Source organism: Halobacterium sp. DL1, assembly GCA_000230955.3.
Taxonomy (GTDB): domain Archaea; phylum Halobacteriota; class Halobacteria; order Halobacteriales; family Halobacteriaceae; genus Halobacterium.
In genome coordinates this window covers 230,686-288,356 of sequence record CP007061.1, presented here as the reverse complement: position 1 = coordinate 288,356, position 57,671 = coordinate 230,686, and the positions used below count along the sequence as shown (strand labels likewise).

General features: G+C 56.7%; 50 protein-coding genes (1 of these 50 running past the window's edge). 12 read left to right on the top strand and 38 right to left on the bottom strand.

What is annotated here, in order from left to right:
* From HALDL1_01345 to HALDL1_01330, 3 genes are all read right to left on the bottom strand, one after another.
* A protein-coding gene (locus HALDL1_01345) for a hypothetical protein (GenBank protein AHG05727.1) crosses the window boundary here: on the bottom strand, positions 1 to 161 show its start. It extends 730 nt beyond the left edge of the window; the window shows 161 of its 891 coding nt (coding positions 1–161); the start codon lies at positions 159 to 161; its stop codon lies off the left edge, out of view.
* Between the two features lie 78 nt (positions 162 to 239).
* Positions 240 to 953, bottom strand: coding sequence for a hypothetical protein (locus tag HALDL1_01340; GenBank protein ID AHG05726.1), 714 nt, complete (start codon positions 951 to 953; stop codon positions 240 to 242).
* Between the two features lie 439 nt (positions 954 to 1,392).
* Positions 1,393 to 2,259: a hypothetical protein gene (locus HALDL1_01330; GenBank protein ID AHG05725.1), complete on the bottom strand. Its 867-nt coding sequence runs from the start codon at positions 2,257 to 2,259 to the stop codon at positions 1,393 to 1,395.
* A 198-nt stretch (positions 2,260 to 2,457) separates the two neighbouring features.
* On the opposite strand from HALDL1_01330, the gene HALDL1_01325 reads away from it, so the two are divergent.
* The gene (locus HALDL1_01325; GenBank protein ID AHG05635.1) at positions 2,458 to 3,369 is read left to right on the top strand and encodes a hypothetical protein; all 912 of its coding nucleotides are present in this window, start codon (positions 2,458 to 2,460) and stop codon (positions 3,367 to 3,369) included.
* A 251-nt stretch (positions 3,370 to 3,620) separates the two neighbouring features.
* On the opposite strand, the gene HALDL1_01320 is transcribed toward HALDL1_01325, so the two are convergent.
* From HALDL1_01320 to HALDL1_01310, 3 genes are all read right to left on the bottom strand, one after another.
* Positions 3,621 to 4,115, bottom strand: coding sequence for a hypothetical protein (locus tag HALDL1_01320; GenBank protein ID AHG05724.1), 495 nt, complete (start codon positions 4,113 to 4,115; stop codon positions 3,621 to 3,623).
* A 190-nt stretch (positions 4,116 to 4,305) separates the two neighbouring features.
* Positions 4,306 to 4,530, bottom strand: coding sequence for a hypothetical protein (locus HALDL1_01315; GenBank protein AHG05723.1), 225 nt, complete (start codon positions 4,528 to 4,530; stop codon positions 4,306 to 4,308).
* Positions 4,531 to 5,309: 779 nt separating this feature from the next.
* Positions 5,310 to 6,209 carry a DNA-binding protein gene (locus HALDL1_01310; GenBank protein AHG05634.1) on the bottom strand — a complete coding sequence of 300 codons (900 nt, stop codon included), beginning with the start codon at positions 6,207 to 6,209 and terminating at the stop codon, positions 5,310 to 5,312.
* A gap of 789 nt (positions 6,210 to 6,998) precedes the next feature.
* Between HALDL1_01310 and HALDL1_01305 the strand changes: the two genes are divergently transcribed.
* Together HALDL1_01305 and HALDL1_01300 are read left to right on the top strand one after the other, a co-directional pair.
* Entirely contained in the window at positions 6,999 to 7,922 is a 924-nt protein-coding gene (locus HALDL1_01305) for a regulatory protein IclR (protein ID AHG05633.1), read from the top strand.
* A complete protein-coding gene (locus tag HALDL1_01300; protein AHG05632.1) occupies positions 7,919 to 8,731 on the top strand; it encodes a hypothetical protein in 813 nt (270 codons plus the stop codon). The genes HALDL1_01305 and HALDL1_01300 overlap by 4 nt, the downstream gene beginning before the upstream one ends.
* Before the next feature lie 195 nt (positions 8,732 to 8,926).
* Here the strand turns inward: HALDL1_01300 and HALDL1_01295 are convergent, their stop codons facing one another.
* Both HALDL1_01295 and HALDL1_01290 read right to left on the bottom strand, forming a co-directional pair.
* Positions 8,927 to 9,604: a hypothetical protein gene (locus HALDL1_01295; protein AHG05722.1), complete on the bottom strand. Its 678-nt coding sequence runs from the start codon at positions 9,602 to 9,604 to the stop codon at positions 8,927 to 8,929.
* Entirely contained in the window at positions 9,601 to 10,527 is a 927-nt protein-coding gene (locus tag HALDL1_01290) for a hypothetical protein (protein ID AHG05721.1), read from the bottom strand. The genes HALDL1_01295 and HALDL1_01290 overlap by 4 nt, the downstream gene beginning before the upstream one ends.
* A gap of 769 nt (positions 10,528 to 11,296) precedes the next feature.
* Between HALDL1_01290 and HALDL1_01285 the strand changes: the two genes are divergently transcribed.
* Positions 11,297 to 11,485, top strand: a complete 189-nt coding sequence (locus HALDL1_01285; protein ID AHG05720.1) for a hypothetical protein — start codon at positions 11,297 to 11,299, stop codon at positions 11,483 to 11,485.
* Between the two features lie 1,781 nt (positions 11,486 to 13,266).
* On the opposite strand, the gene HALDL1_01280 is transcribed toward HALDL1_01285, so the two are convergent.
* From HALDL1_01280 to HALDL1_01235, 10 genes are all read right to left on the bottom strand, one after another.
* The gene (locus HALDL1_01280) at positions 13,267 to 13,437 is read right to left on the bottom strand and encodes a hypothetical protein (protein AHG05719.1); all 171 of its coding nucleotides are present in this window, start codon (positions 13,435 to 13,437) and stop codon (positions 13,267 to 13,269) included.
* A 595-nt stretch (positions 13,438 to 14,032) separates the two neighbouring features.
* Positions 14,033 to 15,544, bottom strand: coding sequence for a hypothetical protein (locus HALDL1_01275; GenBank protein ID AHG05631.1), 1,512 nt, complete (start codon positions 15,542 to 15,544; stop codon positions 14,033 to 14,035).
* The gene (locus tag HALDL1_01270) at positions 15,541 to 16,425 is read right to left on the bottom strand and encodes a DNA primase (protein AHG05630.1); all 885 of its coding nucleotides are present in this window, start codon (positions 16,423 to 16,425) and stop codon (positions 15,541 to 15,543) included. The genes HALDL1_01275 and HALDL1_01270 overlap by 4 nt, the downstream gene beginning before the upstream one ends.
* Entirely contained in the window at positions 16,422 to 20,240 is a 3,819-nt protein-coding gene (locus tag HALDL1_01265; protein ID AHG05629.1) for a conjugal transfer protein, read from the bottom strand. The genes HALDL1_01270 and HALDL1_01265 overlap by 4 nt, the downstream gene beginning before the upstream one ends.
* The gene (locus HALDL1_01260; protein AHG05628.1) at positions 20,233 to 22,440 is read right to left on the bottom strand and encodes a transferase; all 2,208 of its coding nucleotides are present in this window, start codon (positions 22,438 to 22,440) and stop codon (positions 20,233 to 20,235) included. The genes HALDL1_01265 and HALDL1_01260 overlap by 8 nt, the downstream gene beginning before the upstream one ends.
* Positions 22,433 to 23,554 carry a hypothetical protein gene (locus HALDL1_01255; GenBank protein AHG05627.1) on the bottom strand — a complete coding sequence of 374 codons (1,122 nt, stop codon included), beginning with the start codon at positions 23,552 to 23,554 and terminating at the stop codon, positions 22,433 to 22,435. The genes HALDL1_01260 and HALDL1_01255 overlap by 8 nt, the downstream gene beginning before the upstream one ends.
* Positions 23,554 to 24,666: a hypothetical protein gene (locus tag HALDL1_01250; protein ID AHG05626.1), complete on the bottom strand. Its 1,113-nt coding sequence runs from the start codon at positions 24,664 to 24,666 to the stop codon at positions 23,554 to 23,556. Before HALDL1_01250 ends, HALDL1_01255 begins: the two co-directional genes overlap by 1 nt.
* Positions 24,667 to 24,668: 2 nt before the next feature.
* The gene (locus HALDL1_01245; protein AHG05625.1) at positions 24,669 to 25,508 is read right to left on the bottom strand and encodes a hypothetical protein; all 840 of its coding nucleotides are present in this window, start codon (positions 25,506 to 25,508) and stop codon (positions 24,669 to 24,671) included.
* Entirely contained in the window at positions 25,505 to 27,250 is a 1,746-nt protein-coding gene (locus HALDL1_01240) for a hypothetical protein (GenBank protein ID AHG05624.1), read from the bottom strand. Before HALDL1_01240 ends, HALDL1_01245 begins: the two co-directional genes overlap by 4 nt.
* A gap of 21 nt (positions 27,251 to 27,271) precedes the next feature.
* Positions 27,272 to 27,691, bottom strand: a complete 420-nt coding sequence (locus HALDL1_01235; GenBank protein ID AHG05623.1) for a hypothetical protein — start codon at positions 27,689 to 27,691, stop codon at positions 27,272 to 27,274.
* Between the two features lie 221 nt (positions 27,692 to 27,912).
* Here HALDL1_01235 and HALDL1_01230 point away from each other — a divergent pair, with 221 nt between their 5' ends.
* The gene (locus tag HALDL1_01230) at positions 27,913 to 28,179 is read left to right on the top strand and encodes a repressor (protein AHG05622.1); all 267 of its coding nucleotides are present in this window, start codon (positions 27,913 to 27,915) and stop codon (positions 28,177 to 28,179) included.
* Positions 28,180 to 28,678: 499 nt separating this feature from the next.
* On the opposite strand, the gene HALDL1_01225 is transcribed toward HALDL1_01230, so the two are convergent.
* The 3 genes from HALDL1_01225 to HALDL1_01215 all read right to left on the bottom strand — a co-directional run bounded on the left by HALDL1_01225 (position 28,679) and on the right by HALDL1_01215 (position 36,861).
* Positions 28,679 to 31,882 (bottom strand): type III restriction endonuclease subunit R, encoded by a 3,204-nt coding sequence (locus HALDL1_01225; GenBank protein ID AHG05621.1) that lies wholly within the window; start codon positions 31,880 to 31,882, stop codon positions 28,679 to 28,681.
* Entirely contained in the window at positions 31,872 to 34,958 is a 3,087-nt protein-coding gene (locus HALDL1_01220; protein AHG05620.1) for a restriction endonuclease, read from the bottom strand. Before HALDL1_01220 ends, HALDL1_01225 begins: the two co-directional genes overlap by 11 nt.
* A 196-nt stretch (positions 34,959 to 35,154) precedes the next feature.
* Positions 35,155 to 36,861 (bottom strand): ATPase AAA, encoded by a 1,707-nt coding sequence (locus tag HALDL1_01215; protein AHG05619.1) that lies wholly within the window; start codon positions 36,859 to 36,861, stop codon positions 35,155 to 35,157.
* 242 nt (positions 36,862 to 37,103) lie between these two features.
* Between HALDL1_01215 and HALDL1_01210 the strand changes: the two genes are divergently transcribed.
* From HALDL1_01210 to HALDL1_01200, 3 genes are read left to right on the top strand one after another with little or no spacing between them, the layout of a single operon-like run.
* Positions 37,104 to 39,167 (top strand): DNA helicase UvrD, encoded by a 2,064-nt coding sequence (locus HALDL1_01210; GenBank protein ID AHG05618.1) that lies wholly within the window; start codon positions 37,104 to 37,106, stop codon positions 39,165 to 39,167.
* Complete coding sequence (locus tag HALDL1_01205) at positions 39,160 to 40,068, top strand: hypothetical protein (GenBank protein AHG05617.1); 909 nt, start codon at positions 39,160 to 39,162, stop codon at positions 40,066 to 40,068. The genes HALDL1_01210 and HALDL1_01205 overlap by 8 nt, the downstream gene beginning before the upstream one ends.
* The gene (locus HALDL1_01200) at positions 40,032 to 41,654 is read left to right on the top strand and encodes an exonuclease V subunit beta (GenBank protein AHG05616.1); all 1,623 of its coding nucleotides are present in this window, start codon (positions 40,032 to 40,034) and stop codon (positions 41,652 to 41,654) included. Before HALDL1_01205 ends, HALDL1_01200 begins: the two co-directional genes overlap by 37 nt.
* A gap of 144 nt (positions 41,655 to 41,798) precedes the next feature.
* Here HALDL1_01200 and HALDL1_01195 read toward each other — a convergent pair whose 3' ends face one another.
* The 9 genes from HALDL1_01195 to HALDL1_01155 form a co-directional block, all read right to left on the bottom strand.
* On the bottom strand, positions 41,799 to 42,614 hold the full coding sequence (locus HALDL1_01195) for a hypothetical protein (protein AHG05615.1): 816 nt from the start codon (positions 42,612 to 42,614) through the stop codon (positions 41,799 to 41,801).
* A gap of 136 nt (positions 42,615 to 42,750) precedes the next feature.
* Positions 42,751 to 43,248, bottom strand: coding sequence for a hypothetical protein (locus HALDL1_01190; protein ID AHG05614.1), 498 nt, complete (start codon positions 43,246 to 43,248; stop codon positions 42,751 to 42,753).
* The gene (locus tag HALDL1_01185) at positions 43,241 to 43,930 is read right to left on the bottom strand and encodes a DNA polymerase subunit beta (protein AHG05613.1); all 690 of its coding nucleotides are present in this window, start codon (positions 43,928 to 43,930) and stop codon (positions 43,241 to 43,243) included. The genes HALDL1_01190 and HALDL1_01185 overlap by 8 nt, the downstream gene beginning before the upstream one ends.
* Positions 43,931 to 44,012: 82 nt before the next feature.
* Positions 44,013 to 44,843 carry a transcriptional regulator gene (locus HALDL1_01180; GenBank protein AHG05612.1) on the bottom strand — a complete coding sequence of 277 codons (831 nt, stop codon included), beginning with the start codon at positions 44,841 to 44,843 and terminating at the stop codon, positions 44,013 to 44,015.
* A 122-nt stretch (positions 44,844 to 44,965) separates the two neighbouring features.
* Positions 44,966 to 45,898 (bottom strand): LtrC, encoded by a 933-nt coding sequence (locus HALDL1_01175; protein AHG05611.1) that lies wholly within the window; start codon positions 45,896 to 45,898, stop codon positions 44,966 to 44,968.
* 87 nt (positions 45,899 to 45,985) lie between these two features.
* The gene (locus HALDL1_01170; protein ID AHG05610.1) at positions 45,986 to 46,333 is read right to left on the bottom strand and encodes a hypothetical protein; all 348 of its coding nucleotides are present in this window, start codon (positions 46,331 to 46,333) and stop codon (positions 45,986 to 45,988) included.
* Positions 46,334 to 46,404: 71 nt separating this feature from the next.
* Complete coding sequence (locus HALDL1_01165) at positions 46,405 to 47,406, bottom strand: hypothetical protein (GenBank protein ID AHG05609.1); 1,002 nt, start codon at positions 47,404 to 47,406, stop codon at positions 46,405 to 46,407.
* A gap of 123 nt (positions 47,407 to 47,529) precedes the next feature.
* Positions 47,530 to 47,751 carry a hypothetical protein gene (locus HALDL1_01160; protein AHG05608.1) on the bottom strand — a complete coding sequence of 74 codons (222 nt, stop codon included), beginning with the start codon at positions 47,749 to 47,751 and terminating at the stop codon, positions 47,530 to 47,532.
* Positions 47,752 to 47,837: 86 nt separating this feature from the next.
* Positions 47,838 to 48,497, bottom strand: a complete 660-nt coding sequence (locus HALDL1_01155; protein ID AHG05607.1) for a sigma-70 like region 4 HTH domain-containing protein — start codon at positions 48,495 to 48,497, stop codon at positions 47,838 to 47,840.
* Between the two features lie 46 nt (positions 48,498 to 48,543).
* Between HALDL1_01155 and HALDL1_01150 the strand changes: the two genes are divergently transcribed.
* Positions 48,544 to 48,714, top strand: a complete 171-nt coding sequence (locus tag HALDL1_01150) for a hypothetical protein (GenBank protein ID AHG05718.1) — start codon at positions 48,544 to 48,546, stop codon at positions 48,712 to 48,714.
* Between the two features lie 121 nt (positions 48,715 to 48,835).
* Here the strand turns inward: HALDL1_01150 and HALDL1_01145 are convergent, their stop codons facing one another.
* On the bottom strand, positions 48,836 to 49,240 hold the full coding sequence (locus HALDL1_01145; GenBank protein AHG05606.1) for a hypothetical protein: 405 nt from the start codon (positions 49,238 to 49,240) through the stop codon (positions 48,836 to 48,838).
* Between the two features lie 122 nt (positions 49,241 to 49,362).
* On the opposite strand from HALDL1_01145, the gene HALDL1_01140 reads away from it, so the two are divergent.
* From HALDL1_01140 to HALDL1_01130, 3 genes are all read left to right on the top strand, one after another.
* Positions 49,363 to 50,727, top strand: a complete 1,365-nt coding sequence (locus tag HALDL1_01140) for a restriction endonuclease (protein AHG05605.1) — start codon at positions 49,363 to 49,365, stop codon at positions 50,725 to 50,727.
* A gap of 1,000 nt (positions 50,728 to 51,727) precedes the next feature.
* Positions 51,728 to 51,916: a hypothetical protein gene (locus tag HALDL1_01135; GenBank protein ID AHG05717.1), complete on the top strand. Its 189-nt coding sequence runs from the start codon at positions 51,728 to 51,730 to the stop codon at positions 51,914 to 51,916.
* A 96-nt stretch (positions 51,917 to 52,012) separates the two neighbouring features.
* Positions 52,013 to 52,147: a hypothetical protein gene (locus HALDL1_01130; GenBank protein ID AHG05716.1), complete on the top strand. Its 135-nt coding sequence runs from the start codon at positions 52,013 to 52,015 to the stop codon at positions 52,145 to 52,147.
* An 84-nt stretch (positions 52,148 to 52,231) separates the two neighbouring features.
* Here HALDL1_01130 and HALDL1_01125 read toward each other — a convergent pair whose 3' ends face one another.
* The 7 genes from HALDL1_01125 to HALDL1_01095 form a co-directional block, all read right to left on the bottom strand.
* On the bottom strand, positions 52,232 to 52,627 hold the full coding sequence (locus tag HALDL1_01125; protein AHG05604.1) for a hypothetical protein: 396 nt from the start codon (positions 52,625 to 52,627) through the stop codon (positions 52,232 to 52,234).
* A 446-nt stretch (positions 52,628 to 53,073) separates the two neighbouring features.
* Positions 53,074 to 53,565: a hypothetical protein gene (locus HALDL1_01120; GenBank protein AHG05603.1), complete on the bottom strand. Its 492-nt coding sequence runs from the start codon at positions 53,563 to 53,565 to the stop codon at positions 53,074 to 53,076.
* A 107-nt stretch (positions 53,566 to 53,672) separates the two neighbouring features.
* Positions 53,673 to 54,095: a hypothetical protein gene (locus HALDL1_01115; GenBank protein ID AHG05602.1), complete on the bottom strand. Its 423-nt coding sequence runs from the start codon at positions 54,093 to 54,095 to the stop codon at positions 53,673 to 53,675.
* Positions 54,096 to 54,169: 74 nt separating this feature from the next.
* Positions 54,170 to 54,832 (bottom strand): hypothetical protein, encoded by a 663-nt coding sequence (locus HALDL1_01110; GenBank protein AHG05601.1) that lies wholly within the window; start codon positions 54,830 to 54,832, stop codon positions 54,170 to 54,172.
* A gap of 68 nt (positions 54,833 to 54,900) precedes the next feature.
* A complete protein-coding gene (locus tag HALDL1_01105) occupies positions 54,901 to 55,281 on the bottom strand; it encodes a hypothetical protein (protein ID AHG05600.1) in 381 nt (126 codons plus the stop codon).
* Between the two features lie 91 nt (positions 55,282 to 55,372).
* The gene (locus tag HALDL1_01100; GenBank protein ID AHG05599.1) at positions 55,373 to 55,603 is read right to left on the bottom strand and encodes a hypothetical protein; all 231 of its coding nucleotides are present in this window, start codon (positions 55,601 to 55,603) and stop codon (positions 55,373 to 55,375) included.
* Between the two features lie 96 nt (positions 55,604 to 55,699).
* A complete protein-coding gene (locus tag HALDL1_01095) occupies positions 55,700 to 56,581 on the bottom strand; it encodes a hypothetical protein (GenBank protein ID AHG05598.1) in 882 nt (293 codons plus the stop codon).
* Positions 56,582 to 57,671: the final 1,090 nt, after the last annotated feature.

The following is a 57,671-nucleotide window of genomic DNA, read 5'->3' as shown; positions in this document are numbered from 1 at the left end:
TGAATGACGGTGTCGTTCCGCTCGGTTTTCGTCTCCGGGAGTGCGTCGAAATAGCTGTCGGCGACATCGTCTACTGTACTCCTCTCTTTCAGGGCGGTTACATCCCCTGAAGCCGCAATCGGCGTAGCTGCCGTCGCTTTAAGGAATGTCCTTCGTTTCATTCACTCACTAAGTCATTTTCCCGGCAGGAGCCGACGACGTGGTTTTCAGTACTCGATAAATTACCGAGCAGGGTTGGCTCAGATCCTCTCATTTGCCTGTTTGTGTCGCGTCCAAAATGTTCCAACTCCGATCTCAACAGGCACAATATCGTCCCGCTGTTGGAGTTCTTCCTCTGCTCGGTCCTGCGGCCACTCGTAAACCGTCATGACTTCTTGAGTCGCAACAGGGCCGTGCTCGGTAACGAATCCGGAGAGGGGTTGCGGCTCCTCACTATCGATTCCTGATTGGTCGAAAATATCGACGATGTCGTCGTAATGCAGATAGCCCGATTGAGTGACTTCCTCTCCGTCGACGTGGAATTTGGTGAAGGGCGGATTGAGATCACGTTTAGTCTGACGAGGCTCTACTTTGTCCCAAGCTTCCTCCAATTGGTTGGTATCGAGCCCCGCGTTCTCCGCTAATTCGAAAAGGATCTCCTTATCCTCGATGTTTGTCCCTTCGACCATGGTGGCCGTCCGAAGCCGTCGAAGGTATCGTTGGGCGGCGTTTGGCCCTTGGTGCATCGCTGCCAGGTAAGCGCGGTTTGCGAGTTCGGTTGATTCCGGGGGATTCTCCTCCCACACGGAGGTATCTATAGGCATCTTGTGACGAAGACGGTCTCTTTCCCACTTCGATGCCATCTCTTTGGGGTCGACGAATTCGCGGACGGGGACAAGATGATAGTCGGTATCGACTTCGTGTCCGTACCGCTCTTTGATTTTGAGTATTATGGGATACAGCCCCCACCCCACGTTGTCCCATGGGTCTGAGTATTGCACAACCTTCGGTTCTTGTTCTTCTTCATCGTCGTCATCATCCTCGTCTTCCGACTCCTCTTGTTCCAGTTCTTCGTCCGGAGTCTCGGGATCCTGTGACTTCTCGGGCTCTGAAGAATCGGGGTCCTCTCCTGCCTCATCGGGGGAGTCGCCACCTACCTCCACACCTTCGGGGATTCCGATGATGCCACCGCCTCCACCTCCACCCCCACTGCTTCCATTACCGTCTGTTCCGGACGGTGTGGTCTCCGTTGGCTGGGGGGCAGAATCTTCAGAGGGTGCTTCCTCTGACGGCGATTCATCGGTGTACTCGTCAACCCCTGTCTGGTCGGGATCGACGTCTGGCGCTTCGTCACCGGAGGCACTACCACTGTCATCGTCCTCGGGGTCAATGTACAGGTCGTCTGTCGTCCCGTCACCCATTGATAACCACCTCAGAGTCCGGAAGGTAGTCTCCAATTCGCGACTGCTCGTCGGTGCGCTCCGTCTCTAGCGCTTGTTTGATTTCGTAAATCCACATGGCTAACCTCTGTTGTGAATACCCGTCCGTCGTCAGACCGCAATCCTGCTTCCAGTACCACCCAGCAGCCTCATCAACAACCTCCGGCAGCACTTCGACCTGTCTCGGTGACCCTCGACCGATGACCAAAACTCCCTCAGGGTTCAGGGTGGTAGCCGCCTGATGTATCCGATCTCGGAATTCGTAGTTGCTGGGTGTCTGGACGCCGTACATGGCGAACCGATCGATACCCAGTCGGGCGAAGGTCTCACGAGCCTCCTTGAAATGGGGTTGAGAAAGCCCTTTAGCCAAAGGTATGAGTTCGTGGGATAGTCCCATCTCCTCGGCCGTCTGGTAGAGCCATTCGAATCGATCGAGGTACTTTCTCACGTTCTCTAACTGATGTTCTGGCTCCATCTGATGGTAGACCCATAACCAGTCCGGGATGATTCGCGCCTCACGCGTGATTTCGGCATAGAGGTCTATTTCCGCCCATCGCCCTCTGTCCGTGACTGTTGGGTCGGGTTCCGTGCCCACGATTGTGAGTTTGTGGTGGGGCTGGAGGATGTTATCGAATCCTCCGTGATTTCTCAGAACGCTCTCGGCTTCGCTGAGTGTCACCATCACGTGTTCAATCGTTGGATCCGCCTCCAGTAGATCGAGAAACTTCCCGCTGGGCTCGAGGCGGAGAATCGCCTGAAGTTGGGAGTACTGCGCAATCAAGGAGGCTAACAGGGTTTGCTGACCTCTATGCGAATCTCTCTGTATGGAGTGCGAATTCATTGGCGATGGTGCGGGTCGTTCACTTGGCACCTACCGCCATTCTACGAATTCTGTATATAAAACTTTGTTGGAGAATTTTCAAACAGGTGGGCCAGATAGGACACAAATCGTCTATGTTCTAGGCGGGCCGAAACTATATGGTGGCGATAGGCGGTCAATATCGGAGAGATTTAACACGGAGGTGGCTGACTATGAACTATGAGTGATAGGGTTCATTTCATACCAGTCGGATTCGATTTTGACCGCCTTATTCGTCCAATATCAAAGGGTGAGATGGAGGCTGACCGTGTCGTCCTCCTCACCCACAAAGGCGAGCCCGACGATGACCCGACAGACCGGGCAGCGCAGCTTGCAAAGAATATGACCGGGAAACTGGAGCGTACATTCGAGCTGATCGACATCGAGGTCCAAATTGAGGCAGTCAATCTTGAAGAGATGTACGAGTACGAGACGCTCTATCCCAAAGCGCATGACTACATTCTGGAGGAAATCAAGAGGGGGAACGAAGTCTACGTCAATATCTCCTCCATGCCGCGGACGGTGTCGTTCGCGTTTGCGACAGCTGCTGACTCACTGATAGCTGAGAAACAAGAGGAGTTCGAGGACATCCGAGATCGCGTACACACGTACTACGTGGCCCCCAAGGAGTATCTGGTCTTGGAAATGCTTGATGTGTTGGAAGATGCGGCCGAGGCCTTTGATGAACTGAAGGAGTACGAAGACCTTCGGGTACATCAGCACTATGAGGCGATTACCGACATACTAGATCGGGTCGATGAAAGTGGCGTGACAGAGGGTACGCGGGAAGATTTAGATGGTGACGGGCATATGTTCGTTGAGTTTCCGTCATCCCCTGGTAGCAACGTGAAAGAGTTCGAGGAGCATGTTCTTCGATTTCTCAAGGGGAAGGGTACGTTCGAATCGACCTCAGAACTTGCGGAGGCGATGGCCGAGGAGAATGGCGAAGAATATGGCGAATCATTCAGAAGTCGAGTTCAGTACAATGTGTCTAACCTAGATACAAAGGGGTACGTCACCCGAAGGGATAGCGGAAATAGACACGAGACGGAACTATCGACAATGGGGCGTATGTGGGTAGAAACGCACTAATCTTACTTTTCGGCTCTGCTGAAATCGTCACTAGTGGACAGAAATCGCGTGCTGGATATAGAGGACGGGGTCAGACAGGAGTTTTCCAGCGGGTCACTGGACATTGCCCACGTAGTCGGTGAACAGGTACACGACTGAAGCGGTTGCAGCTAATATGAGTACAAGCTCTCGGCGTGGGAGCTCAGATAATTGTTGTTCGGTCCCGAGATGGACTTCGACCCGGGTGATACGTTGGTAATGGGGTAGCTTGCTTATCGAACAGGCCGCCGCATTCTCCCTTCAGCTTCAAGTTCAGCGAGCAGTTCCCGCAGGTCAGCCGCTTTGTCATCGGGAAGATGACGAACGGTTGACCCTAGCGTCCCTGAGATGTCCTTCACACGTCCGTACCGGTCGTCGCCCGGTCCGAGTACTGCGTACTCCTCGAACTGCAGCCCCTTTAGGTCGTAGTCCTTGGTTCCAACAGAGTCCAGCAGCCGGATGCCGTCAGTTCCGTACCGACCTACGGTGATCAGTTCCGAATCAGGGCTTCGGATCGTTCCGATTCCACCGTAGCGGGAGGCATCTCTTACGGCGTTGAACGCTGTGGTTGAGGCGCTACCGTCGTGGTCGTCTTTGTTGAAGGAGTGGCCTGTGCTGTAGTCGACAACCAAAAGCCCGGTTGCGTTGTACCGCCCCTGGGATTCGCTGGGTACCGCCTTGTTCTCGCAGGCAATTGCAACCGCCTCGGAGTGGGGAGTAGGTCCCATATCTGCTATGTGAGGGGCCAAGTAGAAAAAACCCAAGGGTAAAATTGGTTTTGGCCTATGTCTAGATTCTATTCGGACCTTGGCTAATGTTCGCTGGATATTTGGCCAATGGACGCTTGGTATCTGTATGAGCACTTCCGAGGAGACGCCCCTATGGCGGCGAATTAGGGATATCGTCTCATCCAACCGACTATTCAAATTCAATATCGCATACCATGACGTTGACCGAGAAGCCTACGCTGACCGACTGTTCGAGGACGGTGTCGTCACGATCTCGGATTGGGCGCTTGCCACTAACGGTGGTGTTGAGCTCGCTACAGACGGTAGTGTCCTGACCCCCGAAACCGTACACGAGCCTTATGGAAATACGCTCAAGGGGCAAATCCAGTGGGATATAATTCGGGACATCATGCATGAGGAGATATATCCCGATGAAGACACGAAAATTAAGGCAGGAAAAGCTATTGGGAGCATCCGAACGTTCGTTGAAGGAGTTGACCCCGGTGATGTTCTCTTAGTGAATCTCCCTAGTGGAATCGCTCCGTGCGTGGTTGAGGGTCCGACTGTATATGATCGGTCCACAGAGTACAGTGACATTGCACCAAATCACATTATGTACCGGGAAGTTCAGTGGGCCTCAGATGGCGAGCGTCCGCTCACTGTCTCAGCAGACCTCCTTCCACCAGGGTTCGGGACCGCCCGTCACACGATCGAACAAGTGTCCGATCCATCGCCGATGGTGGAACTCCTACGTGTCGTTGAATGGATTGGTGACTCGATAGGTCAAGAGGAGCGGTGAGTACGACGACTTCACTAATCTTCCAGCATAGAAACAACTGGTTCGACGGGGCCGAACAGGGGGCGAAGGGAGGAACAAGTGTTCCAATTCATAAGTCGAGTGTCATAGATTCCGGGGAAGACGAGTAGTCTTTCGTGCACTAGCCACCCGCTGGGAGACATGCGCTCTATATTCAGCACGGACGCCCAGAACGATCACCGGCTGAGGATTTTAATGGAGCCATTTTCTCCTGATAATAGGTATATACGATGAGAGTGCCTAACGAGGTTGTTGAGAATTTCTGCGTAGCAAAGGTTGTGGCTGCGCGCGCAGCGTAGCGAGCACGGAGCGGAGGGTGGGGAGGTGGGGTCTGGGTCGGTCCGGCACGTAGCAAAAAAGAAGGCCGCGCACGCTGGCTACGCTTCCCACCACCGACCGCGCTCGGGGAAGTGGACCGTGGTCCAGCCGGTTAGAGCCACCGAGACGCGCCCATTGTACCAGTTCTTCGCCGCTCCGTGAATCCGCACGCGCTCGCCCTCTTCGATCCAGGGTTGGTCACTCGCAACCCATGACGTCACCTTCGTTTTCCCACTGTCGTCCGCGATTAGCCCGACTTGCGCGATGGCCGGCGAGTCCGCATCCCAGAGCACCTCGACTCGGCCCTCGATGCTCACCTCTTTGCGATTGACGTCCTCGAGCATCCCGATGGGGACCACCTGTCCCGGCGCCGTCTGCAACTCCTCGAACACCCCAATGACTGCACTCATCATGTCTTTCCCACCGACTACGGCTTCACCCAGCCGCCGACCAATCGCTGCTCGCGACCAGCCATCCAGCTTTTCGGCCAGCCGCATCGACTGCTTGTTCACCGCCGCTAACTGCTCCTGCGTGAGTTCTGCACGAGGATCGCCTCGCTCCGGGTCAGCCATCGGATTCACGCTCGCCGCCCGCTTCTGGAACTCTGCACGCCGCTCAGCGCTCCGCTTCGCTGCGATATCTCGCGTCCGCTTCTCCCGACCTTCTTGCGTCCCCAGCTCCGCCTGGGCACTGATGCGCTCCAGTTCAGCCTCTCGCGCCCGAATGCGCTCTTCTTGTTCGAGAGTCGCACCGTAGATCCGCTCTTCACTGGTGTCGACCATCCCGTCCGGGTGATTTGCATCGACCTTTGCCTGTACCTCCATCTGCACCGTTGCCTGGAACTCCGGCGTCTCATCGACGACCTCGAAGCCGTCTTCATCGACTGCCGCTTCGTCTGATTTTTCGAATGCCTGTTCATCGACCGAAACTACTTCACTGGGAACGTTCTTACTTGACATTGGAATTCTCCACAATTCCGAAGGCGCTCACTCGGCGTCTTCTTCCGACACCACGACTCTCCAGCCGTGGCTGTCCACAACGACCAACTCAACCATCTGCGCGCTCTCGCTCGCGCCTTCGTGAGCGCCCCCTGGGGCGCGAGCGAGAGCGCCAAAGGAAGGTCACCCAACCAGCACCGCGCGCCGACCCGCCCGGAGCAAGCGTCCAGCGGGATATGCCCGCTCGTGTCCGGCCCGATGCGCGGGACCGTGTCCAGGGCGACTGTCGTCGAGAACGCGCGCCGCCGTGTGGCGCGCGACAGCGCAGGCGGCACAAAGCGCTGGAACGCGAAAGCCCGCAAGGGGCGCAACCGACGGGGATACCCGCTGGCGTCGAGACCAGATTCATTTTAGCCCGGAACGGGCGCTCGCGGTGCGGAGAGCGCCCGCACGCCCGGAATGGTCGGTCGCGAGCGATGCGGAGGGCGGAAGCGGCGAGCGGGGCGTGCCGTAACAAAGAACCTGTTCAACCGGGCTCGACGCTCAGTGACACAGCCGCTCTCCTGGTGGACTCAGAAAGGGCGAGGTCGTCTCGGTCACCGGGAGACTCCGTCTCCCGAGCACACGGCGCGAAGCGCCGTGAACGTCCCCCGACCCCGCAAGCACCACAGGCACGAGGAGCGCAGCGTGGGTCGCGGGATGCCGAGCGGCCGAGGGCTTTCACTCTGTACGTTCCCGTCTCGACTGAGTCAGCCGAGTGTTGCAAAATACCGAAGTCATTTATATATCAGTTCGCTCGTATGCAACAGCATGCTCACAGAAGGCGAGGTTCGCGCCCTTACAGCCCTCCACGGTGAGCAGACGGTCTCTGAACTTGCAACGAATCTCGATCGGAGTCTCAGCTACACTTCCGAACTCGTCGAGCGGCTCGAAACGGCTGGCCTCGTCGAGACACGTCGACAGGGGAAAACAAAGCGGATTCGACTGTCGGACGCAAAGGCACTCGAGTTACTCACGGACCTCACCCAGCAGTATTCACACATCGACTGGCCGGAGCTGTTGTCAGGGGCTGCCCTCCGTGTCTGCTACTTCCTCGATACCCCGCGGACCGCGACCGAACTCGCAGGCTGCGCTGACGTCCACCGAAGTACCGTCCACCGTATGCTTGCCCCGCTTCAACATCGCGGAATCGTCTACCAAACTGACGACGGGGCGTACGCACTGAATGGCGGCTTCGAGCCGCTGAGCGTATTCGCCCGCGAGCTTGCCCATCACCTCCACCGCCAGACTGTTGAAGCACAGACCGACACGTACACCATTCTGTGGGAGTCCCTCGACGAGTTCCTTGTCCAGACGCCGACTGAACCCACTGAGGAACACTTCATTCCGACAGGGCCAGACCAGTTTCAGCGATACGGCCTCCCGCTGTTGGCACGTGACCGCAGACACTACCTCTATTCGGAGACGGCGGGCGACCTCTCCCCAGAGATGTTGTGCTGCCACATGCTCGTGATCGATTCGGGTGCACGAACGCAGTCATACTGCCTGCTCCTGCTCAGTCACGCCGACATCGACCGGGACGAGCTCCGAGCCCAAGCCACCAAGTACGGCGTCGACGACGTCGTCGACGACCTCTACACGTATCTCGACACCAGCGGTGACCAGCGGACGTCGCAACTCCCCGAGTGGGAGGACTTCCAGGAACTGGCTGACGAGTACGAGGTGACGCTATGAGGGCGCGATTCGACAGGGCATACATTCGCTCAGAACTCGAACGCATCGGCCAGCAGCTGGACAATCCACTCACCGTCTTCTTGATTGGCGGTGGGTCGATGGCGTTTCGCGGACTCAAGGAAACGACCAAAGATATCGACCTCATCGTCTCCTCCGGCGACGATCTGAGTCAGCTCCAGGCAGTGCTCCTCGAGTTGGGGTACGATATCGTCCGGGAACCGGACGAAGAGTACGAAGAGCTCGGTGCCCAGCGAATCCTCGAGAACGATGATGGGTGTCGCATCGACGTTTTCAACCAGCAGGTGATCGGCAAGCTGATTCTGTCTCCAGGAATCCGTAAGCGGAGCGAACGCTATCTCGATCCTGGGAATCTCGTGGTCGAACTCGTGAGTCCAGAAGATATCTTCCTGTTCAAAGCGGTTGCCGGTCGGGTGGGCGACATCGAGGATATGTTCTCGCTGATGCAGACCGGCCTCGAGTTCGACGTCGTCGAAGCCGAACTCGACACGCAGGTCGAACTATTGGATCAAGAATTGTTCGTGACGTACGTCAACGAAGCGTTGACCGATCTCACCGAGCAACACAACGTGACGACACCGTTGCACGACCCTGTCGCGGAGATCACCGAGCGGGTCTACGAGGAACTGGAGGTGTTGCACGCGCTTGACGAACCGAAATCGGTGACTGACCTGCACCAGGAACTTGACTGGTCTGTAGCGGACGTACAGGAGATTCTGCGACGTCTGGAACAGAAGGACGCCGTCGCGGTAACAGATGGGCGTGTAGAACGTCGCTCAACGACGATCTGACCATAAGGGGGAGGAAGTGAGGCTGTGACTACGCTGTGAGCAAGTCTACACAGCTCTGTTGAAACCTTCAGACCTTGGCAGGAAGGGCGTGACACATACAGGGCATGAGTTCAGCACCGTGAGTGCGTTCTATTCATGCGAATATCACTAAATAATCCGGTCGAATTTTGTTTCCCTTGCACCGTCTACAGAAGCTCAATCGCTGCTAGCAGCGCTTACACCGTCAGGCTCCGAAATACGGAGTAGCCCCGATACACCGAGTACATCCTCAATAATTTCATACACAATATCGATGTGCTCTCTGTTGCTAAGATCCGAATCCACAGCAACGAGAGTAGAGACAGAGTGCTGGCGAGATATCTCGACAGCATCGACGAGTATCTCGCAATCATGGCCAATGTCGAGGTCTCTCCGGAACCGACGTAACAACTGGTCGTTGCTCTGCTGCGGGAAACACCGGTCAATCAATTCATCTGGTAACTGAACCTGATACAGCTCAATATCCTGAAGGCAGCGACGCAGGGTAGCCAACTGCTCCCGCTTATCCATATTGTACCAACTCATCTGGATATCCTCCCGGAAATGACTCCGGTCGTTCGGACTGACGTGAATATCCCGGTCACGTGGATCGTAATCGAAAATCTCGTTATCAGAATCTCGGAGGTAGGCGACCACGTCATCGTAGAGGTTGTACCGACGGTCACAGAGCGCATCGAATTCGCCGTTGGCCTTCCCACCAATCACGGTATAGAACGACTCACCATCAATGAGTCGCTGACAGCCGCGATCCTCCTCGAGGTCGCTCGGAAGTTGTGAATAGACGTAATTCACCATCACCGATGTATCCAGGTTGAGTCGGGCAGCTTCGCTCATTCAGAACCCTCCAGAACCTCTCGTGCCATCTCGTGCAGATGCGCCATCTGTTCTCCGTCAACTCGCTGGGAGTGATGGCCAGCTCGCGGGTACAAATCCGCATCAGCACATCGCTCACTCAGTCGATTCCGTCGCGAGAGTAGGTCTTCGTGGAAACTCGTAAACCGGTCTGCGTGCTCCTCAACCAAGTGGTGTCGATTCGGACCCTCTGCAGTTTGCGTCGAGATGTACAACGCCGGATACCGCCAGACATCATAGTAGAAGTACGGAGCGAGATCCTGTAACACAGTTTCTTGCTCGCTTGATATTGACTCGAGGGTCGTGAGCTGCGCAAACACCTGCTCAATAACATCTGTTCCACGAGTGACTAAGTCCACTATCTCGGACAGATCGTCGATTTCCGCAAGCTCGAGATGGAGGTCAGAGATGAGCAATCGGAACTCTTGCTCGTCTGATTCAGACAGCAACCCTCCCTGTGAGCCTCCGCCGAAATCCGACAGCGAATGGTTCGTTGTTTCCTGTTCAATCGTCTCATCCAGGGTTTCGAGGTACTCCCGGATGTCCGTAGACGTGAGATAGAGATCGGTGTACTCCTCGGGAGCGCATTCCTGGTAGAAGTCGCGGAGAAAGTCGAATTTCCCGGTATACCAAACTTCCCGCAGGTCGTAATCGTCGAAAAAAACCTCGGATGCGAAGTAGTCCCGATACTGTTGCACTTCCTCGGTTTCACCGTGATCGCGTCGAACCCCACCTGTGTTGGTGGTCATCCGTCCCGGGGCGTTGTCGGGCTCGCCGGCAACCTTCGTGTAGGCGCCAGCAAGGTACCAGCTATAGGTGACCGGGAGGTCGAACTCCTTAATCGCGAAGTAGCACAGCTTCTCTTGCTCCGTTCGCGTAATGTTTCGACCAGGATCGTCGAACACGTCCTCTACTGCGAGCTCAATACCGCGTAGAAGCGCGTCTGCATAGGGTTCCTCCTCACTATAGGGGTTGTTCGTGCCTGGTGTGGGAGGAGTCATGATTAGGATATTCCCGCTATGGTGCCGATAGGTTTTGTGATACTGCTTCGGCAGTTTGACACCTGCCGGTGAGTGCTGTTCTCACTATCGTATTCCACAGGGATGGTCAAAGATGGTGGCCTCGGACTGAAAGTGAAGTTCGACAGGCATCTTTTGTCTCTACCGATTTGAACAGCCCTATCACGACCTTCGTCGTTGACCGCTTCGCGCCCTGATTCAGAACGGCCCAACAAATTATCCGCGACTGAGTATTTCAACAGAGCCCTCTTCATCCCTTTCCGACCGACTACGACTCTGTATCAAGGCTCACTAACGAGATGGTCGCCTAGGTCCCGCGTCCAGTACGTCGCGGGCCCCCCGGGGCTACATCTCGCACACAGCTGTAGTGGGCCTTCCAGGTGGCCGAGTTCGATACGGAGCCGTGTGAGGGCTGCAAGCGCATCGACGACGAGGCCACAGCTATCGCAGGCGTGGTGGTCACGATCGTCGGGATCGGGATTCGACTGGATCGCGCAGTCGACGCAGATCGGGTGTGTGACTCGTTCGTCTTTTCCCCAGGTGTGCGCCTCGCCGACCTCGGCGCCGGGCGGGGCGTCGCAGAAGGCACAGCCAGCAAGCGTCTGTTGCATCACTGTCCTCCTTCGCCGGCGTCGCGAGCGGCGGTCCAGCCTCGATGGAAGACCGCCAGTTGGAGAATCGAGTCGAATGCTTCGTCGCTTGGCTCGTGGACGAGAACGCGTTCGTTGGGGATGGGAGTGACGACGATGAACTGTGTCCGCTTCACGCCCGCCACACTCGTCGAGACGAACTCGGCACCGACCTCTTCGTGAGTGAGTTCGACGAGTGCGCACTCGACAAATGAGACGACCCCAGTTGGACTTCTGCCGTGAGGGAGCGTCAGTTCGAGAGCTGCCCACGGTTCTTCGCTCGGGTGCTCAGTATACTCGCCATTGAATCGTGATCGGTGTTGCTCGTGTTCGGAAGACATGGTTGTTGAGTGGGTGCCTATGATAGCTGCCTCGCCCCTCTCGGGGGCGACAAACTCCACCGCGGATCGCATCGTCAGCCAATGAGTGAATCCTGATATATCGGTTAAAGACACTCGTCGTTTGATGGCCCCTCTGCCGGAGAGAGCCAGCGGCGTTTGCACCTGTGTACCCTAGCCTTCCTTTGGATGGTTTTGGAGGTGCAGAGTGAACTGAAACAGGCTTAGATTTGGTAAGAGTTCCGTCGGGCTGTTCTCAGTCGTTACTAATGTCCTCGACGAGTTCAAAGATCGGTAATTGGATAGAATTGTGTTCGACGGGGTAGTGAAAACCTCGAAATCCACTGTCTGAGGGTAACGTGGTAGTTGATATTGATAAACCGTTGCTGACAATGAGCGTTCGAAACAGTGTCGATATTCGTGTATTCTCCTCCGATTTTAACCAAAATCAGTAGTTCAGGGTCTAAAAACTGCGCGACGGAGGTCTCTAATGTCACCAGTTGAGCTATCTGGATTGACTCTAATTTAATGTGGGAATTCGGACACAGTCCGATATAGATACCGTCCGTAAGTATATCTCCAAGAGAAGAAATCCATGTTCGCGACCTATAGTTTCTTTCCGGTGATCTCTTTGTTCTTCGAATCTCCTGATGTGAACGGTGAATTGCCAGTGTGACTTCGACCGATGTTTTGACCAGTTGAACCCAGACTCAGGTATCCATTCACTTTGCCGAGGATTTGTTTCGCGGTCACGGAAACTAGCCTCACTCTTACATCGGCCGCTTTCTTTGCCTGTTCAACTAGGTCTATTCTGTAATTTCCTTTGTCGGCATGAGCAACGGTGAAATTATTACTATCTACTTTTGCCCTAACAGTTTCTCCTTCCTGAAGGGTGGGGTAATCGATTAGCTCTGCCCGTACTGGGGGACCTACATCAAGGACTCTAAGTCGAGATTTTAATTCTCCAACTAAGCTTGGTGGTGAGAACTGGACCGGGACACCATCGATAGTAACTTGCGATGTCCCACGATCGACACGACAGTCAATTATCTCTCCGACATCTGGTAGTCCGTGATACTCAGTAATCTGTCCGATGAACGGAAGGCCTCCTTCAACGATTTCTAGAGATACTTTCCCATTGATTTCAGATTGTGATTCCAGTTCAATTGGAACGCCGTCAATAATCACGAAATCCTGTCCCTGACGCATTGTTACCATTTTGGAGGTCCCTACGTCAGGAAGACCGTGGTATTCGGTGATTCGGCCAGCACGCGGCACCTCACCGCCAGTCACTTCGATTGTTGCTTCTCCCGTGACCTCCGATTTAGACACTAATTGGATTGGGATTCCATCGAGAAATACAGTCTTTTGGCTACGTTCTACCGGAAGCCGATGGTAAGTGCCTACCTCCGGCACATTCTGGTACTCGGTAACTTTTCCAGTAACAGAATCTTCTACTTCCGTAAGCTCAACCGTCGCTGTTGTGGAAGCAGCTGACGGTTCATTCAAAGCTACGGATTCTACTCCGATAGCCTCATCCCATGAAGGAATGGCCTCACTTATCCCTCGGTTGACCATCATTTCGTATCGATCACCGATTTGAAGCTGGCACACCGTTTCCTCCAGATCACATTCGGTACCTTGGGTTGAATATCCAGTCACACGAGCGACTCCAGGGCCACCCGCTGTAGGTTCCCTGTCCAGCCTGCACCCAAATGGTGCAAGATTATCGTCAATAAACTCAGCAATCGAAGATCCACGTGTAAGTTGAACATCAACGCGGTCGTTGACATTAACACCTGGGTCAAGTATTGATACCACATCTGCATAGGCAGTTGAGTTAGAAATCTGAAAAATCTGAACCTGTAAGGCAGCACCTAGATTGCGATGAGATATGGGGTAAACGCAGTTGATATTGGCTGCTGCAGAGACGTCTGCAACAAGCGTATCCCTTGATGTGATGGTGTCGATTGTTACAGAGAGTTCATCGCCAGGGAGAACCAAACGCTGTCCCTGGGGTGAAACTTTCTCTGCTCGGATTTTCCCGTTCGATATGGTCGTGACCTCCGCGATGAAAGAATTAGTGAGAGCGCCGTCCTCGTGATGCGTTACAGAAATGGTTTTAGCTTCAGGCCAACGTGACGCATTCACTTTGACTTGCCCTTTCGAAATCTGAATGGGTTCTGCTAGAAATAGATTGCCGACATCGAGGAATTCAGATCCTGTCATACCCTGCTCACTCCAACTCGTCACAGTGTAAAAAGAGTCGCCCCGACGAAATATTGGCACCTCGTGTGTCACGGAGAGACTAGCCAGCGCCTTGCGGGAAGGACTGCATGATCAATTTCGTCCCCTGATTTTATACACTGAGAACTTCAATACAGGCTTCGTCAGTCCTAACTCCTGATGATTCCCCCAGAAGGATTAGAATTCTTCCCCCGTAGAGCCGTCTTTATCCAATTGGTCATACATCTCATCCGGGAATGGAAGGCTCCCCCAGATCGAGTAGGGGCACTGCTCCTGACCGATGCAGTACCGCTGTATATCGTCGTTGTCGCAGTTCATCGGAAGCGGGGTGTCGCCCCAAATCGTATTCGAGAACTCGTAGCGAATCTGGTAATCGGTGACCTGCTCGTCGTACCAAGGCCATCGCGAGAAGACGTCCTTGAGGTCTGTGACAATCGTTTCGAGTTCACTATCCTGGTACTGGGGAAGCCACATCACCATCCGGGCGAAGTTGTACAGGTCCTTTCGGACTGGCTTTTTCTCGTGGAGGCGTTCGGCCATATTCGCCATACAGGGGAGTTCGAATAGGTCTTCGATTGCCTCGACGTCGAGGGGCTGGACGCCACGCGAAGACTCCTGAATCCGGTAGTGGTTCGTATTTCCGTGCTGTCGGATAGTGAGATTCCGGTGATCGCGTTGAGATGCAAGGAGATTCCCGAGACTTCGAGGACTTGAGATGCGATTACACACGTCTCGCTTCCAGCCCGCTTCTGGATCGTACGCCTCCACTGCTTCAAACAGCTCCTTCGCCGAGTGGAACTCCCCTAGTGAGACGACCTCGTCTGGAGCGTCTCGAATCGCGTCCCGGAGCACACGGATGGTCCGTTCACCGGGGTTCCAATCTCTCCAGATTCGTTCGTGGTGTCCCGTCTCGATGAAGCGATCGATACGCTCTGTGATGGCCGACTCATTCGTCGTTAGCCACGTCAGCTGGTCTTCAGAGAGGTTCTCCTCCTGGACCCGCAGGAGCTTCTTGAACGCACGTCTGGCGTACTCGCGATACTTCGTGTCGAAATCACCGACGGGCACATAGAGGCAGTTGTTCTTGACGCGAGTGAGCAGTTCCCCGGCTTCTCCGGTCTCAGTATCGGCGTGAACGAGGCACTTCCTCGATGCTGCGGCCATCGGGATTTCGAGATACAATCCGTCACCGAACTCGGGCATCTCTTTGATCCCCGTACAAACGCGACCGGGGTGTGGTCCGTCCTCTCCAGGGTCTTTCGCGTACAGCACCTCTGCGATATCCTGTTGGAGACTCCCGTCACCGAATTCTCGAAGGAGAGAGGCGAGATTGTTGACGTAGAGCTCGCGAATATCGTAGAGGACCTGCACCGTTCGCGGTGGGGCGTGCTCGAACTTCGGGTGCGCCTTGACGCAGACTGCGCTCAACGTCGCGAGAACGGCGAGTGTTCCAGGTTCGTCGACGAAGGGTTCCTCTGCGGCGTTGGCCCTGACGTCTTCTTTGAACGCCGCCGTCCCGAATCGCTCGAGATCGTTCAACAAATCTTCCGGTTGGTCTTCATCGTCGACGATATAGCGGTTGTAGCCGCGCGTGAACAGCTGATTGATGCGTGCCGTGCCGTATTCGAGTGGGAGCGTCGCAACGCGATAGGCGGTACTCTCGTCCTCGACAGGCGTCGACCGGGTCATCGCTTGAGCACCTCCGGTGTCGCAGACTGAACGTCGAAGGTCGGACTCTCAATTGGCGTGACGATGCTACAGACATCAGCGTGCAACGAGTACGGGAGTCGGGCGACTCGACGACGGTCGGCGGTAACCACTGGGTCGATGGGGATCTCGTAGGTATCCTGCAGAAGGTCGTTCAGCACTTCTCGACTCTTGGCATCGTACCGATGATCGGGGTCTGTATCGAGGAGGTAGACGTGAACGCCCTGACCGCTGTACACCACCATCGTCTCTTCGGCGTTGAAGTCGTCCTCGAAAATATCTCGCACCTCGAAGCCGTACTCGATGGCCCGTTCGATATCCTCAAAGGCATACGGATACCCCTCGGGAGCGGCGTCGAGGATTCCTGCGGCGTTGAGGAGCGCATCGTCGTCCCGGTCGGCGACGCCCTCCAAGACCGTTTCCGCTGCTCGGTTCCTGGCGATATCTTTCGCGTCGATGTCGACGAGGAGGACCCACGGCCGTTCCCAGTGATCAAGGGCGTAATAGACTGCATCAGGACACGGGTCTGGTTTGTCAAGCAGGTCGGGATCTGCGAGCGCAAAGTTACTCCGACCGAGTGGATCATTCCGTGCTGGATGCCGGATGAACTCGAGGATGTCGTCGAACTCCTGAAACGCTGCAGTGGTCTGCTCACCAGCGGTGTTCGTCTGCCACGTATCTCGCCGAATGAAGTCCTTGTCTGGGATTCCGTCTTTCCGTACCGGGTGGGGTTCCCGAAACGCGAGTGCGTACTGTTTCGGCCCCTTCGCTGTGATGAACGACGGAAGTTCGTCACGGTATGAGGGAAACTCCTCGGTGTAGTACCGGTAGATCTCTTCGCGAGTCGCTTGTCGCCAACTCATGAATTGAACTCCTGGTCGAGTTTATTGAAGCTCCGAATCGTCGTCAGCCCAGCTGCATCGAACGATTCAACGGCCTCTCGAATGTCCGAGAACGACCGGGCTGCACGCCCATTCACACTGCTCTCAATTCGATCAGCCTCAGAGAGACAGTCCAGCACTTCGACGGCTGTCTCGCGTCTGTTGAACGCCCAGACAGCGTTCGCATCCACCGCACTCTGCTTGTCGTAGTCGTCGACCGGCGCGTGTTTGTTATTACTCGCGAGTTCAGCTTCACCGACCCACACGAGATCCCCGTCAGCATCGAGACCGACAACATCGAACACCGTCTCCTGATCGTACTCATAGTAGGATTCGACCTTTGCGACGTCGTCGCGGGAGTCTAACCACAGTTCGAGCAGCTTCACACCAACCTTGTGCGGCGTCTTCTCGCCGACATCTCCCTGACCAGGGCCGACCTTGAGCTTCTGACCGAGGAGTTCTCGCCCTGCCGGGAGTACGGTGTAGTACTTCCGACCGCACGCTCGTCCTTCCTCCAGCAGGTCTTGCTCGACGAGCCGGTGCACGTCCAGGTCGTCAAAGTCGTTCTTGAACGCACTCATTGAATCCAAGAGTCCATGATTCGGTGCGTCACGATTCATTACGTCGAGGATGCGGGTCAGGAAGCGGATGTCGTCGTGAGTAAGCCCGCGCCGTCGAAGCTCGTCATCTGGGACGGTTACTCCACCAGCCTGTACTGGTGACAATCCGTTCTCGTTGACAGCTGTCTCCTCTTCTTCACCGACTAGCTCTTCTGACTCAGGATCTCCAAAGAGCGGGTTGGTGGTGTCCCTGTCTTCCCCTTCGTTTCCTTCGTTTTCTTCGTCGGCTGCTGAATCACTGGTTGCCTGTCCGATGAACGACGACTGTGTCGTGTCCACAGAGCTAGCCGATTCTGTGGATGTCGACTGTTCATCCGTCGGTCTGCTTCCCCATCCCTCGTTCTCTCCGGCCGCTGATTCGCTAGTGGTCTCAGCAAGCCCGTACTGGGTCTGTGTACGCTCGGACAGTCGGGGGAGGGCCACGGTCTCGAAGTGGTCCTCCTGTTCGACAGAGAGCGGCTCGTCGCTTTCTGGATGCCCCGACGCTATCGGGAGGGGCTTCACCGAGAACGGGGCTGGACCCGTCTCCCCGAATGACGGGCTCGGGAGTTGTGCGATCCATTCCCCGCTGGGGAGCGTGTTGATCCGATTCCGAAGGTCAGTCGGACTCAAGTCTTCGTGGGCCAGTGACTCGGCGAGGTCGCGCTCGATGGAGATGTTCCCGATGAGCTTCGTCTTGATGTTGTTGAGGACCTCGTTGTAGGCGCGCTCGCTTCGATTCCTGACTTGCTCGGGAAACTGCATCACCAGTCCCATGCTCAGGCCAAAGGACCGACCTTGGGGAAGCAGCTGCTCGGAAACGAGTTTCGTTGAGGCGACGGGAGCTGCCTCCTCGATGATGAGGTTGGTGAGGTTCTCGTAGTCTGTCTTCCCATCACGTCGACGCACCTGCACCGCGTCCCAGAGGTTACTCAACAGGAGAAGTGTGATTGCTCGCTGTGCCTCCGGACGGAGATCACCCAGGTCGAACAGGATCGTGGCATCTTCGTCGAGGAACTCGCGGAAGTCGAATCGGTTGTCGGTGTATTCGCCGTCATCGCCCTGTTCCGGAACGTGGCTAAAGATACGCCGCAGGTGCGCGTCTTCTCTGAGTTTGTCGAGACGGTTTCCGACGGCGTCCATCGACACCTGGAATCGACGGTCATCCTTCTCGAAGTGGCGCGTCAGCGACTCCTCGACATTTTGGTTCTCAGCAGCGACCGGAGGGACTGTCCGCTCGCGTTGCATCTGGAGTGCAGCCGCAAAGAGCTCATCGAGGCCGAAGGCGTCACTACCGTATTCCTCGTCGAAGAGCGCCTTGATTAGGTAGCTGAGGATCTCGTTCGCGACGAATGCCTGTCCGTACTGTTCGCGGCCCATGACCATCCGCATGATGTCGTGGAAGTGGTCGACCTTGTCCTGAATCGCGTCTTCACGGTTCCGTCCGGCCTTGAGCGCAGGCCGGATGTCGAAGAAGGAGAACGCAGGAACTGTCTCTGGGACGCGGAACTGGTAGACGTCGTCCACCCCGTTGAAGCGCTCGTAGTGGCAGCGAAGGTAATTCGCGCACATGCCGTCGCCTTTCGGATCGACGATCACGACGGGTCCGCCGGTCGTTTCCCGGAGGGATAGCGCGTCGTTGATGATCGCCTTCGATTTCCCGCCGCCGGTCGAGGCGAACCGGCCGTAGTGCGTCGTTAGGAGATTCGGTGGAATCCGAATCGGGTCCGGTTGGGGAGATCCGTTCTCATCGAGTGCATACCCGATCGCCATTCCCTCTTGGAACTGTTGAACCAGGTCTGGATTGGGCCACGGAAGTGGGTTCCGGCTTTGCTGTTCAGCGCGGGTGCCGCGTGTTCCCTCTACTGTGAGTTGCTCGGAGGATGGGACGAGCACAAAGTTCGCGAGTTCCGCCCCGCTGAGGACGAAATCCGGTCGGGTCTTGCCTCGGCCCGCCGTAATCTCTCGGTCAAGTAACTGCTGGAGGGCTGTCTGAGCATTCTTCTCCTTCGTCTTTTCTCGAAAGCCGCCAGCACGGAGTCGTTCTCCCTCGACTTCGTAATAGGGGCCGTCGATCGGGTCGAACACGGGACGAAGCGAGTTCATCTGGGCCGCGAGGTCGTCGCGGGCTTCGTCACAGGTCGGAACGCCGACTGCTCTGATGTTGGCAGTGAATGACCGCTTGGGATTCTTCGCGTCGATATACTCGATACGCTTGGCGACTGACTCGCTGAGCTGTTTCTCGTCGTGATTGGCCCGCTGATCTTCGACCTCGAGGAAGGAGCCAACGATCTCCTGGAAGAAGGTGTCCCGTCCGTCGACAAGATCTTCTTTTCTGATCTCGGCGTCGGACTGCCAGCTTGTCCGTCGCTGGAACACAACCTGAAACGCTACTGGTGACGCCGCCTCCATCAGGTGGTCGACGAGTGACGCGAGAGTCGCACCGGGCTGGTCGATAGCAGCCAATCCGTCGTCTTCGTCCCCGAATGCGAAGGGCGTCAACGACGTCATCCAGTCTTTCTTTCTGGTGGCTGAACCAGACCAGCGGACGCCGACTGGCGAGACGGCGTCGACGGTGGGCCGAGCGAGTATCGTTCCCTCGGCCATCTCGGTTGGCTTTTCGAGTGTCGTCAGTGGCTCCTCGTCCGGAACTGCATTTGGAGATCCAAGCTCAAGCGCCGTCTCCCCAATCTCGACGAAGTGGCCATGGGACGAGTCGACTGTGGCGCCACCATCTGCAAGGGAGGATGCTTCGGTCGTTGGTGTCTGGTCTTGGTCACGCTCCTCGCTGCCAAGCTCGTGCTGCTCGTCGGTACTAAATTCGTACTGTAGCTGCCCTGCTTCGTAGTATTCAATGAACTCTGCTGGTGTGAATTCGACTGGCTGAATGAGCCGTGAAGCGACGTCGACGTCGACGCGTTCGATGTCGAACGTCTCGGGATAGATCGAACGAAGGCGTTTTTCGAGTGTGTCGAGATGCTCGTCGGCGCCGTAGAAGAATTCGACAGGATCGTCCGCTCCCTCAGATAGTGCAAGAAACTCGAACCGGAGCGGTGTCTTACTGTGGAGTGGGTTCAGCTTCTGCGCGAGTCCAGTTGACTCCGCCGTCGTCAGTTTGTGCAGGCTTTCAAGGACTCGAGGGATTCCCTCGGGATCGAGGCCTTCTGATGTTGGCGTGACTCGGAGATACTCACGCATTGTCTGCCCCCTCCATCGAACCGCCGTCAGGTTTTGCAGAGACGGCTTCCGTCTCTTTCGACTCTTCGTTCGACGCTTGCTGTTCCAGCTCCTCACGGAACTCCTGTATGTCGGTATCGACAGCCTGCTCGCCAGCGCCGGGGAGCGAGGAACGCCGCCGCTCGGTGGGGTCGAAGTCGATGACTTGCTTCTCCTTGGGCATCGCCTCAACCTTGATGCCGCGCCACTCACCGTCGACGCCGACGAGCGCCTCGGAGAACCCAGCGTCCTCGTTGCCGGGAACCGCGTCCTGCACGTAACGCATCTGGGCGTAGTTCAGACCGAACTCGTTGGCCCATTGGTCGTCCATCCCGTCCAGCCGATGGAACTGCTTGACGGCACACTGGTCGAGGATGGCTTCGGACTCGGCGTGCTCGAAGAACTCGTCGACGGTCTGGGTGACGAGCCGGATCGAGAGGTCATGGTGGCGGTGATGGCGAAACACCGTTTCGAGGAACGCCAGACTCGCAGCGTCCTGCATGATATAGCGCGCTTCGTCGATGACGAACACGACCTCCTTGTCCGTCTCTTTCGCCCGCTCGTACACGAGTGAGATGAGCAACTGCATCGTCAGCGCTGTACTGCTGTCGACACTGCCCTCCTGTTGTGCAAGATCGAGGTAGATGACCTTCTCGTTGCGAATATCGAATTCTGAGGACTTCCCAAGATTGGCGTGGCGACCCTCCTCCTCGAAGGGGCGAAGCTGGTCCAGAAGCCACGTCGCGTCCTCGCGAATCTTCCCGGATTCTTCGTCGGAACGAACGACGAACTCCTCGGGGTCGTCGACCATGTCCTCGAAGACGTCCATCATATCCCGGATGGTCGGGCTGGGGTTACTGTGCGTCGAGATATCGTCGGTGATGTCGTTGCGCTTGTAGGCGCGCTTGAGGCCGAGCTCGAGTGTCGTCCTCCGGTCGCCAAGCGAGATACCCCGCAGTGCGAAGAAGTTCGTCAGGAAGCTCATCGCGTCGTCGAGCTTCTCGTTGAACGGGCTCGCGTCCTCACCCATTGCCCGCTGGACGTGCTCGGGTGTCTGGCGAATCTCCAAGGGATTCAGACCGAGGGTCCCACCGACGGTGATACGTTTCGCACCGAGTGCTTCAGAGACGCCTGCCCAGTTGTTGAGTGGTTCGAGGATGATGCCGATGCGGTCCTTGCTCTGCTCGATCGAGCGGATGAAGTTCTGTTTCGAGCCGAACGATTTCCCAGACCCAGTATCGCCGACGGTGAACATCGCATATCCGTTGTCACGGGCGAACGGGTCGATGACGACCGGGCTCTGGTTGTCCTTGTGGATACCGAACTCGACCCCGCCCTCTTCGAGGATAGTCGCGTTATGGGGTGACGAGAGCAGTGCGCCAACGGCTCCTCCGAGAGAGATAGATTCGCGGCCGAACACGTTGTCTCCGATGGGAGCGGCCGACTGCAGCGCGAGGTCCTGCCGACAGATAGCGGTCTTTGGCGTGAGGTTTGCCGGGTCGTCGCGAAGGGCGCTCTTGACCTTCTGAACCGAGTCCCTGAGGTCGTCCTTGTTGTCGGCACGAACCGTGACGAACATCCCCTGGTCGAAGACGTTTGCGCCGCTCTCGACAGCCTTGTACGTCGCAGCGGCCTCGTTTGCTCGCTCCTGGAGGTACGCACTGCGGACACTCTGTTCTAGATCGGCGTCGACCTGAAGGTCGTCAGCGATGTCTTGCAGTTCGTTCCGCGCTCGCTGCTGATTCTTCGGCGTGATGTGCGCTGTGAGGTCGAATTCGACGTCGGTCAGCTCGAAAAGGTCGCTCAGATAGCCATCGTTCGGGTAGTCGGCGTAGTCAGCGATGTAGAGCGTCGTCGTCCACTGCTCGCCAACGCGTGCGGCTCGTGTCTCCCACTCGATGGCTGCTGGCGCAGTCACCGTCTTGTGAGACTCGGAAATGTCGTCGAGGAGCTGGCCTTCTGCGTGACCCTCTTCGAGTGTCTCCTCGTCGAGGACGTCTGAGAAATCGACTTCTGGTTCGTCGTCGGCAGTGTGACGGGTCCAGAGGAGTTTACCGACGATTCCGAGGGCCACAACCAACAGGAAGTAAACCGCTACGCCTTCGGGTGACGTTGGATTCAGTAGCCACTCTGTAAGCTGGGCGAGAGGCCCGCCGCTCGCTTGGAGAGCGACGTTACGCATTGGTCTCATCCTCCCGGCGTGAGTGGCCGATGATCGGTTGCTCGCGAATGACGCGGTCTGCTTCGTCGTAGTCGTGCTCTCGTCCATTCCAGAAGTCCATATTCAGAACGAACAGTTCGACCGTACTGAGCCGGCGAGCAGACCAGCCAGACGCCTGCTGGATGAACTCAGCGCGAACGTCGTTGACGCGGCTGTCGAGCTTCTCGAACATCTGAGCGCGACGTTCGACATCGGTGAGGTCCTCACGTCGCGTCACGAAGGGATTGAACAGGAACCCGATGACGGGGAACTTGGTCAGTTTCTCCGCAGGTGTGCCTTCGTCTCGGTATCTGTCGTAGACTTCGAGCGGAGTAACCTCGACGCCAAGGTAGTACCGCATCTGTTGGATGCCTCGGTCACGCATCTCTCTGGGGCGTGTTTCTCGATATTCCTCGAGGAGTTCCCGGAAAATCGGATTCTCCGTGACGTCTTCGTCGGTAAGCCGTTCTTCGATAGTCTCTGTGATTTGCTCGACCGGGAATGAACGGGTCGTTGCGTGGAATTTGAGCTTCGAGTCGAGTTCCTTGTTGGCGAAGTCTTCACCCGCGTTCTGAAGCTGGGCCCAGTCGTTGGACATCCCGAAGTCCATGTTCCCCGGGTCGATCTCGATGAAAGCCTCCATCGTGCCGTCCGTCCGTTGGATCGCGCCAGCACCGGGCCACGCCCGCTTGATGTTCGTCAGATCCTGCGTTCGCTCGTCCGGTTTGAATGGCGTGTAGTTTGCGAGCCCGCCCTTGTTTCGCTCTGTCTCGTTCGTGGTACTGTTGGCTGCTTCTGGGGCACTGAATGTGACTCGCGGACGCTTGGCGTATCGATAGACGTCCTTCGTCCATGTCCACGCGTTCAGGTGGTCGGGAGAGACGTAGATGACCGCAACACCGAACCCGAGCCCGCCAGCCACGAACGGGAGGGCAAGCGATTCGACTCCGGTGAGACTCGCGATGAAGAGCCCGATGATCGGGAAGGCGATGAGCACGCCGACGTCCCCTTCTTCGATGTTGAGGTAAGGGATGCGACTCTCCTCGCCAAACTGGTTCATGATACGCCGTGCTGCCGCGTCTGGATCTGTAGACATTAGTGAATACCTCGATCGTACTCCATTCCGCGTTTGTCACTCGATGCGTCTGCAGTGGCCCCACCGGGGTCATTCTCGGTTCGACGGTACGATGGGGCTCCATCCTCAGTTCCGTGTCCGCCTCGAGCAGCAGCTTTCTGTGCGATGGCTTGGCCAGCTGCTGCTTTCGGTCCCCACCGTGCTGCTGTCGTCGCCACACCCGCGCCGCCAACGTAGGCGCCAGCCGCGACACCGCCGATGAGAGCAGCACTTTTCGTTGCACCTCCGACAACCCTGGCTGTCAGCGGAGTCGCGTACTTGAACGTCTTCCAAGTGATGTATAGCGCAACCAGAGGGAGTGAGGCAGCGACCAGGAACTTGAGGAATGCAGTCTGTGGTGTGAGGGTTCCGCCGCTGTATATCAGATCATATCCTTTGAACACTATCGCGGCTGGCAGCGGAAGGACGGCAAGGGGGACAAACCGCCTACAGAATCCCATCGCAATATCAGACACAACGGGGATATTTCCATATCCGATAGCAATCGCAATCGGCATTCCGTAGAGATATACGTAGAGGAGAATCTCACGGATGTAAAACAGAGCCTCCAATGCCCACATCGAGATACCTCCGATTAGCGCAAATAACAGCGATAACCCCGGGTTGGTCAGTGTTACACTGAGGAACCCCAACATAGCATTTCGAAGCGAAGCCATACCGGGCATCAGAGCAATTGAGAAACCATCGACAATGTAGAGCGAAAGGACACCGACCCAATACCAGACGATTATCAGAAACGCACCAACCCACGCGGTTTTCTTGGTCTTCCTCGCCTCGTATGCGCTGCCGATGTTGAATATTTGAATGGTGTGACGTCCTTGTACGCTCATTACGAGTAGAAGCAACGCGATGAGCATTATCTCGCCACCGACGAGTGCATCTTGAATCGCTGACCAGGGCGCATTCGTCGGCTCCCCGAAAACGAATGGTCCGTTTGTCTGAGGGGTAGGAGTCCCGAACATCTCCTCGGTGAGAGTATTGTATCCTGTTGTTAGACCATCCATGAAAAGGCCGACAACCCAGTCAACGACGTCTTTGAACCCCTCCAACACAACGTCGATGAGGTCAACCATGGTCAAGCCTCACTGATCGTGATTTCGCAGTTTTGCATCTCGTCAGCGCCGGTGTATTCTACGTTGTACGTCTTCGTGACTTGCTGACCTGCAACTCGAGTCTCTAGTATGATGGTGAACTGTCCACTATTGCCGTCAGTCGAACAGCCCATTCCCTCGCCCCCGATTTCTGAACCAAACGGGAACGAGTCGCTGAAGAGGTCGGCTGTCTCACCTGCCGAAACTACGACGCTCTCTTTCTCGTAGATTCCACTTCCACGGGGGTCTTCGACAGGGTTAGGGACGTCTCCAGAAAATCGCATCTCGACGACCGTATCCGGTCCACTTCCGGAGTTCTGAACGGTAACAAATGCCTCTCCGTTCTTCTTCGAATCAGTTTTGCTCTCACCGTAGACCTCGTCCCACGGCTTGTCAGGATTATTTCGGTAGAGTCCAACGTCCTGAATCTGAATCTCCGGTACGATATCCGTCGTACTCTCTGTGACCGTCTCCTCGCCTTTCAGTGCGACTACCCGATACTCACCAGGCTCGTATGCGGTTCCAATCTCGAACGAGACCCGTTGGGCCCCTGCGGCCACGTCACGGGTTCCGAAAAGCTCTCCGTTCGGCTGGATGAGGTTGACCTGATCGACATCAGCTTCAGCGGAGAGTTCGACAACAAGTGTGGTCCCTTCGACAGCGACTCGTTGCAGTTGGCCTTGCCCGTCTGGAGAGCCAGTTCCGTCACCGGGCGTGCCAGAGTCTCCATCGGTGTTCAGACAGCCTGCAACGCTTACAAGCGCTGCACCTGCGGCTGTTCGGAGGACGTTTCGTCTGCTGATGGTTGGGTTGTTTCGTATCATGGATCTCGTTGGAAGAGGTCTTCTGGACCGAGCATTCGGAGGAGACGATGTCCAGCGTAGAACATCACGAAGAAGGGGATGAACTGCCAGAAAATCTCGAATAGGAACGCGAACCAGCCGTCGATGGTTCCGAGTGGATGCCAACGGGCAGTCGCCGTATCACTCACGTAGGCTGGGTTATGCCCAAGCCACGAGCCTGGGTGATATCGAGCTGTGTAGATCCCAGGATCGTCGACGGTTACAATGGCTACCCCGGACGCATTGGTCTCGACTTGCTGGTCGGCGATGGTGATGTATCCATTGCGGGCGGTTCCCCCAATCGGATACCAGCGACTGCTGTCGTCGAGGATGATAGGTGCGCCAGTTTCGTTATCACGGAGCTCAATTCGGAGCGTGGCCTGTGACTGATTCTGTCGAAGAACCTCCGCCGTAAGGTTACTACGACGGAGCTGTCGTTCAGAACCCGCGGCAGGCTCGACGATCGACGCGTTGACTCCTCGAACGATACCTGCAACGTGGAGGGCTTCCCGATCGATAGCCTCAGCTCGAACGGCGACACCATACGTCGTCGTGTAGGACTGATTTATGACCTCGATGTTGACGTTCTTGCCGATGGTTCCCACCGGAGAGGGTCGGTCAGTCCCCCACGTGTCGACAATCTCCGGGCCGTCCCGAACAGGTTCTGCCCGCGGTCCAATCCGGGAGGGATACGCGTGGACGAACACGGGGATCGCGTCGGACTCTACTTCGGTACTAGCGGTACGGTTGGACCGCACAAGCGCGTCCCAATTGGTGTCTCGGGCAGTGTAGAATCGCCAGACACCACGAACTCTCGCGTCACCGTCCTCAGTAAGCGTGTACCCCTGCCAGGGACGGGACTGGAAGATGGCAACGCCGGAATCCTCGTTCGGATATTCGGCGTAATAGGGGTACGCGGAGAGGTCGTAGACCTCAACGTCAATTGAGTCCGAGACGTTTCGCGTCTCCTCACGGTAGACGACATCAACATTGGTCCCGTTGACAACGTCGGTCCTGATCGTCTTCTTCAGCCGGACGTGAATCTCTGCTTCGAGGGAGAGGGTTGCGCTCCAATCGTCGTCGATCTGGTAGTCGATAGCCGGCGTGTGCGACCCATCGGTCCTCGCGATGGTCTCCCCGTCCTTTTGCAACCGAATTTCCTCGATCTCGTGATCCGTGAGCGACCACTGGATAGTCCTGTTCCCCGAAGAGCTCCCGTTTGGGATACGAACGCGGTAATCGACGAACCCACGCATCGTGCCATTCGGGGCGATGTACAGTGGCGTTTCACCGGATTCGAGGTGGCCCCGAGTTGACGGCTGAACTGCGAACACTGTTGCGTGAGCGTCCTCGATGAATACACCGTCCTCAAGGGACGCGTGGGGTGGATGGACGGACGTATCCGACCCACCGACTTCGAGGTCCGTGAAATCGTTTCGAGTCCACGTCGCGGCTGTCTCGGGCGGGCGTTTGAACGTAATATCCGTCCCGTTCGCAAGCTGGTGGATTGACGTCCGCTCGTCACCGTAGCGCTGGCGGTACTCCTCTTGACTGATGTAATTGTCCGCATCGCGAGACCAGAGTGTCGCTGACTCGTTCTCAGTGAGTCCGTTATCTTCCGTACCTGGTCGCGGCGGATTCGCCGAGACGATACCCGTGACTAGGCTAGTCACGCAGAGGGCTGCGATGAGTACGGTTAGTTCGCGTTGTTGTAGGGGTCTCACGATGAGAGGGGAGTAAACTGCTTACCAGGGGACGAGGTCAACACACTGCGCCAGTGGGAGGCCCATCATCGATCCGGCGACGGTGTACAGCGGGCCGAGGATAACGAGAACCACAGCGGACTTCATTGCCGAGCGCTTGTGGCGCTTGAGTCCCTTCTTCTGGTCTGGATTGAGCGTGAACATCTCGATGAGGGAGTCAGCTTGCCAGACGACCGCGAGACCGACAATGCCCAGCCCAGTGGTTAGCTGAAAGAAGCCCTCAATCATTCCAGGGAGATTGTCAGCGCTGCATACCGCGCTCTGTGACGTTTGTTGAGCGAGCGCTGGTTCAACTGCGATGAGGGAGAGGGCTGCGATGGTGAGAGGGAGCTTCATTCCAACAGTATTCCGTGCAGTGGTTTTCGGCTTTTCTTGTGAGGAGTCGGTATCTGATCCTTGCATACGTGTCTATGGTTAGCTGTTCCATCGTCCGATAGATCACGAGCTCGTAGCGGATGCGTGGAATCAGCGTTCAGTTCTATCAGAAACAGACCGGGTATATGAATCTGAACATACGAACGTATTCTTAAGAAACGCTTTGTATCTTCTAGCATCTGATAGGATAGGTGAGAAACGCATCGGGGGATATATACATCTTTTCGGACGACAGTGCAGGTATCCACATGTATCGGGAAGTTAATTGGGCAGTACCTGCCGACCCATACATTCTCGAAGAACTAGGCGAGTACGATGGCTGGCACACGGCAAAAAATCTCGAGATCAATACGGACTTTAGTCGCCAATGGATCTCTCAACGCTGTCCAGTATTTGTTGATCATGAACTCGCTGAGCGCCACGAAGAGGAGCCCGCATACCGCCTCACTGAGTTCGGCGAGCAAATCCTCAACGGTGAAGCAGAATACGAAGAACTCAACGAGACGAATGAATGAGCAGTGTTCGGATGTTAACCAACGAACTGACAGTGCCTCTTCCGTTGTTGGTTAATAGATAGTTGCAAGTTCATCAGTTCAATTCTGATAACTGCCCAAGTTGTCGCCGGTCGTCCGAATACGTCTCTCCTCACAGACGTTCTTTGAAAATTCAGCTCCAGCCGACTTCGACAAGCTGCCGGTTCCTGTTGCTTGATAAAGGGGTCTACTGTTAGGCGTTACCTGAACTACTTTTCCGGAACCAAATCTTGATGGCGAAACGAGATCGGGAGTTCATCTCCTGACTCCGCTGCTTGGAGGGTATACGAGTACGCATCTAAGGGTCGGCCAGTTTGGGAATCCAAGTTGTCCACCAATACTTCAGTGACCTTGCAACACATTCCGTGGTATCGGCTATCCGGATCATCGGGACCGATATAGATGCGTACTACATCGGACACCGAATACGGCTCAGGGGAGGGTTGTGGAATGTCGTCCAATGAGATAAACCCTGTTCTCGTTATTCAGCGGCCGTTTCTTGGGCTTCTGCAGACGCACTCTCAAGTACATCTTCAACGATTTGGCTAACCTCGTTTTGGAAGAAGAGCCCCACATCGTGGAACTCTTCGCGAGTGTCCACCCGCGACAGAGCTCGGAGGTCGTTTAGGCTCGTCTGGGAGATGACGTACGAGTGGAGCGAGACGTGGTCTTTACCCGTTCGCTCTGCCAGCTCATTCTCGTACGAATCAATCCCCTCGTAGAACTTGACGCGATGGTCTTCGAGTGGCTCCCCCTCACGAACCATTCCGTGCGGTTCCAAGAAGACGATATGCTGGGCGTCTTCGTTCTGCAGCCACATAATGAAGTCGGGGAAGAATCGGTTCCCATCGCTGAGCAACCCGACACCTTTCCCCCGGGATTGGTTTCTGAGCAGGTACACCTCCCATGAATCGAGAACTTTCTGGCCATCGTTGGATTCGAAATAGCTCTTTAAGTTCGTCACGAACTGCTTCTCGCCTTTGTTCAGCGGCGGTGGCGAGTAGTCGATGTCCTCCTCGTCAACGTTCGTCTCCTCGGCGATGAGCGGGAGATACAGATGGCGGTCGAAATGGACTCGATTCGGCTTCCCATCAGCGTTTGTATACAGCGAGTCATCCTCGACTGCATCCTGTAGTTCGCTCAGGAAGCCCTCGGCGCTCGTTTTGACTGATAGGGTGTACTTCTCGAAGAAGTTCCCCTGCTCACGAGTCAGTTCCTCGTCCATCGGCACATAGGACAGCTGGCTCTGTTCCCAGCTGCTCTGGCGGTCTGAATAGAACTCTTTGATGTACTTCCGGAGGATCATCACGGCAATTTGCTGTACTTGCTCGAGGTCGTCGAATTGCTCAACCTCCAGCATCGACTGCGGGCAGTACAGCGTATAATACTCGTTGGAGAGTATCTCTTGCAGTGTTTTCTTCTCACAGACGAGGTTCCGGTATCCCTTTTCCTTACGGAATTGCCAGACCTTCCGATAGATTTCGTGCCAGTCTAGCAGGTCGAGATACTCCTCTGGGATTGTCCGAGGCTCGTTCTCGTCGAACTCATTAGCGGATTCATCACGGGACGACAATATCCCAACTTGGGGCATGATGTCGATTTCGGGAGTGATATCGCCTGTTCCTTCAAGTTCGAGGTTGACCTCATCGACGTACTCCGACTCGACCTGCGGACGCACGACGAGCAACCCCTGATTTTGGAAGTGGTCTTGAGTCCGTGTCTCAATCTCCACCACATCACGCGGATCCGTGTCGATTCCTTCATCAGAGAGGTAGTCCCGGAACTGCGCCATGTAGTCGGCACGAACGCCGAAAACGTTCAGCCTCTCCAGAAGCGAAAGGTTCGACGGCGGGTCGACTTCAAGTTCCGAAGACCGCTTGAGTGTTCGGTCTTTCCCCAGAAGTCGAACTCCTCTCCCGAACAGCTGGATGACCTGGGACCCCTCTCCACGCCCGAAGTTCATCAGGCCCATTGTGGAAACACGCCAGGAGTCCCACCCCTCGATGAATTTGCGCGACCCCATGAGGACGTTGATCGGTGAGTCACGCTTGTTGATCGAGCGGAAGAGCGACTTCTTGAATTGGTCCGATTCGACGGAGATATGGTCGTACGCACCTTCGATTCGGTCGAGGAAGACCCGGTCCCCACCGATGTTGATCACGCCGAAGTAGTCATCTGTCCCGCTCGCTCGAAGCCCAATCTCTCCGTCTGCGTTTTCGATGTTGACGAGGTCTAGACCAGATGACGCACGAACGTGGAACATCTCCTCCAGCAGCTGGTTGTATACCTCTTCGCCGTCGAGATTGGTCTCGCGGAGTGCTTCAAGCGCGTCTCCAAACGGATCGATTTCATCGTCGTCGACCAACCCAGCATCCTTCTGCAGAACACGGTCGATAGCCTTCGGCACCCAATTATCCTCGTTCCGAAGGACTCTGGCCATGAAGTTCAACGACTTCTCGACGTCAGTAAGCGTCCGGTCTTCGTTTTTACTGACTTGCGACTTCGTCGTGGCGTTTACCGTGTGGCCGATGAAGACGAGGAGTGGGAATTTGATGTTGTACGTGTTCCGAACCGTCTCCGGGTCCTGATTGAACACATAGATCTGCTCGTAGTAGGTGAGAAGATTGGCGAGTAGGTACCGATCACGGAGGTCGGTGTCAACTTCGCTCTCCAGATTCACGATGTGGTAGTCCTTCCCGTATCCGTCATCGTAGAATCGAGGATACGAATAGTCGAAAAGGATCGATTTCCCATACTCCTCCTCAACATCGACGCTTGCCTTCGAGAGTGCCTGCCCGAATGTCGCACTGTACTCAAAGGTAAATCCATCCTCGGCAAGACTCTCGCGAAGCATCCGCCACGTCTGGCCCTTTCTAGAGCCCTTGTGACCTTCGTCGACGAGGACGAGGTTGTTGTGACCAAACGACTCTACCTCGACGCTGAGGCCCTCACCACTCTTCTCTTCGACCAGTTTCTGAATCTCAATGACCTTGACCGGGTTTTCTCCAACACCCTGCAGTTCGATGGTTTCGGCGTTGAAGTGGTGACACGGAATGCTGCTCTCGCGCAGGTCCTCGATGTGCTGTTCTGAGAGGCCCTCGTTAGGGGTTACGAGAAGAATGTTCTCAGGAAGGGCGTCCGAGTCCTCGACATAATCGAGATACTGGTAGTAGTTGATATGCATGAGCAGTGTCTTCCCACTGCCCGTTGCCATCCAGAATGCCAGTTTGTCGAGGTCGCTGTCGTCGAACTCGGGGAACTTGATCCGTCCCTTTTCCTCGTTCTGCTCGTTGACAAACTCGTTGAGGTTGGCTAGAAACGCTTCTCGATTGTTCACCACTCTATCGAGATACGCTTCCGTCATCAGACACGCCAGTACCTGGAACGGCTTCAGCGTGATTGGGTCTGATCGCCGTTCGTTGAGTGCTTCAGTGTGCATTCTGACGTTCTCGTCGTACTGAAGCAGCTGTTCGGGCGTCAGAACCTCACTATCGGATTTGAACGAAACGAACCGATAGACATCGCTACGCCCCTCGTCATCGTATCCCTCTTCCTGGTTGTCTAGTTCCTCGTAGTACTGACGGACTGAGTCAGGGTCGTTCGGGTCGTCGACGCCGAAGAAATCACGGAAGTAGGCAGTTAGTGCCATTCGCTTCCGGAGCTTCTCGAGTGCACTACGCGACATTGGGACTCTCCTCCATCTTCTCTCGGAACGTAATTTCGAGGGGTTCTGCCTGCGCGATCTGGCTCTCGCCGTTCACGTAGACGCGGTCGTACGATTCACTATCGAACCCGTCGTCGAACCATTCCTTCTCTTTATCAAGATCGATATCTTCTGTCTGCCTCCACACGGTGAGGATTTTTTCGCCACCGGTTTCTGTATCAACATCACAATTGGTGACCACGTACTTTCGATCCTGGTGGGTTTCACGCCAATACTGGCGGACATCGGCTCCAATCAGATAGTGGAATGTCTCTATGAGATCGACTTTAGTCAACTCTCGGCTCTTACCATTCTGTTCGATCCAGAGTTCATGATTGAATGGATTGTCGAAGGTTCCTTCCGGGAGGAGTGAAGGACTCTCGCGAGACTCAAATTCCAGCATATATCCCTGAGTGTAGTCTTCAATTGAATCATCAACCAGAGTTTGTTGGGAGCTATTCGGTTCACTTAACATTATATTGTTGAGCGCATCTTCATACGACTCTGCCCGATGATACTTTATCAGGTGTGTGACGCCATCCTGAGCACCTGGCGTCCCCCCTTTCCATTCAGACGAAAGGACAGCACGCTGAATACGGGGGAGAATCATTGTGTCAAAGTATTCTCCCATCTCCACCAACACGTAACGTCGGTCACTGTTCTCCTCTCGATTCAGATCAATCGCGGCATGGGCAGTAGGACCGGACCCTGCGAAGAAATCCATCACCCATTCGGTTGCATCATCGTCGGTTCCAATCCTAAGAACTCTCTTCAGAAGTGAGGTAGGCTTAACTGAGTTCAGAACATCCTCTGTTTTCTCAAAGTCAACGAATTCTAGAAGCTCTTTCTTAGCGCGCTGAGTATGTCCTACTTCGCCATAGCTCCACAGAGTCTGTGGCACCATTCCTTCCTGTACTTCAGAAAGGAACCGCTTCAGATGAGGCATATTACCTCCACTTTCGCCCCACCAAATCCGATTGTCTTCATCTAATTTCTCAAACTTCTTCTTACTGATAGACCAGTAACGGCCCGTTGGTGGAGAGAATATTTTGCCCGACGGACTCTCAACCTCATACTGGCCTTCACTGTATGGATTACGGGCAGTCAGATCGCTAGGCTTCCATTCTCCTCGTGGATCATCATCTGGATTCTTATACCGCTTATTTTGGTCATCACTCCGTGGTAGCAAGTTGGGCCGCCATGTTTCTTTATCTTTAGAGTAAACTGTAATATAGTCATGATCTTCAGAGAAATACTTGGCAGAGTTTTTGGGTGAATAGACCTTCTCCCAGATCACATCCGCGACAAAATTCTGGGAACCAAACACATGATTCAATAGAAGGTTCAACCGATTGTTTTCGCTGTCATCATTACTGATAAATATCGAACTGTCTTTTGGGAGAATTGAGTGGACTCTTTCCAGGCGGTCACTCATCATCGAAAGCCAGCTGGAATGCTGGTAATTGTCTTTATACAGGAATCCATCATTCCCCGTATTGTATGGAGGGTCAATATAGCTGCAACTGACCTTGTCATTGAATTTTTCGGATAGTAAATTCAATGCCTGAAAGTTTTCACCATTGACTAGTACACCATTTGTTGCTTCTTCGAGATCGTCAAACGAAGACAGCAACTTTAGTTTGAACTCTTCGTCGAACAGACCTGTGTCGACCATTACCGACGTATGGTTCTTTAGGAAGGCTTCGTTGAATTTTCCCTGCCATTTCAGGGTCGTATCCCACTGATCTGTATTATATATCTCACGCCACTGTTCAAGCTGCTCGTCGTTTTCAAGAATCTCGTCGTACAAATCGTCAGGAACCTGATCGAGCGTGACCATGTAGTCGGTCTGGACAACGAACTTCTTCTTCTCGAAGAGCCGCTTCTGGAAGTCCTCTATCTGTGCGAGGAACGAGATGATGCGTTCTGCGATATCGCGCACTGTCCGGGCTCGAAGCACCGGCGGTGATGACCCGTCGTTGGCCTTGATCAGTTCGTCGACGTCGAGCACCTCGTTCTGGAGGAAGAAATCGAGTTCGCCCTCAAGGAATTTTTCCAGATCCTTGTGGACGAAGTAGTCCATAGAGTTCTCCGAGACGTACCGAGTGAGGTGGCTTTTCAGTACCGTAGAGGTGGCGTCGTCGTCTTTCTCTGCGGTGAGGATGCGTTCGGTTCCTGCGTCTTCGACGTGGCCTAGGGTGCGTCCTTCGAGAGCGTCACACCGCATCGCAGGCGTCATGTGCGCGAAGGAGCTTCTGTCGTCGCCTGTCGCCTCGTTGTACGCCTCGACGTAGTCGTCGGCCTCGTCTTCGGTGATCTGTCGGTACTGGAAGCGAATCGTCACCGTCTGCTCGTCAGAGTCCGTCGAAACCGGGTCGCCACGACCGAGTACGAAGTACCGGCTGTCTCCCTTGACGTTGTCCTGCGGCACATCCGCCTCCTCTAAGCGGAACTCAACGGTCCACTCGTCAGCATCGAATCGGTAATCGGTGAAGTGCTCGCCCGTTTTGACGTAGTACTGGTCGTTGTTCGCCCAGTGGAAGTACGTCTCCTCGCCGTTGTACGGGACGTAGTACTTCGAATCCTTCGAAGAGATCCGGCGCTTGGTGTGGAAGTCTCCGTCCTCGTAGTACCGAGAGAAGAACCGGTACAGGTCGTTGAAGATACGGGCTTCCGTCTCCTCAGCGACGGCGACGTCTTCCTGAGTCTCCCAGAGGTCCTGGTACTCTTCGAGGTCTTTCTGTCCGAGATTCGCGTACTGGTCCTTCAGTGACCCATCGGGGTTGAAGATATCGTCGTCCCAGTCCTGACGAAGTTCTGTGGCTTTCTCTTCGAGTTCTTCCTCAATCTCGGCGCGCTTTGCATCAGCCAGAGATTCCAGACTCTCGTCGACGGCGTCGAGGAGATCGTCCTCGATGAACTGCTCAATTCGATCTCGACGCTGGTTCAGAATGCGGTAGACACCAAAGTCGAGATCGGCAGCGTCGAACTGGAAGAGATCCCGTAGCAGTTCCTGAAGCTGTTCTCGATTTCCGTCTCGTGTGGTTTGCGTAGACATGATTAGGTTCGTGACTGGAGGGGGCGATCAGACTGCCATGCACCGAGGGCCGCAATTCCAATGTTCCTGTCGGATGGTCGTGCTTCAACTCCGCTTCCCGTCTCGTATTTGGCCATCCGTATGAGGCTATGTTGCGGTGTTCCTGACCAGCCGTTGTAAAAATTCCCGTTCGGTTTGGGAGTGGTGCATCTCATGGTTAGCAGACGAGGAGGAACAGCCAGTAGGGAATGTAACAAAGGTTGACGCCATCCCGTTCCACAACGAGTGAACCCGACTGCGTCACTTCTTTTGGCAGGCTATCCGCAATGATGAACCTGTAGGGGGCTTCGTAATCGATGTCGAGAAGCTCCTCTCCACCAGGTCTCGGATGCTTTCCGACAGTCGGATCGAACTCTACTGCGATTTCATCAGCATTCCCTGCGTGTGGATGATAGGAGAGAACGAACGGGGCAACTACCCCATCCTCATTGTGGAGGATGTAGTCGACCGTCCCTGATTCAGTCTCGAAGTATTCGACCTGAGGGTCCTCGTCACCTGAGCCACCAACCCTCCATGCCAGTCTTTTCGCATGGTCAAAGGCGACGGTTCGAGCTAGCTTGTATTCGAACTCGTGATTGAGAGACCCGGTCTTCTCGTATGTTTCGAATCCGTGGTGTTCCTGGCGTTGGGACAGAAGTACAACATGGCGCGGATTCCGAAGGTAGAGCCGAGTACGGCGGTGGCGTTGAAGTGAGAAATCGTGAGATTCCGAAACGGAGAGTCCGTCATCCAGGACGGACAGGTACGAATCGACAGTCCGTCGATCGACTTCCAACTGATCACTGATGTCCGTATATCGAAGCTCATTCCCAGCTTGGCTCGCAGCTAATGAAGCGATTCGATGGAGGTTCTCAGGTCGTTGAATCGATTCATACTCTGCGAGTTCCTTATAGAGATACAGGAGGAGATGTGATCGGATGAGTTCGTTTTTGACCGGGGTTTCCGTAGCACGTAGGAAGATTCCACCTTTCTGCAGGTACTCACGAGCGGCCTCATACAGGCCATCTCGCTCAACGTCGGAGAAGGCTTCAAAGTAAAGCTGATTCAACGACGCGACCGCGTCATCCAAGTTTTCCGATTCAGACAAATTACTCCGGACATCCTTTATCAGGGCCTCACCGTCCATACTCCTCGTTTGATGGGACTCCACACGAAGAGCAAAATCAGGGTCTGTCTCGAGTAACGCAGAGTCATCATATGCCCCTTGCTTGATGGTGTCGATGAACTTCATCGGTAGCATCGCACGAGGATACTTGATTTTGGGCTCGCTCGAAGCCGAGATCCCACTCAAGTCGACCTGGGATTCTACAATTCCGGTCAGCAGTAGATAGGTATCATCATCGACCAAGTCTAGAAGAGCACTCTGTTCATCTTCATCGAGTCGCAGAGCCCCGATATTGTCGAGGATGATGTACTTACGACCTCGACGTGGAGCGACGTGAGAGCGGAAATAGTCGATAACGTTTTCGAGTTTTTCCACAGCACTGCTTGAAGGTTCGAGATGGTAGAGAGAATCCTCAAGAGGGACATAGAGGATCTGGCGTGAATCAACGGAGCCGACGATATCTAAATCACGATGGCTGGGAGAGAAGTCAACGGTGTCTGAATCAAGGATTGCAGCGATGAATTGCTGAAGAAGCGTTGTTTTGCCGATTCCGGTCGGTCCGTAAATGGGATACACGAGACACTCAGTACCGTCTTCTCGCTCGTCATCAATGGACTGCAGTACTTTGAGTAAGTCTGATCTGGGGTCTAGAGAAGCGGTTTGCTCTAACTCAGATAGCGAACCATTGCCTGTATCCCACCATTCGTTATGCCATTCAGCGTCTGCGATGAAATCAGAACCGTCAGATGGGTCTGTCATAGAGGAACTTGACCCCGGCATAGTATAAATATGTAGCATCCTGATGAGGCAAATTTCAGTTTTAGCGTAGCACCAACGTTCTTGTAGATGGGCTGTGAGGACCCTCAATATGATATGTCCCCGTTTGGCTAGATTCGTTTTCGACTTACCCTGCAAATCAGCAGCAGGCTCTCAGTCAAGGAGATTCTGGGCTAGCCTCCGATCCACGGAGGAACAACTGGTGGCTGCGGGGGACGATAAGCGTGTCTGAGGTCCAGCATTTCGATGGGACGCTCATTACTGTTCCATTCGGCACTGGTGAGCCTAGATCAACAGTAACTGAGCAATATCAGGCCTTTCTCAAGGAATATAATCCAGAAGACATCCTCGTCATCACTGGATCTCCGACGAGCATGGAGACGTTTCGGGAGGAACTCAAAAACATAGCTCCCGGATCAGCTGTTCCACGTGTCACGTCCCTGGTCGTGCAAGCGACCGACGTCGTGAACCAGACCGATAACCGAGCGATTCTCTCAGACGCGATGCGGCGCGAGCTCGTCCATCGGTTCCTCGAAGAGCAAGAGTGGGACAGTGAGCATTTCCAGCGTGCAGCCGAACAACCCTCCTTCCTGAGTGATATCGCCCAGCTCATGGAAACTGCCACGTGGCAGGATGTTTCCTTCGAGAAGACGCCAGAGCTAGTTGAAGTTGCGGAACTCGTCGAAGCGTTCCACGAATGGCTCGACGGCCATAACCACCTAGAACGGGGCCAGCTAATCACTGAGGCGAATGCGGCGCTGTCGGAGACCGAGAAACGAGATGACGTAGTCGATGTCGAGGCAGTCCTCGCCGTCGAGTTTGAGGAGTTCCTGCCGCTTGACCGTCGCTATCTTGCTACCGTGGCGGATGGGTTGGAGCTCGTATGTGTAGCAGAAGAGAACGCGAGTGTTCGGCGGACATGGATCGAGCCGGGACCAATTACTGACTACGTCTCATTTTCGAGGACAGAGTCTACTGCAAGGACAGTACCCCCATCCCGACCGGCTGCGACGGGTGCGTACTTGGCGACTGAAACCGTTCACGAAGATCCCGAAGCGGGGGAGGTGAACGTCATCCCGACAGAGAGCGCCGACGAACAGATCAAGAATGTCGCTGATGAAATCGAGCGGCTTCGAGATAGAGAGAACTGGGAGTACGAGGATTTCGCCGTCGCACTGAAGCAGAGCGGTTCCGCAGTAATCGAGACGCTTCGTGCCTTCCAGCAGACAGGGGTTCCGACAGAGTCCTCGACTGTCACGGGGTTCGGCGATGATCCCGCTATCCGAGAGCTACTGCAGGTTGTTCGTTATCTGGCAGCCGATGATGACGATGCTCAAACAGAGCTGCTGGAAGCCTCGGTTTTAGACGAATCGATTCTGGCCTCTATCGAGCAGATGAAGGGGCTCTCAAGTCCGCTCCGACGGTGGGCGACCGAGTCGAACATGAAGGTTCGAATCGCTGAGGAGACGTCTCCACTGAACGTTCGTGCCCAATTTGGGAACGTTCAGCGGGCGTTCGCGATGGCGGAGTTCGTAGAAGACACGCCGTTCATCGAAACGACCTGGGAGTCGTTCGCGACGATGCTTGAACGCGCCCACGAGTATGCTCCTCAACAGAACCAAACAAGTTCGACCGAACTTGACGGAGGTGTCCGAGTCGATCACTTACAGGCGATCAAAAACGGGTCCTTCCGAGCAGTCTTCTTGCTGGACATCGTCGACGAAGAGTACCCTGGATCACCTTCCCTGACTCGGTTATTCCCCCAAGAACGCCTCTCAGAGATGCCGGACTATCCGGGCGTAACACAGGTCGACACAGAAGATGTCACCAACACCTTCCCGACCTCCTCGACAGCGTCAAGCCGCCCGTTCCGACGATACCATGCAGAGCATGCACGGCGGCGGCTCGCCATCGGAGCAACTGCTGCTGGCGATCGCCTGTACTTCTGTCTGTACAATCACAAAGACACCGCACTGGAAGAACGTGCTCAGCCGTCGAGGTTTCTCACGGACGCGTATCGGCAGTTGCCGTGGGTGAAAGAGACGACAGAATCAGAGATCAGGAGCGAGCGAAGAGCGGAAGAATATCTGCTCTCTCGGGTCGACAACGCTCTCGCAGACGTCCGTCGCTCTCACAGCCAAGACGTGACGGTCTCTCTCGACGAGGTCGAAGCCGAGCTTTCGGAGATTCAGCACCTCCTCAGTGAAAGCGGGGACCGCGGCGAGCAGCTTCGTGATGCACTGCAAGCACGTATCGAATTTGCTGCTGGAGGGGTTCGACGTGACTGACGTTACCTTCCTCTCGCCGTCGCGTCTCGCGACCTACGCAGACTGCCAGCGGAAGTTCGATTATGAGTACGTTCAGAAGGTCAACGCCCCAGAGAAGACACGGTTGTACCTGAACCAGGGGCGGGCCTATCACGGAACGATCGAGGTAGTCTGCGAAGCAACTAGCCCAGAAGATGACGCCCAGCTCATCTACGATCGGGCAGTAGAGGCATTCCCTGAGCAATGGAGAGAGCATATCTCTCCGGACGAGTACGCGTCAAACGCTCACCAGGAATACCAGCGCCTCGAAAATCTAGAGGCAATCAAGACCTTCTTTGACCCTGATGGTGGCCACGGCATCGATCACGCTCGTCAATCCGTTGCGACGGAGAAGTGGCTCGATTGCGTCGAGAACGGCCTCGGATTGCGTGGGAGAGCCGATAATATTCTCCGGACGGACGAAGGGATCCACGTCATCGATTACAAGCGGAAGCTCAGGGACGTAATTACGTCCAATACTGCTAGCGTCCTTGAGGACCATCTAGACGGAACGGATCACGACCCGAAGAGAGTCAAGAACGTATTCCAGGCGGCCACATACATCGAGGGCATCAAACAATCTGACCTCTACGAGGACGGGATGAATATTCGATTCAGTTTCTACGGTCTCCTGAATCACACGTCGTTCGAAAGTACACCAGACGGATATGAAATCTCTGTACGAGGCTATCCACGCGATACCACGGACATCTACGAAGAGTATCATGACACGATATGGGATCTCCTACAACGTGCACACGAAGGGATCACGAGCGGCTCTCACGACCCAGATCCGTTCCCACTCATTCACGATGAGGCCTGTCCCGACTGCAAGTACCGAGAGATGTGCACAGAATCTCTCGCAGAGGAGGTGAAGCGATGAGCGACGACGTGCCTGATTGGCTCCCAACCATCGAGGACGATGAGGATCCGAAGCCACAGCAGCGGACGATTATCGAGTCGGAGCGGTATCCCATGCGGGTCCTCGCAGGTGCGGGGACCGGAAAGACGTTCACGATGGTCCGGAAAATCGAGAACCTCATTGACGAACACGGAGTTTCTCCGGATCGGATTCTCGCGTTGACCTTCACCAACAACGCCGCTGATTCGATGCGTGAGAAACTCAACGCAAAACTCGGACCCGCAGGGTATGACGTCGACGCGTATACGTACCACTCTATCTGCAACGAGATACTGACGGACTATGCCTATGATGCGGGATTAGATCCAGACTTCGAGATCGCAACGGATGCTGAAAAGTACGTCATCGTGCTTGATGTCCTCGACGAAATCGACTACCGTGCCGTCAAACCCAACGTCTACGGCCCAGATTCATACGTGAGCGGCGTCGCATCGAAACTCCTCTCGTTTATCGGGTCGATGAAGCGAAGTGGGATTTCGCCCGCAGAGATCGAAGAGTATCTCGGGTCACCGGAACAAGTCTATGAGCTCGATGCTGTGCCAGACCGTGTTGAGGAGATTGCAAGTGACCATCTTGGTGGTCGTTCAGTTTCGACCGTTCTCGACGGCATCCAGGATACACGAGCCGACCTCGTCGCAGAACGGGATACCCTCCGCGATGAAGGATTAGAGGCGAGCATCAAAGACTTCCTCGACCGACTCGTTGACCTCTGTGACGCACTCGAAGTGGCGTTTGAGGAGTATGAGGCTGGTGAGCGGTCGCTTCCCGAGGATGCACACAAGCTGCCGAAATATCTCCTTGGAGGGTACAGTAGTGCTCCGAGCGGGATACCAAACGACCTGAAGCTCGAACTGACAGACTACCTCCGAAACGCTCTCGACGAGTGCAAAACTGCCCTGGATTTGAACGCAGGGTATGAGACATACGAGCGAGAGCTCGACCGGCGAAATCTGCTTGACTTCGATGGTCTCGTGGTTAAGACAGTAGAGCTGCTCGAGACTGACGTCGGAGAGGGTCTGGGCGACCGATGGGACTACGTTTTCTGTGACGAGTTCCAGGACACTGATCGTCTCCAGTTCGACCTCATTACGTCCCTTGTCTCAGAGGATTGCCTATTTGTCGTGGGCGATGACGATCAAGCAATCTACGAATGGCGCGGCGCGAACGTCGCGAACATCACTGACGAACTCGACGACGTCTTCGGGCCCGATCTCGAAGACGAACCGCTAGAACAGAACTTCCGGTCACGTCAGCCTATTCTCGACCTCGCAAATGAAGCACTAGAGCGGTTAGCGGATCGGCGGAGTACCAAAATGCTCACGCGTGTCGACGAACCCGATTTCGACGGAGACACGGTCGCGGTCGTTGAGGAAGCCGACGACGAAGACGACCTTCGCGAGCAAGCGGTGAAGTACGGACTCGAAGACGAGATTGATGCGCTACTCCAGTACCTCGAGACACACGGCGAGATCCAGGACGGCCGTCTCCCCGAGTGGTCCGAGTTCCAGGAGCTGGCAGCTGATTACGAGGTGGACCTCCCCCAATGAGACCAACCTTTGGACGCGAGTACATCGAGGACGTGTTCCAGCGAATCGGGGATGGGCTCTTAACCCCACTTATGGGCTACCAACGCTCGACCGGGTTCGTCGAGATGGCGACACAGTCCGTCCTGTGGAGTAGTCCGGTCACGACTACGGGGAGGGAAGGCGGCCGTCTGGTCGGGGAACGCGGCCTCGTTTGATCTCGTGGTCAACGCGACGTAGATGCTTGCAGCCACCCTCAGGTGAGCGCTGCTGCCAGTCGGGACAAGTACACGACTCGTCGACGACGTCGACTTCGTACCGATTACCGGACGCGGACTGGACCTCGTAGCGACCACCTTTCGAGAGGAGCGAGACGTCCATCGCTTCGTCGATGGCACGCTTCGTGCGTGGCTCGAGGTCATCCTGTGGCTGTGGATCATCGTCGACGACCAGACGGTCGCGGACGTCGCCAGTCCGACCACCGTCTGGAGCGACGGCTTCCGCAGGGCTACTGAGCCGCTCGTGGAGCACTTCCTCGACCGGATGGCCTTCCGGCCACAGGTAGTGGACTTCGCGGCGCTCGCGATGGTCGTAGGAGCCACACGCGGCTGCGCTCCCGCTCCAGACTCGCCAGGCACCGAGCGCGGCCATCACGTCGACGATGGTCCGTGGGACGGTCTGATGGTCGTCCGGGAAGAACACCCGGAAGCGGGTACACGATTCCTGCGGTGGGACAGTCTCCCACCAGTCCTCGCTGGAGTCCCAACTGTCGAACATCGCCTCGTCGGTGCCGTAGCCGACAGTGACGCCGTCGATCGGCGTCCAGTCCGTCGGTAAGTGGTCTGCCTGCCCTTCGAGTATCCGAAGGACAGCGTATCGAAGGTACTCGTGGACCTGGTTGTCCGCCGTGCGAGCGACCTGGTGGTGTTGTTCAGCGACGTACTCGGCTTCCTCGAGGACCGTTATGAGATAGCGGTCAGTCATGATTCGACGGAGGTCAGAATGCGCCTCCGCCCCTCGGCGGGCGCAGAAAAACTTAACCAACAGATTCATCGTATCACCTCTCTGCGTTGGTTAACTAGACTCGCCCTACTGCGGTCTTCTGGCAGTGACGAATTCGCTACGTTGTCTCTCCGCAGATACACTCGTGGCCCTGTCGAGACCGGCCAGTTACGTATGCGTGAAGTTCAGTGGCGAGTTCGTACATCGCGTCGGCACGCCCTGCGGAGGCAAGGCCGTCCTGATAGTAGGTCTTTGCGCGGTGGTCGCGCCAGAGATCCGCGAGGTCCGCGGCCATCGACTCCCCGAAGACACCGGCTGCTGCAGCCTCCCGATAGACACCAGGGTGGGTACCGGGGAGATCATCCGGCTGCATCGTGCCGCGCTCGAGGAGCCGAAATTCGACGGTGCGTTCAATTGCGACAAACGACGCCTCAATGACGAGCGTATAGTAGCTGGCATCCCGGAGGGCCTCGGCGCCGGCGAGCAAGCGACAGGCCTTCCGTAGCTGGAGCAGGGCGGCGTCCTCGACATCGAGCCCGGCTTCGATGTCCGTCGGACGGCGGTCGAATGCTGCTTGCACCTCGTCGATGAGGGCTTCGATGCGCGTACTACTCATCGGCGACGACCTCCTTGCGGATCTCGTCGAGGCGGTCGCTCCCGTATACTGTAATCCCCTCGGTGAAGATCTCGTGGAGCTTCGATCCGGCTCTCCCAGCGCTCTCTGCAGATTCGACGTACGGTTCGAACACGAATCGGTCACCGTCGAACCGCTCGGACTGGAGATCGGCGACGACGTCGGTTATCTGCCGGCGGGCTGTCGTCCGGTTGCCATCGACGACCACGAAGCAATCGATATCGCTCTGTCGGTCTGCCTCCCCCCGAGCGACGCTTCCAAAGATGACGATCCCAAGGAGGTCGTTGATGTCGTCGGCGTCGGCGGTCGTGGCTTGGACGCGGTCGACGAATGCTCGGATCGGCGCGTGGAATTCTGATTGAGAGATGCCAAGGATCGGGTCGTCCTTCTGGAGACGGTCTGGGTTGATCGCGATGTAGTTGCGTTGAGGCGTTTCTCGAATCTGGATGGCGTCGATACTGTCGAGGAGATCGACGGCCCGCCAGACCGTCGACCGAGTAACACCCGTGGCGTCGACGAGTTCAGGGATCGAGAACTCCGTGTCGTGGGCGTCGACGAGCAGGCGGAGGATGTCGTCCGCGGCGCCGATGCGAAAGACATCGGTGTCCGGGTCGGGATACGCATCGATACAGACCGTTATATCCTGTTTCGCCATTTCAGACACTATCTGATTTTGTGCAACGACCTATAAATAGATGGCGGCGTCACGCAGCAGGCTGCTTTGCGCTGCGAGTTAGCCGATTCAGCTAGGACTCCGTCGGCGCCAGCGTGTCCAGCTCGATATTGATGCGGACCCGGTACGTGCTGGCTGTCGACCCGGTCTCGGGACGCGTGGGGTCCAGCAGGGAATAGCCACTCGTGAACGACGCGACGAGCCCCTCTCGGGTGGGAAGGCCGATGCCAAGCTGGTCGGCGAGGTAGACGATCCGCTTGGTCGCGGCGCCGTTGTCGAGGCGCTCGAGATACTCGCCGACGGTTTCCCAGGAACAGCCTTGTTCGTCGGCGGCGCGCATTGCGCACGCGAGCTCGCGGATGCCGCCACAGAACCCGGGATGGTCAGCACAATCGACGAGGGTCTTCTCCAAGTCGCTGACCTGGATGGTGGTCCCCTCGATGGAGGTCGGCGTCGTGCCGAAGAACTTCCGGCCGGTGACCGTCGTGACGCGGTAGGGCACGCCGTGAATCTCCCGGCTCTGGGCCCGGGTTGGTGTCACGACGTAGACTGTCCGGGGAACCTGTTCGGTCAGCCCGTGGTGGCTGAGCGCGCTGTAGTAGCCGATGTACATTGGCTCGGCGACGTGGGCGGCGATGAGGTACTCATGGGTCGTGTACATGGACTTCTCGCCGGCCGCGAGCGGGACGATGAGGTATGTTCCCGGGAAGAGTCGGTCGAGCCATCCCTTCTCCGTGAGTCGGGACGCGATCTCCCGGGCGGCGTTCGGAGCGACCTCCAGGGTCGTCTCGATGTCGTCGACCGAGATGATCTGGTGGCCCTCAGCGGCAAGCCGCGAGAGGAGCCGACTTTCCCGAGTTGAGAGCCCCTGCCGATTACTTTGCGTTTGTTCTATGGTTCCCACACCTGCGTTTCGTACATAGAATATACAACCGTACCGACTTGAGTGTTGTACCACCGCTCGCTGACGGGCCCAACCCGGTTAACTAACGGAAGGAGATCACGGGGAAGAACGTTGGTTAAGAGTTACTCTCTCGCTTCGAGTGTGTCGATGACTTCCTGCGCCGACGTACTGATCCGTCCAAGCCGCTCGCGAACAACCTCGGGATCGTCCGACTCCCAGGCTGCGAGGTAGAACGCCGAGCCGCTGGTATCGAGTCCGCAGTACCGCCCGACGACGTACGCGACGGCTTCGGCCTCGACTTCGCGTTTCGACCGCTCGGTGTCGTCGTCGACGTCAAAGTGGAGCAGGGCGTGCGCGTACTCGTGAATCAGTGTCCGGGCGAGATCAGCGTCGTTCTTCCGACCCCGTACCTCGACACGCGGCTGCATATCGACGAGACTCAGTTGCTCGCAAATGCCCTTTGCCTCACCGTGGGTCCACTCGTCTGCTGGAATGATCTGCACCGTCACGCCGAGTTCATCCGAGGCGTCGGTCAGTTGACCAACGAGGTCGCCAGCGTCCCCAGTCGCCTCAGTGTCGAGGTCGGGGAGCGGTTCGCCCTCGGTCTGGGAGATGTCAAACACCGGTGCGGGCTTGAACCCGACCAGGCCCTCGGACCACTCCTCGGGTGGCGTCTCGTCGTACTCACAGTCGCTGCTCTTGTGGTAGCTCGGCGAGTTCTCGCACTCCGGACACTGGTTCGTGATGATTGGTGCCCAGATCCAGATAGCCGATTCGCCCTCCGTGACGTGGCGGTCGAACTCCTCCTGCCACGTCCGGTAGCCCGCCACCCGCGTTGCCTCGGGACACTGCCGCTTGATGAGGAGCGTGTTCCGGTAGGAGTAGTCGTGGAAGCGACTCTGGACGTCAAGCCACTCCTGGAACTCCGCGCTGGCCTGCGCGTCGTCGACGCCGGCGACGAGGTCGTCGATCCACTGTTCGATAGTGCTGTTCATCTCGTCTGATCGCGTGTCGGTCTGGTCAAAGGAGACCGACGAGTCACTGGTCGTAGCCATTGTATTCACCGAATCAAGTTCACGGCGACTGCGTCTGTTCAGACCGCGCCGCACCCCTCAGGGGCGTTCAAAAAACCGCTCTGTCGGTCAGCGGAGCTCGTGGCGTTCGTCCGCGAAGCCGACTGTGACGAGGTACTCGAGGAACTCGTCGAACCGCTCGACGTCGCTAGGCGTATCGGTCGCAAGGTGACGTGCCCACTCGATAGCCCATTGGAAGGCGGGGTCCGTGCCGCCCTTGCCGTGAATGTACCACCATCGGGCCGCTTTCAGCACGACCAGCGGATTCGTCGGCGGCTGCTCACCGGCGAGTCCACGGGTGATGGATTCGATTTCGTCGGGGACGTCGGCGGGATCGACCTCCGCTGATTGCGTGTTGTCGATATCGACCGGGATCTCGTCGATCGAGACGGTGTCGGGACTCTGTTGTTGACTCACTGGAAGTCACCTCTGAGAGCTTTCGAAGGAGCCCTCGCCCTCTCTGGGGGCACGAAAAACAGGTCGCGAAGTCACGCCGGGGGGAGGTAGACGCTCTGCTCGCCGGCGATCTCCTCCAGGTTGTTCCGGTGACGGTGGCTGAAGTAGCACTCGTAGCTGCAGTATCCACAGACTGCGCCAGTGTCGTATTCAGCGACGAAAGGGCCGCGACGTGTTCGCCAGACGTTTGCCTCGCATTCGGTGCAGGCGGCTTCCTCGAGATCGGCTGGGCTCGGCCCCCCGTACTCGATGTGTAACCCCGCGTCCTGTGGTGTCGTCTCGGGCCAGATCCCGTGGGACTTCCAGAACTCACGTATTCGAGCGAGACTATGGCGCACCGTCTTCCGAACGGTGACGTGATCGGCGTCGCGACCGCTGTCGTCCCAGCCGTCGGCCGTCCAGAACTCGCCGAACTGTGCGCCGCGATGGAGTCCGTTCCAGTCGACGCCCACGATGTCGGCTGGTGGATCGGCAGAGAGCGTCGGTCGGGTCAGCTGCTGGATGGCCTCGAGTTGCTTGGGTGGGCTCCCGCCGAGGATGTGGACGTGACGACCGCGCCAATCGGTCGGCTCGGAGAACTCGTGGGCCAACCGGTCGGCGTAGCCACGCGAATATCCGAGGACGATGTCATCGGGAACCGCGTCGATCACCGATCGTGACTTCGGGACGATAATGAGCTCGGCCTCGGGGTAGCTGGCCTGAATCTCGCGAGCAGCGGCGACATGGTCATCGACGTCGTCGCGTTCGTAGACATCGCCTATGACACCGACCCATGGTTCGTGCTCGAAGAACCGATCGACGAATCGATCCAGATTGGGGTTCCGGAAGTCGTTGTCGAGCATTCCGACGGGGATATTCAGGTCCTGATACTGGCTCTGCTGGTATCCACAGTCCTCTCGGAACCCGGGTAGGAATCCGACCTTATAGGCATCCAGGGTGAACGGCGCTCGATGGAGGAAGGCCACGACGTCGGCTTGTCTGGCGGCAGCGATTTCACTAGCCGTGTTGGAATTTGCACTCAGATCGAGGGACATGACTGGGCTTGCGAGGCCGCTGCTGGCCGCCCCGCATCCATTCAGGGGCTCGAAAAACCGGGACTACATTCTATTAACCAACAATTAGTGATACAACTCGGGATTGTTGGTTAAGACCGGAATCTACTCCTTGTCCTCACGGAGCTCCCTAGCCTTCCACTCGAGGCGTCGCAGAATATGCGTCCGGTTCTGGTTAGCATTCTCGTAGGCGACGCAGGCTCGGAGCGTCTCCATGTCGTGAATCGTCGCGATACCAGCGTTGATGAGTCGAGTGTTTAGCGGTTCAAGACGCTGTTCCGGTGTGAGACCGTCTGATTCGACGGATAGGTTTGACGAGTTGCTCACTTTTGTTCGCCTCCGCTCTCTCAAGGCGACAATAAACAGCGGCCAGGCCACTCCCGGTCGAAGACATTCCTTGTCAGAATCCCAAGTCAGTTTGGACGGTAATTCGCGTCAGTGTCGACGCTGTCGTACATGCGGCCGAGCATGTCGAGCGCCGACTGGAAGTGCGCGTAGTGCTCGTTTGCGAACGCCGCCGTTTCTTGGAGTGGGATGACGGGCCGTCCATCGACCATCTCGGCTTCGATCTGTGGCCGTAGCTCCAGAACAACCTGTATCGCACCATCGAAGTCGGTAGCGGGCTGGCGCTCTTCTGAAGTCGGGATTCCAAATCGATCGAAGAACGCCGTCCAAGCGTCGAGGTCGGATTCGTGGACGGCGATGAACAGCGGATAGTCCTCTGGGTCGCGAGCGACCTGGTAGCCACCGCGGGTCCAGACGTAGACCGCATCAATGGAAGTGAAGGCGTAGTCCATACTGGCGAACTGCGGGAGGACATACGCCTCCGCTATGGATGGCGGCGAGATGTTTGCTGACGCCGTCAGGAACTCGAGACCGACGTCTTGGATTGCCTGATCGACGAGATGGAGCCCATCGTCGTACGCGACGTATCCCGCCTCCTCGAGGCGATGCACGACGCGACGGATCGTCTCCCGGTTCTCGTCAATCTTCCGCGCGACGCCTGAGATGGAATCCTCCGGGTCAAGCGCGAGGACGACCTTGAGTTCCTTCTCACCGCACACTTCGTACATCCTTTGGTTACACAATTCTGTGCAATAGTCAAAAGAAGTACTATTCGTGTGGGTTAGCTGGCTGGATCTGGCGAGTGTCCTCAGCGAGGTCGTGGATATACTCGCGGAGGGTTTCCATATCCTCGCGGGCATCTTCGAGCGTCTTGCCCTTCACTTTGGCCGTGATCTTGTCTTGATCGCGGGTGCCGGTACCACGAGTGAGTTTGACGGTGAGTGAGACGCCGACATCGCTTCGCTCGACGTACTCGGTTGGTGCCTGACGCTCACGGTTCTGCGGCGATTCTGCGCTCGTACGAGGCTGCTGGGTGTGTTCTGACATTGATTGCTCTCTGTGATCGTTAGTTGACGGACGGTGCGACTGGATCGTCGACTATCTCACGAAGGACTGCATCTATCTCGCGGCCGGTGAGTCGCCAGCAGTCGTCGGGTCCTAAACTCTCTAGCTGGCTCACCACTTCGGTCTTGAACGCCTTGTACTCCGCAAGCGCCACCTCCTCATCGTCAGTGTAATCGAGCAGGAGGGCGAGTGCAAGTTGGGCCGGCCCGCTGCCACCATATCCCCATTCGAAGCCCGAAGGACTGTGATTCGCCAGCTCGAGACTCCGCTCTGGCGTGAGCTGTTCTTGGTCCGATTGCTTCTCGACGATGGCGCGGCCTCGACGACGGTAACCGACGTAGATGACGTCGGGATCAGCCGAGGTCCGTGACTGTACGTGTGAGCGTGCGTCGCTGATTCCACTCATAGGTTGGTTCGCGGGAGGCTCGTTCGATCATCCCCGCACCCCTCTCAGGGGTTCAAAAACAGGACGTAGCTGCGTTCGGCAACGTATTTGACAGTTGCAACGTACTGTCCAGATATATCGGGATGGCTGTACTGAACGATCTCTCAGGGTTCGAGTTCGAGGACGTGGTAGAGGACGTCTTCCGCAATCTCGGCTACGAGAACGTCCGCCAGGCCGACCGCACGGCTGACGAGGGTCGCGACGTCATCATGGAGGAAGTCGTCGACGGCACCCGGCGTGCGATTATCGTCGAGTGCAAGCACACGGGGACTGTCGGGCGGCCGGTCGTCCAGAAGCTCCACTCGGCGATCGCGACGTTCGACTTCGACGGTCCCAAACGCGGAATGGTCGTCACGACCGGCCGGTTTACGAACCCTGCTCAGGAGTACGCAAACCGCCTCCAGCAGAACGACGACCCCCACCCAATCGAGTTGCTGGACGGCGAGGACCTCCGGAGGATCGCCGACGAGATCGGCCTCGACCTCTACAACGGGCGCATCGAGATTCTCTGCGACGAGACACTCCGCCCCTATGACCCGGCCGCCGACGTCGACGCGCCAGTCACGGAGGCGTTCCGCGACATCGAGAACATCGAGGCCGCCGACCTTCCAAAACCGCATTCGTCGGTGACGTTCCGCCCGGTGGTTGCGGTCACCGCCGACACGAACGCTGTCTTCGAGACGTCGGTGGGCGTCATCCACCGGATCAACGACCGGACTCGATTCGTTGCCCACGCCGAACGCGGGCAGCCGCAGGTCGTCAACGAGGACGTCACGACACTGGTCACCGAGAACCTCCACGCGACGGTCGAACTCGATACCGAGCAGTTCGCGGAGGTGTTCGACGACGTCGAGGAGAACCGGTTCGGCCAGACGCAGACCGAGTACAAAGAGTGGGCCGTCGAGCGGCTCCAGCAGCACCACACGACGACGGTCACCTACACCGGCGACAACAACGTCACCTACAACAAGACCTGCGAGCCGAACCGCTCGGATATCTCGGTCCAGTCGATCGAACCGGTGTACCTTCCTGAGGTTCGACAGACGACGGAACTCCAGGAGTACACCTACCCCTACGAGTACTACGCGGCAGGGCCGTCCAGAGTAACAGACGAGGACGGCATCCATCGGTGCGTCCACTGTGACACGAGCGGCGTCGATGAGACGTACACCTACTGTCCGAACTGCGGGGCCATCGCCTGCAACAGCCACACCAAAACGGAACGGTTGGAAGGCGAGCCGGTTTGTACTGGTTGTGCGGTCACCGAACGGTTCGCGCTGAAGATGAAGTACTTCTACGACGAGGACAACCTCGAGGCGTTCCGCGAGGAATACGCCGCAATGCCACTCCACGAGAAGGCGATGGAGAACAAGTTACTCGCTGGAGGGAGCGTGGTCGCGACGCTGCTGCTCGTCGTCGGCCTGCTCGTCATCGGCGGCATCATTTAGACCGGTCGCGTTCTCACGCCGGCTTAGCGACCAGCTCTTCGAGCGCGTGCTCTAGGGCTGTGGAACTGCCAAGTGGCTCGCTCGAAGGCCTCGTCGGTGGGGCCTCGAGAGCTTGTCGAGGAACACGAACGCTGCTGCCGTGTAGGCCGGTTCTCTCTCGGCGTGGGTCGCATCGAGCAGTTCCTTCAGCCGGATGAGATCCTGCAGGACGCTCGTCGGGTAGCCGTCCGAGCGTCGGTATACCTGTGCGACCCGGTCCGAATCGTTTGGTTCGTCATCCTGGTCGCCTCGTTGGACGAATCTGAGTTGACTTCGTGTCGACATCAAATACCGCCGGCGCAACAACAACCAGTCCTCAGAGAGGGTGTCGTGTGATGCCGTCAACGCCGCTCTCAGTCACACGGAGGAGCCACGTTGACGGGTTGTTGTCTTCTTTCCCACTATTGATTGGTGCTGGTGCTCCGGTAACAAGGACGGGCGTTTGGAACTCATCAAGCGTGCCCTGTTGACCGACGTGCATGTGTCCGGAGACGATGAGATCAATTTCAACGGAGGTTTGTTCAATAGCCTTCCGAAAATCTGCTCCCCTCTTTTGATGTATGTGGTACCCGTTTTCATTCCGGACGGGGTATGGAGTATCGTGGACGACCAATACATTCGCGTTTGAAAGTACTGATTGAACCGAGGCTTCGAGCGGTTCGCCCGGGAAGCTATCGTGACTGTAGTCGATTCCGAATAGCGTAACGTCTGTTTCCCCTACTGATTCTCCATTCTTCAAGAGACGCTCAATCTCTGACGTATCATTAGTTGCTCCATCAACTGTTCGACGGCTAGCAGGCTCATCGTGGTTCCCGTAGATGTAGTAGAACGGAATATTGAGCTCTGAGTTGAGAGCGTCTATCACAAAGGACCGGTCTGCCCCGATGGCAACGTGATCGAAAATGTCCCCGGCGTGGACAATGGCATCAGCGTCTAGGGTGTTGGCCTGATCCATTACCGCTTGGAAGCGATCACGAGCGTCGAGATCTTTAGCACCTTTTGCTTTCTTATCACGGCGACGATGCCGATAACCGACGTGAGTGTCGCCGACAATCAAGAGTCGCGTCGCGGTGTCATCGGCCGGACCGAGTTCAGTTACTGTCAGATCCTTCGTACTGTCGAGCTGGTAGTGTCGACTTCCACCCTGTGACCAGTACCTTCCTCGGACGTCTTCCAGTTCGTACCGGTGACCTTCGGTAAGCGAAAGGGAGAGAGAATGCGTCGACCAGATTTTAAGAGAGATTGTATGTCCGTCTGCATCCTCGACTGTAACTTCAAAATCGAGTTTGTTACTGCTGGAGGGCGAGACCTCTCGAACGAGGACTGTGATCGGATTAGAAAGACGGTCATTACGAGGGAGATCATCTCGAGTAAACATTAACTTCATAGACAGATGGCAGGACCGAGTACTTAATCGATGCGAGTATTCTCTGTGACTCAATTTTAGATTTGTAGCAGTGCTTCGCTAAGCCAAACGAGAGACCTCCGAAGGTTCCTCGACGTCGTCGAACTCACCACGTTCGACCGGCTCCCAGTCCTCATCTGGCTTCGGACTCCACCAGTCGACTTCATAGTCGCCTGGGGCACCGAGGACCTTCACCCGCGCCGACCCATCCGGAAGATCACGACGGAGTTTCTCGTCGACGTGGAGGTTCCACGTCGAATCGGTGTCGAAGCAGGCGAGAACGGCCTCCTCGTAGCCACGGTCTTCTCTGGATTCCCGGAGGATGACCTGCGTGTTGCAGTTCTTGCAGAACACTCCTTCGAAGGGGATGTGACTGAATATCTCGTGCCCGCAGACCGGACACCAGAGGAACTCGAACAGTGCTTCGCTGTGGCGGTCGATGACTTCCAGACTCATCTGTGGATCTGGCCCGATTGAGACGGGCCACCCTTCTCGGCCCAAAATAAACGTCACCGCAGATACGCTCACATCAATCAGCGCTCAGCGCCGTACACGATTCTCGAGGATGCTTCGTACCCACAGTTCCGGCACTCGAACCAGCGCTGAATCTTCGCACCGTCAGCCGTTTTCCCCCCGATTGCCACGTCGCTGTTCGGACACTCGGGACAACTCAGTTCGGGCGCTGGCCGTTTCCGGAGCTCATCACGGAACGATTTCGCGTCCTTCGTCTCGTACCCCCGCGACCACACTGGGTAGCCGTCGACGAGGATTACGCCACGCCACTTGTAGCGGTACGAATCCGGTGCTCGGTGTAAGACCGCCCGAGCGCCGGTCTCGGTATTCCGGTATGCGAGTGTGGGCGTGCGGCTCTCACGTCGCCAGTTGGTGATCCGGGGCATCTGTTAGAAGTGGACGTCGGCGGGCACGATCCAGAGCTCTTCACTCTCTTCAAGGAGTCGGTCCAGCTGTCCACGGTGGCGAATGCCGGTTCCGTGTTCGGTGTACAGAAAGATCGCCGGGCCGTCGTACGCGCCGACCTGGTGGAAGGCGTGCCGCGCGAGGTCCTCGTCGCGCATGATCTCCTCGTCGGAGAGCTCGTCGATGGCTTCCTTCACCCGGTCGAGATTTCGCTCGAACTCCTCTTTCGTCGCCTTCCAGCCACGCTCAAGCAGGTCTTGGCCGTCATCGGAGTTGACGGGGGCTGCAGTCGGCAACTCACCCCATCGCGCCTTCCCCGCAACGGACGTATCCTCCTCGTCGAACGTCACGTGGTAGTCGAAGACGGCGCCAGCGTGTGGGTCCGCGCCGACCAGGCGGTCGAACACCGTCTTTCCGGTGGATAGTGCTTCGTCTTCTGTCGATGCTTCTACCAGACTGTAAATGACCATGTGCATCTCGAACACCTCGAAGCGCCGACGCACCGGGAGTCGTTGCTCGCTCGCTCCTGCTGCGCCGGCACCCATCGCCGGCGCTCGAAAAACCCTAATCTAGCGGTCGATTCTTAGGACACGTTCGCTCGGTCGACTGTGATGGTCAGGTTTCCGGACTCGTAGTCAGCTTCGAAGTCGATGGTGAACGCATCCGAGTCGTACGCGGCGTGGTAGGCGCGGTGACGTTTGAGCGAGCCGGTCGCCTTGAAGTGGAAGAACGCAGCCGCCGTGTAGGGCTTGCTCTGCGTCTCGACTTGCGTTTCGACTGACGCCGGAAGTGCGATCTGTGGCGTGTCCGTGTCAATACTCGCAGCGAACTCCTTCGCTTCCTCGACGGTCGCTTGCGAATGTGCCGGTGTCTCGCCGGTCAACACGTTTACCGGTGTTTCCGTGCCGTCGGTAAACAGGACGTCTTTGAAGATGTGTGTCCCGAGGATCGCGTCGGGGTCTAACTCGCAATCGTCGAATGGATCGTCGTCTGGTTTCTCGGACATCAAATCACGAGCCTACAGAGGGGCTCGGTTCTCTCCGCCCCTGAAAAACAGCAACTGGTCGACGCAGTCCTGATCTATGAACGGTTCAGACTCGCCTTCTCGAAGGGTGATTCCCCGGTCGGAATGCGCAGCTCCTGTCGGTCTCCGACCCGCTCGGCGAGCTTCCGCTTCAGATACTGTCTCGCCGTCGACGGTGTGAAGACGCCTTTGTCGAGCATGTCTCCGACGACATCTTTGAAGGCCGCGAACTGCCCCTGCAGGTGGCCGTCGCCGACCGGCTCGCCGTCGTACCAGCGCACCGTCGCGAGCGCGCCATTCCCGACCGTCTCCCCCTGTTTGACTGTCTCCGATTCGTACTGTAGGCCGAACCACAGCGTCCGGTAGGCGGTCACCTCGAACGTCGTCGACACCACGAAGAACGCCTCGTGGTGGAGGTAGTCGAGGTGGTCAGCGACGATCTCGTCGAGGGTAAGCCCGGTGGCACGGGGCTTCGGCTCGACGACCGTCGACGGTCGATCCTCGTCGGCGAGGTAGCCGTCGACGGCGTCTGCCTCAAGGCCATCGGCTAGTTCAGCCAGCAGCTGTTTCGCCCACTTGGAGTCGGTGTCGTCGCCACCGAACGGCGACTCAGCAGAGATTCGGTGCTTGAGCTTCAGGTTCGCTGCGCCCCACTGGCTGTAGTGGAGCGTGTACTGTCCGTCTGTACGTTCGTACGCAACAAGTGCGCGGTGGCCCATTGAACAATCACCTCGTAGGACGACCCACGACTGGATCGCCCCGCACCCCTCCCGGGGGATGAACAACGCTACTCGTCGATCGGCTCGGGGGAACTGAGGTCAGCGTGGAGGACTTCGCCGTCGCGAACGACGTACCGCTTTGCGAGGACCGGGAATCGACACTTCGTATACCCGGTCGTTTGGATGTCGAACTCTTCGTCAGCTTCGAGGTGGTCGGCGAGTTCTCGCAAGAACTCGTGGGTCACGATACCGCCCTCGTAGTCCGGGAGGCCGTTCTCCCGCGCCTCGTACACCTCGAAGTCATCGTACCCCCAGATGGTGAGCTCTCCCTCTTCGGTAACCTCCCAATCGAGCGTCCCGAAGCAGTAGCTCTCACAGAGCTCGCGGACTGCCTGCGGATCCGATACGATCGCGCCGGTCGACGTCGTCGCAGCTTGCAGTGTCGCCATATCTGGACTTCACGGGGTCGCCCCCGCACCCCTGTCGGGGGCGAAAAACAGACGCGAGAGGTGCCTCCTGAGGCGTGGCCGGCGCCTCCAGTTAGGAGTCTGCCTGGGCGCCCGCCCCGGCTCCGTCGCCCGGCCTCGTGAGAAGGCTCACCTCCTCTAGGAGGTCTCTCGCGGTCTCGACTCGCTCTCGATCCGCGGCGTCCAATCGGTCGACGTCGAGTCGGTTGAGATTGCTGAGTATACGATGCATCCGGTACCCTTGTTTGAACTCTTGCTCCATCGGAAGCGCCTCACCGCTCGCCGGCGCGGAACGACTTCCCATCGGGACTGCCGTCGGGCTTGCAGGAGATCACGGTATTAACCAACGAATCTCGACGCTACTCGCAGGGTGTTGGTTAATCGACGGCCAGCACTGGCCCTACGCGAGACTGGGGCCGTAGCGAGCCGAGCCACACACCCGGCACTCCCAGATCGGTTGTCCCGTCCACGCCGCATCCGGGACCGACTCGTGGGTCTTGAACCGATGGTCGGTCGCCCGTCCACAGTTTTGACAGTCGAGTTCCTGCGTCGTCGGTACCGACGAATCCTGTCGATCAGCCGCAGCCTCGCCAGTAGATTCGGTCAGCGCCATCGCTGGAACCAGCCACACCGCGTCGTCGGCGTCGTCGAGGATCGCGTCAAGACGCGACGCGTCGCGGATGCCGTCCCCACGTTGGTCGTAGAGCCGCGTTGGGGCCTGCTCCTGACGCTCCGACGCTTCCTGCCCGTGCCACCCAGTCCGGTCACGGGCGGCACTGAGAAGCCCCTCTCCCTCCGCTGACGACACCTGTACCGCGTCGGGAAGTGAGGGCCATTGCTCGGCCAGCTGGCGCGCCGGCGCCTCGTCGAGGTCGTAGATGAGCGTGTAGTCGTCGACGGCGGGCTCCGCCTGGTTGGCAGAGAGGAGGTTCGCCGCGGCGCCGCCCTTCGCCACGGCGCCGTAGAACGTAGTCGACTCGACGATTAGGTGGATGATGCCGAGGAACGTCGTCGACGCTGACTCGTTCGTACTAGCGGCGTCACTCTCGAGATGGTTAGTGAGACAGAACCGGCATTTCGTCTGCCCGTCTGGGACTGACGCCCCACAGGACCGACACTCCGTGTTTGATTCAGTCGCGTCGTTCGGATACCCTTTCTCGGTTGTGGCAACGCGCTGCCGATGGGCTGCACTGTCACCGCATTCGCTAAGTTTCTCATCCGGAATATGCGATGCTTCGCCGATTGGTCGGAGTTCTTCGAAGTCAGTGTAGTAGTCGTTCATCGATTGGCTCATAGATTCGTCCGTAATGGTACTTCAACCTGAGGGGTGGCAATCCTCCTTGACCGGTGTTGTATTCAGGGATGTCACTTCCGCTGAAGGTAACTAGCCCCTCGCACGGCAATTGGGGAAAATTGGTGGTAGTCCTCTATTGCACGCACATCGACCACGTTCCGTCTTCGTCAACTTCGAGAACGGCATCGAATAACGGTCGGAGGGTCTCAATCGTCTTCTCGTCACACGTTTCGGGATCTAGATGGAAGTGCGCTATCGCTCCTGCCAACGAGAGACGCCTCGTAAGGAGATGGAGGAATCTGAAGGCCCGATTAAGGTCTGTGGCTTCGAGAAGTTCTGTGAGTGAATGGAAGCAGACAACGGGTTGCTCATCGGTACTTCCCCACTCCGAAAGTTGTTCACTAATTCGTATTCCGAGTGTCGTCAGATCCGCGGGGTCGAGAACGGCGTCAACCTCTAGCCGTTCAGGTGGAAGCGCCCTCTTGGATGGCTGTGAGGCAGATGATCGTGCAAAGTCTCCAACATTGATGAGTGAGATGTGTGCAGGGGTCTCTTCCTCGAATTCCCATATGTTGAGGCGGTTCGTGCCTGGAGACTCGTACGTTACCCCGAGCAAGTTTGCGCGACTGGACGGGACGGCGGACAACAAGTCGTTGCATCCTTCATCTTCGGGGTGACTGCTGCTTGGCGCGAGAAACAGCACGTTTGTCTCTTGGTCAAGTTCTCTTGACCCAGCGTCCGATGCTCCTCGAATCGTTATCGTGCCATCGTTAGTAACTTCCACTACACACTCATCGTATTCGAACGACACCGAGAGATCTGTCTCCTCTGGCTTGTCGAACAGGGCGTTCAATGCGTCTACATCGATTACGCCTTGTAATGGCGTGAGTGCGGTCGGTTCAACACCTTTGAACCATGCCACTGCTCGAATCACTCCTGTACTCGGACGATCTCCGTAATTGAAGGATGGGGGGTTGGTCTCGTTGTTTGGTCCCATTGATAGTTACACCGTTGAGTACGATTCTCCCGCCGGGGCCTGTTCGGTGGACCGGAAACGTAATTTGGGGTAGTACATAGA

What these genes read in the sequence shown, in the direction of transcription:
- HALDL1_01325 (AHG05635.1), top strand. Translation starts at nt 2,458, where the DNA reads ATGAGTGATAGGGTTCATTTCATACCAGTCGGATTCGATTTTGACCGC.
- HALDL1_01265 (AHG05629.1), bottom strand. Translation starts at nt 20,240, where the DNA reads ATGCGTGAGTATCTCCGAGTCACGCCAACATCAGAAGGCCTCGATCCC.
- HALDL1_01140 (AHG05605.1), top strand. Translation starts at nt 49,363, where the DNA reads ATGGCTGTACTGAACGATCTCTCAGGGTTCGAGTTCGAGGACGTGGTA.
- HALDL1_01230 (AHG05622.1), top strand. Translation starts at nt 27,913, where the DNA reads ATGTATCGGGAAGTTAATTGGGCAGTACCTGCCGACCCATACATTCTC.
- HALDL1_01245 (AHG05625.1), bottom strand. Translation starts at nt 25,508, where the DNA reads ATGATACGAAACAACCCAACCATCAGCAGACGAAACGTCCTCCGAACA.
- HALDL1_01260 (AHG05628.1), bottom strand. Translation starts at nt 22,440, where the DNA reads ATGCGTAACGTCGCTCTCCAAGCGAGCGGCGGGCCTCTCGCCCAGCTT.
- HALDL1_01095 (AHG05598.1), bottom strand. Translation starts at nt 56,581, where the DNA reads ATGAACGACTACTACACTGACTTCGAAGAACTCCGACCAATCGGCGAA.
- HALDL1_01145 (AHG05606.1), bottom strand. Translation starts at nt 49,240, where the DNA reads ATGAGTGGAATCAGCGACGCACGCTCACACGTACAGTCACGGACCTCG.
- HALDL1_01295 (AHG05722.1), bottom strand. Translation starts at nt 9,604, where the DNA reads ATGAGCGAAGCTGCCCGACTCAACCTGGATACATCGGTGATGGTGAAT.
- HALDL1_01130 (AHG05716.1), top strand. Translation starts at nt 52,013, where the DNA reads ATGTCCGTCTGCATCCTCGACTGTAACTTCAAAATCGAGTTTGTTACT.
- HALDL1_01235 (AHG05623.1), bottom strand. Translation starts at nt 27,691, where the DNA reads ATGCAAGGATCAGATACCGACTCCTCACAAGAAAAGCCGAAAACCACT.
- HALDL1_01305 (AHG05633.1), top strand. Translation starts at nt 6,999, where the DNA reads ATGCTCACAGAAGGCGAGGTTCGCGCCCTTACAGCCCTCCACGGTGAG.
- HALDL1_01220 (AHG05620.1), bottom strand. Translation starts at nt 34,958, where the DNA reads ATGTCTACGCAAACCACACGAGACGGAAATCGAGAACAGCTTCAGGAA.
- HALDL1_01330 (AHG05725.1), bottom strand. Translation starts at nt 2,259, where the DNA reads ATGAATTCGCACTCCATACAGAGAGATTCGCATAGAGGTCAGCAAACC.
- HALDL1_01190 (AHG05614.1), bottom strand. Translation starts at nt 43,248, where the DNA reads ATGAGTAGTACGCGCATCGAAGCCCTCATCGACGAGGTGCAAGCAGCA.
- HALDL1_01270 (AHG05630.1), bottom strand. Translation starts at nt 16,425, where the DNA reads ATGAGTTGGCGACAAGCGACTCGCGAAGAGATCTACCGGTACTACACC.
- HALDL1_01310 (AHG05634.1), bottom strand. Translation starts at nt 6,209, where the DNA reads ATGTCAAGTAAGAACGTTCCCAGTGAAGTAGTTTCGGTCGATGAACAG.
- HALDL1_01165 (AHG05609.1), bottom strand. Translation starts at nt 47,406, where the DNA reads ATGTCCCTCGATCTGAGTGCAAATTCCAACACGGCTAGTGAAATCGCT.
- HALDL1_01100 (AHG05599.1), bottom strand. Translation starts at nt 55,603, where the DNA reads ATGGGAAGTCGTTCCGCGCCGGCGAGCGGTGAGGCGCTTCCGATGGAG.
- HALDL1_01115 (AHG05602.1), bottom strand. Translation starts at nt 54,095, where the DNA reads ATGTCCGAGAAACCAGACGACGATCCATTCGACGATTGCGAGTTAGAC.
- HALDL1_01155 (AHG05607.1), bottom strand. Translation starts at nt 48,497, where the DNA reads ATGTACGAAGTGTGCGGTGAGAAGGAACTCAAGGTCGTCCTCGCGCTT.
- HALDL1_01300 (AHG05632.1), top strand. Translation starts at nt 7,919, where the DNA reads ATGAGGGCGCGATTCGACAGGGCATACATTCGCTCAGAACTCGAACGC.
- HALDL1_01175 (AHG05611.1), bottom strand. Translation starts at nt 45,898, where the DNA reads ATGGCTACGACCAGTGACTCGTCGGTCTCCTTTGACCAGACCGACACG.
- HALDL1_01225 (AHG05621.1), bottom strand. Translation starts at nt 31,882, where the DNA reads ATGTCGCGTAGTGCACTCGAGAAGCTCCGGAAGCGAATGGCACTAACT.
- HALDL1_01285 (AHG05720.1), top strand. Translation starts at nt 11,297, where the DNA reads ATGGAAGACCGCCAGTTGGAGAATCGAGTCGAATGCTTCGTCGCTTGG.
- HALDL1_01125 (AHG05604.1), bottom strand. Translation starts at nt 52,627, where the DNA reads ATGAGTCTGGAAGTCATCGACCGCCACAGCGAAGCACTGTTCGAGTTC.
- HALDL1_01320 (AHG05724.1), bottom strand. Translation starts at nt 4,115, where the DNA reads ATGGGACCTACTCCCCACTCCGAGGCGGTTGCAATTGCCTGCGAGAAC.
- HALDL1_01275 (AHG05631.1), bottom strand. Translation starts at nt 15,544, where the DNA reads ATGACCCGGTCGACGCCTGTCGAGGACGAGAGTACCGCCTATCGCGTT.
- HALDL1_01110 (AHG05601.1), bottom strand. Translation starts at nt 54,832, where the DNA reads ATGGGCCACCGCGCACTTGTTGCGTACGAACGTACAGACGGACAGTAC.
- HALDL1_01120 (AHG05603.1), bottom strand. Translation starts at nt 53,565, where the DNA reads ATGCACATGGTCATTTACAGTCTGGTAGAAGCATCGACAGAAGACGAA.
- HALDL1_01280 (AHG05719.1), bottom strand. Translation starts at nt 13,437, where the DNA reads ATGCAGATGTGGTATCAATACTTGACCCAGGTGTTAATGTCAACGACC.
- HALDL1_01255 (AHG05627.1), bottom strand. Translation starts at nt 23,554, where the DNA reads ATGTCTACAGATCCAGACGCGGCAGCACGGCGTATCATGAACCAGTTT.
- HALDL1_01315 (AHG05723.1), bottom strand. Translation starts at nt 4,530, where the DNA reads ATGCATGATGTCCCGAATTATATCCCACTGGATTTGCCCCTTGAGCGT.
- HALDL1_01195 (AHG05615.1), bottom strand. Translation starts at nt 42,614, where the DNA reads ATGACTGACCGCTATCTCATAACGGTCCTCGAGGAAGCCGAGTACGTC.
- HALDL1_01215 (AHG05619.1), bottom strand. Translation starts at nt 36,861, where the DNA reads ATGACAGACCCATCTGACGGTTCTGATTTCATCGCAGACGCTGAATGG.
- HALDL1_01250 (AHG05626.1), bottom strand. Translation starts at nt 24,666, where the DNA reads ATGGTTGACCTCATCGACGTTGTGTTGGAGGGGTTCAAAGACGTCGTT.
- HALDL1_01105 (AHG05600.1), bottom strand. Translation starts at nt 55,281, where the DNA reads ATGGCGACACTGCAAGCTGCGACGACGTCGACCGGCGCGATCGTATCG.